59 protein-coding genes and 1 pseudogene are annotated in these 53,607 nt (G+C 69.6%); 31 read left to right on the top strand and 29 right to left on the bottom strand.

Features of this window, described 5'->3' with window-relative positions:
• The coding region (gene nuoN / locus ABD120_RS36670) for an NADH-quinone oxidoreductase subunit NuoN (protein WP_343954968.1) at positions 1-1,242 on the top strand (1,242 nt) is incomplete at its 5' end.
• Between the two features lie 9 nt (positions 1,243-1,251).
• Positions 1,252-2,241: a polyprenyl synthetase family protein gene (locus ABD120_RS36675; RefSeq protein ID WP_343954969.1), complete on the top strand. Its 990-nt coding sequence runs from the start codon at positions 1,252-1,254 to the stop codon at positions 2,239-2,241.
• 153 nt (positions 2,242-2,394) lie between these two features.
• Here ABD120_RS36675 and rarD read toward each other — a convergent pair whose 3' ends face one another.
• On the bottom strand, positions 2,395-3,321 hold the full coding sequence (gene rarD / locus ABD120_RS36680) for an EamA family transporter RarD (protein ID WP_343954970.1): 927 nt from the start codon (positions 3,319-3,321) through the stop codon (positions 2,395-2,397).
• 117 nt (positions 3,322-3,438) lie between these two features.
• Here rarD and msrA point away from each other — a divergent pair, with 117 nt between their 5' ends.
• Positions 3,439-4,101 carry a peptide-methionine (S)-S-oxide reductase MsrA gene (gene msrA / locus ABD120_RS36685; protein WP_343954971.1) on the top strand — a complete coding sequence of 221 codons (663 nt, stop codon included), beginning with the start codon at positions 3,439-3,441 and terminating at the stop codon, positions 4,099-4,101.
• A 70-nt stretch (positions 4,102-4,171) separates the two neighbouring features.
• On the opposite strand, the gene ABD120_RS36690 is transcribed toward msrA, so the two are convergent.
• The 7 genes from ABD120_RS36690 to ABD120_RS36720 all read right to left on the bottom strand — a co-directional run bounded on the left by ABD120_RS36690 (position 4,172) and on the right by ABD120_RS36720 (position 9,364).
• Complete coding sequence (locus ABD120_RS36690; protein WP_343954972.1) at positions 4,172-4,333, bottom strand: hypothetical protein; 162 nt, start codon at positions 4,331-4,333, stop codon at positions 4,172-4,174.
• Between the two features lie 158 nt (positions 4,334-4,491).
• Positions 4,492-5,574, bottom strand: coding sequence for a hypothetical protein (locus tag ABD120_RS36695; RefSeq protein ID WP_343954973.1), 1,083 nt, complete (start codon positions 5,572-5,574; stop codon positions 4,492-4,494).
• A 273-nt stretch (positions 5,575-5,847) separates the two neighbouring features.
• Positions 5,848-6,396 carry a PIN domain-containing protein gene (locus ABD120_RS36700; RefSeq protein WP_343954974.1) on the bottom strand — a complete coding sequence of 183 codons (549 nt, stop codon included), beginning with the start codon at positions 6,394-6,396 and terminating at the stop codon, positions 5,848-5,850.
• Positions 6,393-7,484, bottom strand: coding sequence for a helix-turn-helix domain-containing protein (locus tag ABD120_RS36705; RefSeq protein WP_343954975.1), 1,092 nt, complete (start codon positions 7,482-7,484; stop codon positions 6,393-6,395). Before ABD120_RS36705 ends, ABD120_RS36700 begins: the two co-directional genes overlap by 4 nt.
• Before the next feature lie 330 nt (positions 7,485-7,814).
• The gene (locus tag ABD120_RS36710; RefSeq protein WP_343954976.1) at positions 7,815-8,852 is read right to left on the bottom strand and encodes a hypothetical protein; all 1,038 of its coding nucleotides are present in this window, start codon (positions 8,850-8,852) and stop codon (positions 7,815-7,817) included.
• On the bottom strand, positions 8,852-9,175 hold the full coding sequence (locus ABD120_RS36715) for an RNA polymerase sigma factor (protein WP_343955026.1): 324 nt from the start codon (positions 9,173-9,175) through the stop codon (positions 8,852-8,854). The genes ABD120_RS36710 and ABD120_RS36715 overlap by 1 nt, the downstream gene beginning before the upstream one ends.
• Positions 9,176-9,181: 6 nt before the next feature.
• Positions 9,182-9,364: an RNA polymerase sigma factor gene (locus ABD120_RS36720; RefSeq protein WP_343954977.1), complete on the bottom strand. Its 183-nt coding sequence runs from the start codon at positions 9,362-9,364 to the stop codon at positions 9,182-9,184.
• Positions 9,365-9,839: 475 nt separating this feature from the next.
• Here ABD120_RS36720 and ABD120_RS36725 point away from each other — a divergent pair, with 475 nt between their 5' ends.
• On the top strand, positions 9,840-10,109 hold the full coding sequence (locus tag ABD120_RS36725; protein ID WP_343954978.1) for a type II toxin-antitoxin system RelE/ParE family toxin: 270 nt from the start codon (positions 9,840-9,842) through the stop codon (positions 10,107-10,109).
• Positions 10,109-10,408 carry a helix-turn-helix domain-containing protein gene (locus ABD120_RS36730; RefSeq protein ID WP_343954979.1) on the top strand — a complete coding sequence of 100 codons (300 nt, stop codon included), beginning with the start codon at positions 10,109-10,111 and terminating at the stop codon, positions 10,406-10,408. Before ABD120_RS36725 ends, ABD120_RS36730 begins: the two co-directional genes overlap by 1 nt.
• Before the next feature lie 290 nt (positions 10,409-10,698).
• Here the strand turns inward: ABD120_RS36730 and ABD120_RS36735 are convergent, their stop codons facing one another.
• Positions 10,699-11,370 carry a RapZ C-terminal domain-containing protein gene (locus ABD120_RS36735; protein WP_343954980.1) on the bottom strand — a complete coding sequence of 224 codons (672 nt, stop codon included), beginning with the start codon at positions 11,368-11,370 and terminating at the stop codon, positions 10,699-10,701.
• Positions 11,371-11,630: 260 nt separating this feature from the next.
• Here ABD120_RS36735 and ABD120_RS36740 point away from each other — a divergent pair, with 260 nt between their 5' ends.
• Both ABD120_RS36740 and ABD120_RS36745 read left to right on the top strand, forming a co-directional pair.
• On the top strand, positions 11,631-11,939 hold the full coding sequence (locus tag ABD120_RS36740; protein ID WP_343954981.1) for a hypothetical protein: 309 nt from the start codon (positions 11,631-11,633) through the stop codon (positions 11,937-11,939).
• Between the two features lie 37 nt (positions 11,940-11,976).
• A complete protein-coding gene (locus ABD120_RS36745; protein WP_343954982.1) occupies positions 11,977-12,393 on the top strand; it encodes a hypothetical protein in 417 nt (138 codons plus the stop codon).
• Positions 12,394-12,445: 52 nt separating this feature from the next.
• On the opposite strand, the pseudogene tnpA reads toward ABD120_RS36745, so the two are convergent.
• Positions 12,446-12,858 (bottom strand): annotated as a pseudogene (gene tnpA / locus ABD120_RS36750) (IS200/IS605 family transposase); the annotation flags it as partial.
• A 40-nt stretch (positions 12,859-12,898) separates the two neighbouring features.
• Here tnpA and ABD120_RS36755 point away from each other — a divergent pair.
• The 3 genes from ABD120_RS36755 to ABD120_RS36765 all read left to right on the top strand — a co-directional run bounded on the left by ABD120_RS36755 (position 12,899) and on the right by ABD120_RS36765 (position 15,145).
• On the top strand, positions 12,899-14,161 hold the full coding sequence (locus ABD120_RS36755; protein ID WP_343954983.1) for an RNA-guided endonuclease InsQ/TnpB family protein: 1,263 nt from the start codon (positions 12,899-12,901) through the stop codon (positions 14,159-14,161).
• A 130-nt stretch (positions 14,162-14,291) separates the two neighbouring features.
• Positions 14,292-14,651, top strand: a complete 360-nt coding sequence (locus ABD120_RS36760) for an MmcQ/YjbR family DNA-binding protein (protein WP_343954984.1) — start codon at positions 14,292-14,294, stop codon at positions 14,649-14,651.
• Positions 14,652-14,662: 11 nt separating this feature from the next.
• Positions 14,663-15,145 (top strand): GNAT family N-acetyltransferase, encoded by a 483-nt coding sequence (locus ABD120_RS36765; RefSeq protein ID WP_343954985.1) that lies wholly within the window; start codon positions 14,663-14,665, stop codon positions 15,143-15,145.
• Here ABD120_RS36765 and ABD120_RS36770 read toward each other — a convergent pair.
• A complete protein-coding gene (locus ABD120_RS36770) occupies positions 15,142-15,519 on the bottom strand; it encodes a hypothetical protein (RefSeq protein ID WP_343954986.1) in 378 nt (125 codons plus the stop codon). The two genes, ABD120_RS36765 and ABD120_RS36770, sit on opposite strands and share 4 nt — an antisense overlap.
• Before the next feature lie 65 nt (positions 15,520-15,584).
• Here ABD120_RS36770 and ABD120_RS36775 point away from each other — a divergent pair, with 65 nt between their 5' ends.
• Both ABD120_RS36775 and ABD120_RS36780 read left to right on the top strand, forming a co-directional pair.
• Positions 15,585-16,562 (top strand): DMT family transporter, encoded by a 978-nt coding sequence (locus ABD120_RS36775; RefSeq protein WP_343954987.1) that lies wholly within the window; start codon positions 15,585-15,587, stop codon positions 16,560-16,562.
• Between the two features lie 420 nt (positions 16,563-16,982).
• Positions 16,983-17,600, top strand: a complete 618-nt coding sequence (locus ABD120_RS36780) for a GntR family transcriptional regulator (protein WP_343954988.1) — start codon at positions 16,983-16,985, stop codon at positions 17,598-17,600.
• A 70-nt stretch (positions 17,601-17,670) separates the two neighbouring features.
• Here the strand turns inward: ABD120_RS36780 and ABD120_RS36785 are convergent, their stop codons facing one another.
• Positions 17,671-18,552 (bottom strand): hypothetical protein, encoded by an 882-nt coding sequence (locus tag ABD120_RS36785; protein WP_343954989.1) that lies wholly within the window; start codon positions 18,550-18,552, stop codon positions 17,671-17,673.
• A 329-nt stretch (positions 18,553-18,881) separates the two neighbouring features.
• On the opposite strand from ABD120_RS36785, the gene ABD120_RS36790 reads away from it, so the two are divergent.
• The 5 genes from ABD120_RS36790 to rfbD all read left to right on the top strand — a co-directional run bounded on the left by ABD120_RS36790 (position 18,882) and on the right by rfbD (position 23,794).
• Complete coding sequence (locus ABD120_RS36790; RefSeq protein WP_343954990.1) at positions 18,882-19,232, top strand: hypothetical protein; 351 nt, start codon at positions 18,882-18,884, stop codon at positions 19,230-19,232.
• A 365-nt stretch (positions 19,233-19,597) separates the two neighbouring features.
• Positions 19,598-20,959 (top strand): sugar transferase, encoded by a 1,362-nt coding sequence (locus ABD120_RS36795; protein WP_425564096.1) that lies wholly within the window; start codon positions 19,598-19,600, stop codon positions 20,957-20,959.
• Positions 20,960-20,961: 2 nt separating this feature from the next.
• On the top strand, positions 20,962-22,026 hold the full coding sequence (locus tag ABD120_RS36800) for a glucose-1-phosphate thymidylyltransferase (RefSeq protein ID WP_343954992.1): 1,065 nt from the start codon (positions 20,962-20,964) through the stop codon (positions 22,024-22,026).
• Positions 22,023-22,946: a dTDP-glucose 4,6-dehydratase gene (rfbB, locus tag ABD120_RS36805; protein WP_343954993.1), complete on the top strand. Its 924-nt coding sequence runs from the start codon at positions 22,023-22,025 to the stop codon at positions 22,944-22,946. The genes ABD120_RS36800 and rfbB overlap by 4 nt, the downstream gene beginning before the upstream one ends.
• Positions 22,943-23,794: a dTDP-4-dehydrorhamnose reductase gene (rfbD, locus tag ABD120_RS36810; RefSeq protein WP_343954994.1), complete on the top strand. Its 852-nt coding sequence runs from the start codon at positions 22,943-22,945 to the stop codon at positions 23,792-23,794. Before rfbB ends, rfbD begins: the two co-directional genes overlap by 4 nt.
• Here rfbD and ABD120_RS36815 read toward each other — a convergent pair.
• Complete coding sequence (locus tag ABD120_RS36815; protein ID WP_343954995.1) at positions 23,776-24,351, bottom strand: dTDP-4-dehydrorhamnose 3,5-epimerase family protein; 576 nt, start codon at positions 24,349-24,351, stop codon at positions 23,776-23,778. The genes rfbD and ABD120_RS36815 overlap by 19 nt on opposite strands.
• Before the next feature lie 41 nt (positions 24,352-24,392).
• On the opposite strand from ABD120_RS36815, the gene ABD120_RS36820 reads away from it, so the two are divergent.
• The 12 genes from ABD120_RS36820 to ABD120_RS36875 all read left to right on the top strand — a co-directional run bounded on the left by ABD120_RS36820 (position 24,393) and on the right by ABD120_RS36875 (position 36,500).
• Positions 24,393-25,283: a phytanoyl-CoA dioxygenase family protein gene (locus ABD120_RS36820; RefSeq protein ID WP_343954996.1), complete on the top strand. Its 891-nt coding sequence runs from the start codon at positions 24,393-24,395 to the stop codon at positions 25,281-25,283.
• Entirely contained in the window at positions 25,280-26,485 is a 1,206-nt protein-coding gene (locus tag ABD120_RS36825; RefSeq protein WP_343954997.1) for a methyltransferase domain-containing protein, read from the top strand. Before ABD120_RS36820 ends, ABD120_RS36825 begins: the two co-directional genes overlap by 4 nt.
• Positions 26,482-27,243 carry a sugar phosphate nucleotidyltransferase gene (locus tag ABD120_RS36830; RefSeq protein ID WP_343954998.1) on the top strand — a complete coding sequence of 254 codons (762 nt, stop codon included), beginning with the start codon at positions 26,482-26,484 and terminating at the stop codon, positions 27,241-27,243. Before ABD120_RS36825 ends, ABD120_RS36830 begins: the two co-directional genes overlap by 4 nt.
• Positions 27,240-27,878, top strand: coding sequence for a PIG-L deacetylase family protein (locus ABD120_RS36835; protein ID WP_343954999.1), 639 nt, complete (start codon positions 27,240-27,242; stop codon positions 27,876-27,878). Before ABD120_RS36830 ends, ABD120_RS36835 begins: the two co-directional genes overlap by 4 nt.
• A 3-nt stretch (positions 27,879-27,881) precedes the next feature.
• A complete protein-coding gene (locus ABD120_RS36840; protein ID WP_343955000.1) occupies positions 27,882-28,901 on the top strand; it encodes an NAD-dependent epimerase/dehydratase family protein in 1,020 nt (339 codons plus the stop codon).
• Positions 28,898-30,136, top strand: coding sequence for a DUF4910 domain-containing protein (locus ABD120_RS36845; RefSeq protein ID WP_343955001.1), 1,239 nt, complete (start codon positions 28,898-28,900; stop codon positions 30,134-30,136). The genes ABD120_RS36840 and ABD120_RS36845 overlap by 4 nt, the downstream gene beginning before the upstream one ends.
• Positions 30,136-31,098 (top strand): hypothetical protein, encoded by a 963-nt coding sequence (locus ABD120_RS36850; RefSeq protein ID WP_343955027.1) that lies wholly within the window; start codon positions 30,136-30,138, stop codon positions 31,096-31,098. The genes ABD120_RS36845 and ABD120_RS36850 overlap by 1 nt, the downstream gene beginning before the upstream one ends.
• Positions 31,095-32,522: an oligosaccharide flippase family protein gene (locus ABD120_RS36855; protein ID WP_343955002.1), complete on the top strand. Its 1,428-nt coding sequence runs from the start codon at positions 31,095-31,097 to the stop codon at positions 32,520-32,522. Before ABD120_RS36850 ends, ABD120_RS36855 begins: the two co-directional genes overlap by 4 nt.
• Complete coding sequence (locus ABD120_RS36860; RefSeq protein WP_343955003.1) at positions 32,491-33,351, top strand: glycosyltransferase family 2 protein; 861 nt, start codon at positions 32,491-32,493, stop codon at positions 33,349-33,351. Before ABD120_RS36855 ends, ABD120_RS36860 begins: the two co-directional genes overlap by 32 nt.
• A gap of 167 nt (positions 33,352-33,518) precedes the next feature.
• The gene (locus ABD120_RS36865) at positions 33,519-34,412 is read left to right on the top strand and encodes a hypothetical protein (RefSeq protein ID WP_343955004.1); all 894 of its coding nucleotides are present in this window, start codon (positions 33,519-33,521) and stop codon (positions 34,410-34,412) included.
• Position 34,413: 1 nt separating this feature from the next.
• A complete protein-coding gene (locus ABD120_RS36870; RefSeq protein WP_343955005.1) occupies positions 34,414-35,121 on the top strand; it encodes a hypothetical protein in 708 nt (235 codons plus the stop codon).
• Positions 35,121-36,500, top strand: coding sequence for an O-antigen ligase family protein (locus ABD120_RS36875; RefSeq protein ID WP_343955006.1), 1,380 nt, complete (start codon positions 35,121-35,123; stop codon positions 36,498-36,500). The genes ABD120_RS36870 and ABD120_RS36875 overlap by 1 nt, the downstream gene beginning before the upstream one ends.
• Here the strand turns inward: ABD120_RS36875 and ABD120_RS36880 are convergent.
• Both ABD120_RS36880 and ABD120_RS36885 read right to left on the bottom strand, forming a co-directional pair.
• Positions 36,455-37,450: a hypothetical protein gene (locus ABD120_RS36880; RefSeq protein ID WP_343955007.1), complete on the bottom strand. Its 996-nt coding sequence runs from the start codon at positions 37,448-37,450 to the stop codon at positions 36,455-36,457. The genes ABD120_RS36875 and ABD120_RS36880 overlap by 46 nt on opposite strands.
• Positions 37,451-37,463: 13 nt before the next feature.
• On the bottom strand, positions 37,464-38,009 hold the full coding sequence (locus ABD120_RS36885) for a dTDP-4-dehydrorhamnose 3,5-epimerase family protein (RefSeq protein WP_343955008.1): 546 nt from the start codon (positions 38,007-38,009) through the stop codon (positions 37,464-37,466).
• A 26-nt stretch (positions 38,010-38,035) separates the two neighbouring features.
• Here ABD120_RS36885 and ABD120_RS36890 point away from each other — a divergent pair, with 26 nt between their 5' ends.
• The gene (locus ABD120_RS36890; RefSeq protein ID WP_343955009.1) at positions 38,036-38,866 is read left to right on the top strand and encodes a glycosyltransferase; all 831 of its coding nucleotides are present in this window, start codon (positions 38,036-38,038) and stop codon (positions 38,864-38,866) included.
• A 2-nt stretch (positions 38,867-38,868) separates the two neighbouring features.
• Here the strand turns inward: ABD120_RS36890 and ABD120_RS36895 are convergent, their stop codons facing one another.
• The 11 genes from ABD120_RS36895 to ABD120_RS36940 form a co-directional block, all read right to left on the bottom strand.
• Positions 38,869-40,050, bottom strand: coding sequence for a glycosyltransferase family 4 protein (locus tag ABD120_RS36895; protein ID WP_343955010.1), 1,182 nt, complete (start codon positions 40,048-40,050; stop codon positions 38,869-38,871).
• The gene (locus ABD120_RS36900) at positions 40,040-41,353 is read right to left on the bottom strand and encodes a nucleotide sugar dehydrogenase (protein ID WP_343955011.1); all 1,314 of its coding nucleotides are present in this window, start codon (positions 41,351-41,353) and stop codon (positions 40,040-40,042) included. The genes ABD120_RS36895 and ABD120_RS36900 overlap by 11 nt, the downstream gene beginning before the upstream one ends.
• Positions 41,354-41,414: 61 nt before the next feature.
• Complete coding sequence (locus ABD120_RS36905; protein ID WP_343955012.1) at positions 41,415-42,407, bottom strand: GNAT family N-acetyltransferase; 993 nt, start codon at positions 42,405-42,407, stop codon at positions 41,415-41,417.
• Positions 42,404-43,303, bottom strand: a complete 900-nt coding sequence (locus ABD120_RS36910; RefSeq protein WP_343955013.1) for a glycosyltransferase family 2 protein — start codon at positions 43,301-43,303, stop codon at positions 42,404-42,406. The genes ABD120_RS36905 and ABD120_RS36910 overlap by 4 nt, the downstream gene beginning before the upstream one ends.
• Positions 43,303-43,956, bottom strand: coding sequence for a polysaccharide deacetylase family protein (locus ABD120_RS36915; protein WP_343955014.1), 654 nt, complete (start codon positions 43,954-43,956; stop codon positions 43,303-43,305). The genes ABD120_RS36910 and ABD120_RS36915 overlap by 1 nt, the downstream gene beginning before the upstream one ends.
• Before the next feature lie 80 nt (positions 43,957-44,036).
• Positions 44,037-44,687, bottom strand: coding sequence for a class I SAM-dependent methyltransferase (locus ABD120_RS36920; protein WP_343955015.1), 651 nt, complete (start codon positions 44,685-44,687; stop codon positions 44,037-44,039).
• A gap of 72 nt (positions 44,688-44,759) precedes the next feature.
• On the bottom strand, positions 44,760-45,665 hold the full coding sequence (locus tag ABD120_RS36925; RefSeq protein WP_343955016.1) for an NAD-dependent epimerase/dehydratase family protein: 906 nt from the start codon (positions 45,663-45,665) through the stop codon (positions 44,760-44,762).
• Between the two features lie 497 nt (positions 45,666-46,162).
• A complete protein-coding gene (locus tag ABD120_RS36930) occupies positions 46,163-47,209 on the bottom strand; it encodes a 2-oxoacid:ferredoxin oxidoreductase subunit beta (RefSeq protein ID WP_343955017.1) in 1,047 nt (348 codons plus the stop codon).
• Complete coding sequence (locus ABD120_RS36935; protein ID WP_343955018.1) at positions 47,202-49,049, bottom strand: 2-oxoacid:acceptor oxidoreductase subunit alpha; 1,848 nt, start codon at positions 49,047-49,049, stop codon at positions 47,202-47,204. Before ABD120_RS36935 ends, ABD120_RS36930 begins: the two co-directional genes overlap by 8 nt.
• Positions 49,050-49,232: 183 nt before the next feature.
• A complete protein-coding gene (locus ABD120_RS39935; protein ID WP_425564098.1) occupies positions 49,233-49,307 on the bottom strand; it encodes a putative leader peptide in 75 nt (24 codons plus the stop codon).
• Between the two features lie 56 nt (positions 49,308-49,363).
• On the bottom strand, positions 49,364-50,818 hold the full coding sequence (locus ABD120_RS36940; RefSeq protein ID WP_343955019.1) for a polysaccharide deacetylase family protein: 1,455 nt from the start codon (positions 50,816-50,818) through the stop codon (positions 49,364-49,366).
• Between the two features lie 108 nt (positions 50,819-50,926).
• Here ABD120_RS36940 and ABD120_RS36945 point away from each other — a divergent pair, with 108 nt between their 5' ends.
• Positions 50,927-52,270: a glutamate-1-semialdehyde 2,1-aminomutase gene (locus tag ABD120_RS36945; protein WP_343955020.1), complete on the top strand. Its 1,344-nt coding sequence runs from the start codon at positions 50,927-50,929 to the stop codon at positions 52,268-52,270.
• Positions 52,271-52,329: 59 nt separating this feature from the next.
• Here the strand turns inward: ABD120_RS36945 and ABD120_RS36950 are convergent, their stop codons facing one another.
• From ABD120_RS36950 to ABD120_RS36960, 3 genes are all read right to left on the bottom strand, one after another.
• On the bottom strand, positions 52,330-52,725 hold the full coding sequence (locus tag ABD120_RS36950; RefSeq protein ID WP_343955021.1) for a hypothetical protein: 396 nt from the start codon (positions 52,723-52,725) through the stop codon (positions 52,330-52,332).
• A gap of 79 nt (positions 52,726-52,804) precedes the next feature.
• Entirely contained in the window at positions 52,805-53,020 is a 216-nt protein-coding gene (locus ABD120_RS36955; RefSeq protein WP_343955022.1) for a DUF397 domain-containing protein, read from the bottom strand.
• 128 nt (positions 53,021-53,148) lie between these two features.
• Positions 53,149-53,607: Scr1 family TA system antitoxin-like transcriptional regulator (locus ABD120_RS36960; RefSeq protein ID WP_343955023.1), on the bottom strand; the 459-nt coding region annotated here is incomplete at its 5' end.

Genomic DNA, 53,607 nt, shown 5'->3' on the forward strand with positions numbered 1-53,607 from the left:
CCCGGCAGCGCCGAAGAAGAGGAAGCCGAGACCTCGGGCGGCGCGCAGACGGAGGTCTACCCTCTGGTCCTGTTCGCCATCGGCGGCATGCTGCTCTTCCCCGCCTCCAACGATCTGCTGATCATGTTCGTGGCCCTTGAGGTCATGTCGCTGCCGCTGTACCTGCTGTGCGGGCTGGCCCGCCGTCGCCGCCTGCTGTCGCAGGAGGCGTCGCTGAAGTACTTCCTGCTCGGCGCGTTCTCCTCGGCCTTCTTCCTGTACGGCATGGCTTTCGTGTACGGCTACGCCGGCACGGTGAGCCTGCCCGGCATCAGCCAGGCGCTGGCCACCGGCGGACAGCTCGACCCGATCCTGCTGCTCGGCCTGTCGCTGCTCGGCGTCGGCCTGCTGTTCAAGATCGGCGCGGCGCCGTTCCACGCGTGGAAGCCCGACGTCTACCAGGGCGCCCCGACCCCGGTCACCGCCCTGATGGCCTCCGGCACGCTGGTGGCGGCCATGGGCGCGGTCCTGCGGGTGTTCTGGGTGGCGCTGGGCAACCTCGACTGGGACTGGCGTCCGGTCATGTGGGTCGTCGCCGCCCTCACCATGATCGTGGGTGCGATCCTGGCGATCACGCAGACCGACATCAAGCGCATGCTCGCCTACTCGTCGATCGCGCACGCGGGCTTCCTGCTCATCGGCGTGATGGCGACCTTCGAGATCGCGGAGAAGAACGCCGGCTCGCTCGCCGCGATCCTGTTCTACCTGCTGGTGTACGGCTTCACCACGGTGGGCGCGTTCGCCGTCGTCACGATGGTGCGCGACCCCGGAGGCGAGGCCAACCACCTGTCGCGCTGGGCTGGCCTCGGCAAGCGGGCCCCGCTGCTGTCCGGTGTCTTCGCCTTCTTCCTGCTGGCCTTCGCCGGGATCCCGCTCACCAGCGGCTTCTTCGGCAAGTACGCCGTGTTCGCGGCGGCGCTGGACAGCGGTTCGCAGGTCGGGGACGCTCTCGGCTCGTGGATGACCGGACTGGTCGTCGTCGGTGTCATCGCCTCGGCGATCGCCGCGTTCTTCTACGTCCGCGTCATCGTGCTGATGTTCTTCAGCGAGCCCGCAGCCGACGGCCCCACGGTCGCCATGCCCAGCATCGGCACCGCGGTGGTGATCGGAGTCGCCCTTCTGGTTACGGTTGGAGTAGGGCTCTTCCCGCAGCCCGCACTCGACATCGCCAGCCAGGCTGCGTCTGGCCTGTTCATCAGATAGGGGTCCTATATGTCCGCGCCACCCGTGATTGACCTGCCCATTGAGGACGAGCGGCTGGAGCGGGACATATCCAGCGGACTTGCTGCCGTCGAGAAGCTCCTTCGCTCGGCGGTCGAGACCGAGGACGCCTTCGTCACGGAGGCGTCCAAACACCTCATCGAGGCGGGCGGCAAGCGTTTCCGGACGCTGATGGTGCTGCTCGCCGCCCAGTTCGGCGACCCTTCGGCGCCGGGCATCGTGCCCGGCGCCGTCGTGATCGAGCTGACTCACCTCGGCTCGCTCTACCACGACGACGTCATGGACGAGGCTCTGGTACGGCGCGGCTCCCCGTCGGCCAACGCCCGCTGGGACAACACCGTGGCCATCCTCACGGGCGACTACCTGTTCGCCCAGGCGTCCGACCTGCTGGCCGATCTCGGGCCGCAGCTCATCCGGATCCAGTCGCAGACGTTCTCCCGGCTGGTCCAGGGGCAGATCAGGGAGACTCTCGGGCCGCGTCCCGGCGAGGACCCCGTCACCCACTACCTCGACGTGCTGGCCGACAAGACCGGCTCCCTCATCGCCGCCTCCGGACGGTTCGGCGCGCTCCTGTCCGGGGCGCCCGCCGACGTCGACGAGCGGCTGAGCCGCGCCTGCGAGGCCATCGGCGTGGCCTGGCAGCTCGGTGACGACCTGCTGGACGTGGCCTCGTCCTCCTCGGAGTCCGGCAAGACGCCCGGTACCGACCTGCGCGAGGGGGTCCATACGCTGCCGATGCTGTACGTCCTGGCCGCCGAGGGCGACTCCCGCCTGAAGGAGCTGCTGTCGGGGCCGGTGGCCGAGGCGGACGTCGAGGAGACGCTGACGCTGCTGCGGGCGCATCCGGCGATGGAGCAGGCGCGGGCCGAGCTGGGGGCCTGGGTCGACCGGGCCCGCCTGGACCTGTCCGCCCTTCCCGACATCCCCGCCAAGCACGCCCTGCTGGCGCTGTGCGACTACGTCCTGGAGCGTACGGGCTAGAGCCCGGACTCGGCGTACGGCGCGGCCGGGGTTCGGGCTTGTGACAACGGGCGGGGTGTCATGCGCGGCCGGGTCACTCGTGTGACGACGAGGGGCGGGTGGCGCGCGGCCGACTACGTCGTCTGACTGGGGCGAGGCCGGCGTGTGGCGTGGCTAGCCGGCGGAGGTGGCGGGCTGGGCGGTCTTCGCGAGCTCCTGCTTGCGGGTGCGCCGGGCCGCGCTGATGCTGTCGTAGGTGAAGAACGCCAGGGCCAGCCACACGATCGAGAACCCGATCCAGCGGCTCGGCGGCATCGTCTCCTTCACGATCAGCACACCTACGCCGAACTGCAGGATCGGGGCGATGTACTGCAAGAGCCCGATCGTGCTGAGCGGCACCCGGATGGCCGAGGCGGTGAAGAACAGCAGCGGGATGGCGGTGATCACGCCCGCGCCCGCCAGGAGCAGCGCGTGGCCGGGGTCGGTGTGGCCGAACGTGGCCTGTCCGGTGATCTCCAGGTAGACGAGGTAGGCGACGGCCGGGACCAGCAGGATGAGGGTCTCGACCGTGAGACTCTCGGCGGCGCCCACGTTGGCGGCCTTCTTGATCAGGCCGTAGATGCCGAAGCTGAAGGCGAGCGTGAGCGCGATCCACGGCAGGCGCCCGTAGTCGAGGGTGAGGAACAACACCGCGAGCGCACCGAAGCCCACGGCCACCCACTGCATCGGGCGCAGCCGCTCCCGGAGGATCGCCACGCCGAACACCACGCTGACCAGAGGGTTGATGAAGTAGCCCAGAGCGCTCTCCACCACGTTGCCGGCGTTGACGGCGTAGATGTAGGTGCCCCAGTTGACCGTGACGAAGAAGGCGGCCAAGGCCAGGAGGATGAGCTTCTTGGGCTGCTTGAGCAGGTCGCGGAACCATGACCAGTGCCTGCGGACGGCGAGGATCGCGACGACGGCCACCAGCGACCAGGCGATCCGGTGCGAGAGGATCTCAAGGGCACCGGAGGGCTTGAGGAGGGGCCAGTAGAGAGGGAACAGCCCCCACATCGCATAGGCGGCCACGCCGAACAACACACCGCGCTTCAGGTCAGGCATGTAGTCCATTTTCACCCATTACATGATTTATTACAAATTCGTATTGCTATGTGGGATTATTTAGTGATCCTTAATGGTTTGCGGGTCTGTAAGGTGGAACTCAGGAGGTGACCAGTCATGGGTTGGCTGTTCGGTGGCAACAAGACGTCCATGGTCCGTCCCGAGGACGCCCTGCCGGGCCGTACGTCCGCGATGGCCGTCCCCGCCCGTCATGCCGTGCTCGACGCTCCGCTCGCCGGGCCGTACCCGGAGGGGCTGGAGGTGGCCGACTTCGGGCTCGGATGTTTCTGGGGGGCCGAGCGGAAGTTCTGGCAGACGCCCGGGGTGTACACGACGGCGGTCGGGTACCAGGGCGGGTACACGCCTCATCCGACGTACGAGGAGGTCTGCAGCGCGCAGACCGGCCACACGGAGGTCGTCAGAGTCGTCTTCGACCCGGCGCGGATCTCCTACGACGACCTGCTGAAGGTCTTCTGGGAGGCCCACGACCCCACACAGGGTATGCGCCAGGGCAACGACGTCGGCACACAGTACCGATCGGCGATCTACTACCACTCACCGGCGCAGGAGAAGTCGGCCCTGGCCTCCCGCGACTCTTACGAGAGCGTCCTGAAGACCGCCGGCTACGGCCCCATCACCACCGAGATCGCCCCCGCCCCGCCCTTCTACTTCGCGGAGGACTACCACCAGCAGTACCTCTTCAAGAACCCCGGAGGCTACTGCGGCATCGGCGGCACGGGCGTCTCCTGTCCAGTGGGCATCGTGTCCACAGGCGAGTAGAGCGGCCCCTCGGGGGAATCTGACCAGAGGGCCAGGCCTCGAAACCGAGGTTGGGCCCTCTGTGTAACTGTCAGACGCCTTCCAAAGCCTGAACGAGGTCTGCAGCCAGCAGCGACGTTGCCAGAGCAACCGTCTCGGGCTCGCCGATTCCCTCTTCGGCGCGTCCGGCCATCATTGAGCCGAGCGCGTCTGGTCCTGCTGCGAACAGCGCGGTAAACCCCGCGCGGCCCATGGATTGCGCTGTCCTTCGTCGTTTCGGCGAGTGCGACAGGACTTCCTGCAGTGCGCAGGTAGACGGCCTGTGCTCCGATCACGATGACAGCGTCGCGGTGGGCATCCAGTGCGGCCAAGGCATCGAGAAGCGCGGACCGAGATCGGACGAGGATGTCGCTACTGCTTACGCCAGGAGGATTCATGCCACGTCATCCATTCGATGAGTTCTTCGGCTTCAGAGGGGTTGCGTCCAGGGCCTGTCATCAGATCAGCGGCGACTTGGGGTGGCGCTGCGATCGTGAGGCCGGAAGCGTCGGTAAGAGTGCGGGTGAAGACGACGTCGCTTTCCGGCTCGGCCAACATCACATTCGCTCCGGCGTCAGCGGGGCGTAGATCCCAGAGTCGGGCGCTGTGCTCGGCGTCCGTTGTGTAGATCATGGCTGAGCGGGCTGGAGCATAGGGAGCCCAGTGGGCTGCGGCCAAGGTCCCGGTTACGGCGTACTGGGTGGGATTATCAGCCGCCCGCCGCATGAGCTTGGGTAGGCCTCTCGGCGCTATCCACCGTGTGACGCGGCTGTTTCGTACGAACCCGTAGTCCTCGCTCCAACGCCTCAGCAGTGCGATCCAATCGGGAACTACGACCGCACCCGAGCTGGTCCGCGTTGCGAGGCTCTCGTGCTCGAGAAACTCGATCACGCGGTAGGTCGACCCGGTGGATACATCGGCGACGTTGATCAGCTCACGTATCGTCCACGATCTTTCGTAGTCCAACAGCGCACGCACGATCTTGGCTGCGGGAGCGCCCTTCAGCGTTCCGCGTGGTCTTCCAGGACCGCGCCACGGATCATGATCGGCTCCTCGGTCTGCAATGTACAGACCGGGCTGGGAGACGTTCAGGGTGATGTTCCCTGTCGCGTCGATGTAGGAGAGGCCGGCGTCCGAGAGCCGCTTACGCACCGGTGGCGACAGGTATCGAGAGACGACGACCCCGCGGCTGCCTGGATGATCGTCCGCCGCGGCATTCAACTGATGTAGCAGCGTAGCGGTGTCACGTCTCTCCACCACGCGCTTGGCTTCAACGACCAGCACGACCGAGGTTCCGTCCGGTGCTGTCACCTTCCAGAGAGCGTCGAAGCGAGCATCGAGCAGTCTGTGGCTGAGCGCTTGGACGTCCCACCCGGCTGGCAGGCGGTCACCCAGCACAGTCATTCCGGCTCGTAGAACCTCAGCCTCGTTCTGAGGCTGTGACCTGGCCTCCATCGGTGCTCCTCAGTCCGTCGGCGTTCGGGAAAAAGCCTATCTCCGTTGCAGGCGGAGAGTGGGGATTTCCTGAACAGTCAGCCTGAGTCGCTTGTTGGCGTGCGTGTCCGAAGACCGGTGGCCTGCGGGCGCGAGTCGCTGCCTGGAGAGGAGTGCTACCCACCAGCAGTACCTCTTCAAGAACCCCGGAGGCTCCTGTGGAATCGGCGGAACGGGCGTCGCTTGTCCGGTTGGTCTGACGCGAGGTGAAGTCTGATCGTGCCGGACATGGTCTCAGAGGAGCCCGCGTTCGCGTGCCCATCGGTGAAGATCGCGACCGGTGCAAGGGAGACGCATGCCAGTGTGTCGCAAGGTGTCCACGTGGCCGGAGATTTCTACAAGGGTCATTTTGCCGAGCCGGTGAAGTCGCGTCAGGAGCCACACCGTGCCGTGTATCTCAAGTCCTCGCGTTCGCCCGACTTTGGTGGCGTCGCGGTCGTCTGTGATGGCTACTAGCCCATGAACCTCGGCAGCCGCGAAGACGCTGGCTTCCCCTAGATTGTGCTCGCCTGCGCCGAGCAGGTCGACCCACATCGCGAAGGCGAGCAGGTCTTCGTCGGTGTCCTGTGACAGGACGCGCAGCCATTCGAGATCTGTGATGGACCGAAGAGACGGATAGGCTTCGGCGTACTTATCGACTTCTGTGGCAACGAGGTGCGTGGTCGACAGGGTCGAGACGCAGGCTCCGAGCACGTCGAGGCGGTCGGCTTTGGCGAAGTGGTGCAGCATCATGGCGTCGACCACCAACGGAGGGAGCGGCTCAGCCGGTGTCGAGCCCGTCATGGAGCCTCGTCTTCAGGCCTTGGTGGCAGGTCCGCGGCGCTTTCGAGCTGTCCGTGCATCAGTTCCAGGGCGCGGGTGCTGGTGATGTGGCCGAGTCGGTAGGCCGTCATCACGGCGTGCGCGAAGCTTGGGGGCACGCGGATGGAGTTGAGATCCGGCTGGGGCGTCCAACCCACAGAGTCTCTGAATTCCGCGAAGGTCGGTGGGCATGCTCGCAGCCTTTTCTCCTCGTGCGGTGTCAAAACCTCGGCAGTCCTGGCCTGCCGCAGAGTGAGGCTCCAGGAGGTGCGATATTCGGCTGCCAGCCGTACGAGCATCGATCGATTTGACGTCTCGCTGTTCTTGGCACGTCGGACCGCCTCCACCGGCAGCAGAAGTTCCGCTGCGAAGGCGTCCACCATGTCTTCGCGTTCCGCGCGGGAAGCGCTGACTCCTACGTCTGTCGAATACTCGTCGCCAAGTATGAGATGGCCGAGCTCGTGGGCGGCGGTGCTGCGTCGCCGACCGGGATCACCGTTGAGACTTACCACCGCTGCCGCAATATCGTCATCCACTGCTGACGCCCCGTCCCCGGGCAGGTCGATCACCAAGATGTATTGGCCGCATCTCTCGCAAAGCTCGGCCATCGACTCAATGGCGCCGCTGCCCAGGCCGAGTTCGGTTCGCAGCCACCTGGCGGCTGTTGCGGCGGTCAGCGGGCCATCGACCTTGCCCGGATACTGCCTTATGGGGCGGGGCTGAAGCATGTTCAGTGATATCAGCAATCGGATCTCACGCACCCACATGGCCAATGTGCTGTCAATGCGGTAAGAAGCTTGCGTGACTTCCGTCGTGGTGTCCTCGGCCAGGGGTGTTCGGTGCGACATCACTGTTGGCGGTGCACTGAGGAAATGACCGAGCGGCAGGTCCAGGGCGCGGGCCAGTCGAGAGAGCTCCAGTGCGTCGAGTCGCCTCGAACCGGCTTCGATCTTGCTGATCATCGTTCTGTCGAGATCGGTCTTCTGGGCCAGCTGTTCTTGTGACAACCGCATGGCCAGTCGAGCTTCGCGGACCCGCTCGCCGATCTCGCTCCAGTCGAGCGTGCTCATAGTGCGATAATCGCACACACGTGGATGGCTCGTACATGGGTGCGAGCAGCTTGGGGATAACTTTGCGTTCCCGTCCGCGCTTCGGGGTGGGTTGTCAGCGAACTGCCGACTCCTCGCAGATTGACGTGATTTCTGGAGACTGCTCTCGGCCTGGAGGGTTCCGGTAAGTTCCTCCACGGTCGCCCCGCAGCGGACATCGGACGCTGCCCGAGTTGGAAGGCTGCGAGGTGCGTCTGTGCTCCACCGGCGGTGACGTCCTGGTCAATCCACACGTATACGAAGAACCGGCCTCGGACGCTGCGAGGTAAGCGGACGAGGACCTCCAGGACTTCAGTATGTGCCCGTGCAGCCTGCGCCGCAGCCGGGAGGTACCACGGGGCGGACGTCGGTCCAGTACCGTTTCCCGATGACGGTGGCCTGCCACACTGTCTTCTCGGAAATACCAGGGACGGGCGCCACCTGCTGTACCGCAAGCGGTTCGCCGCTGTGTCCGTCGATGACGAGTTGGGTCCAGACCACGCCCTTGGGGGGCGGGAACTGCACGACCACGCCCGGACGGCCGGTCACATCGCGCCCCCCGGCCACGCTGATGCCTGGCAGCCCGGCCAGCATCCGGTAGCCGGCGGCTCGTGTTCCGGGGGTGGCGGGAGTCTGAGTGACAAGCCGGATGCCCACTCTTGTCAGCCACCCTTCCCTGCTGAGTTCAAGGTCGGCGGGGTAGCTCTTCAGCAGCCGGGCTCGCAGCGCGGCGGGCTCCTGGGGGAGTTCGAGGAGTTCGTTCAGCGTCAGGTTGAGACCGTCGGCGAGGTTGAGCACCTGATCGAGCTGACGGCGGGCGTTGAAGCGTCGGTTGGTGTCGCAGCCACGGGCCGGGCAGAGCTTGGGGGATCCGGCCTGGCGCCACGCGCGTTTGGCGGCGGCGCCGTAAGGCTTGGTCGACACGGCCTCGTACCAGGTGTAGCGGCGGCCGTCGCGCCCGATGATCAATACTTCGTCGGCGCGTTCCTCGACGGGGTAGTCGCCCGTGGCCGCCTTGGTCCGCATGATCTCCTGGGTTTCCAGCCGCCAGTAGCGGCCTTCGGGCGGCGGCTGGGCCGCGAGCCGGTCGGCTGCCGCGTGGAGTGCCTTCGCGACAGGGGTGGCGACCGGCTCCTCGCTCGGCCTGGACACCGCGACCAGCGCGACCGTGATCACGAGGACGACGGCCGCGGCTGCCAGCAACGCCGTCATCAGGCCCCTGGCCGGGCGGGCGCGTGCCACCGTGGGACCTGCCCGGTCGAGGACGCGGGCTCGTACGGCGGCGACCTGCGCGGGCGAGGCGGGCGGAACGTCCGGCATCACCTCGTCGATGAACTGGAACTCCTTCATCACACCTCCACCCCCAGCGCGTCGCGCAGCTTGGTCCTGGCCCTGCTCAGCCGGGACGCGACCGTCCCCTCGGCGACGCCCAGCGCCGCCGCCACCTCGGGATAGCTCAGTCCTCCGTACGCCACGAGCAGGACGGCGTCGCGCTCGCCCGGCGACAGGTTCGCCAGCGCTTGCGCGAGCCGGCCCACCGCCGTTCCGGCCGCGAGCCGATCCACGACCCGCTCGTCGTGGCCCACCTCGTCGGGCGGAGGCCCGGATCTGGCCAGGGCGCGGTACCGGCGCAGCTCCGCCCGCCGGTGTCGGCCGATGAGGTTGGTGGCGATGCCGTACTACCAGGGCCGCACGCCTCCCTGCGAGGCGTCGAACACCGCGCGGCGCTTGAAGGCGATGAGGAAGGTCTCCGCCGCGAGGTCCTCCGCCATGTCCAGGGCGATCCGGCGCGCGATGTAGCGGCGGATCTCCTCGTAATGGGCGTCGAAGACCGCTTCGAACGTGTCAGGGGCAAGTATCACGCAACGGCTCCCGAATCTGGCTGACATCCCTTCTTGCCCGCTGCCGCCCCATCCTTCCCGACAATCTCGTGAACTGTGCGGGATGAGGGGCCGTCCGGGACCGGAGGAATCACGGGCGCGTACGGCGCGGCCCGGCCGGTAGCCCGTGCCGGGTTGCGCGATGCGACCGCCGCACCCTGTCTGGCGTATCAGGGAACATCCGATCTCGGATGGACAGTTCCCTGCTGGTGCTTCGGGCGCTGACCGCCCAGGGCCTTGGGGAACTGGTCGACCTATGGAACTCGGTGCTGGATGACCCGGCCCCGGTGCTCACGCTAGGTGCTTGATATCCGACATTCGGTAGTGAATTTGCCATTGCCGGGACGGCGGGCAGGGGCTGTCCATAGCATCGTTGCTATGAGCTGGGGTAGCGTGGGACTGGAACCGGAAGTTCAGGGAGTGGCTTCAGAAGCTTCCGGCCGAGTCGTTCGCGCGAGTGGCCTTCTATATCGATCTTCTGGCAGCGGAGGGTGCGTTGTTGGGGGAGCCGTACACGCGACAACTCGACGGCAAGCTTCGCGAGCTCCGGTTCTACCTGGACGATCTGACGATGAGGATCTCCTACTGGATCGCTGGTGATCGTCGAATCATCCTTCTCACCGTGTTTCGCAAGACACGGATGAGAGAGGATCGAGAAGTGGACCGGGCGCGTCGGGCGCTGCATCGCTGTATGTCTGAGGCGCACACGGTGGAGGAGGAACAGTGATGGCCGAGCGGGCTGACTGGACGGAACTCAGGGAGCGACGGCTATCGGAGCCCGGGGCGGCGGAGGCGTATGAGGCGGCTCGTCTGGCCTTCGAACTCGGTCGTGCCGTACGGGAGATTCGGGAAACCCGTGGTTGGAGTCAGCGTGAACTGGCTGAAAGAGCTGACATGACCCAGTCGGCGGTGGCCCGCTTCGAGGCTGGCGGCACGGTACCGACATTGCCCGTTCTGGAGCGTCTGGCCAGGGCTATGGACGCCGATCTGGAAGTGCGCATCAGTCCACGGGCCTCTGCCGCTTGAGGCGGCCGAAGCCCTGCCGGTAGTGGTCGGATTCTCCGCTCGGGACGTTCATCGAGAACGGCGCGAAGCGTCGGACAGGCATGGGCATCGGGAACGCGAGCCGGGAAGAGGCGCGTATCCGGCGGGTCCGTTGGCGGCTACGGCGACCGGTCTAGAGGATTTCGGACAAGCGACCTGGTCGGCGCGGTTTCGAAGCGATCGCCGTTCGGGTCGATCCCGGGCCCGTGCGGGTTCCGTACGACCGAAAGTCCGAGGGCGGCCTATGAGGTGTCGCCGTCCCGCCTGTGTGGTCAGGTGAAATCGTCATCCTCGGGTATGGATTTGTACTCCCGGCCCTTCGTGATCTCGCGGTGTTCGACCGCGACGCCGTAGCCCGCCGAGTGCAGCCAGGCCGCGATCTCCTGTGCGACGGCGACCGAGCGGTGGCGTCCGTGTCTGCCGCTGACGTGGGCGCGTACGAGGTGGCCGGCCGCGTTGCCCCAGCCGTCCACGAGGGCGCGGAGTTGGTCGGCCATGCGACCGACGATCTCCAGCGCGCCGGGGGTGCCGAGGACGTAGGCGCGAACGTGCGCGTCCCTGCCGTCGAGGCTGCGCATCCTGTCGCGGACCTCGGGATCGTCGAGGGGGTCGCGTAACGCCGAGGCGAGGTTGACCGACAGGGCGACGGTGCCGTGGGGCGGGTCCCGGTGCAGTACGCCGTAGGTGGTGAGTTCGACCTGCCGCCTGCTGGGCCGGACGGTCGTGCCCGGGGCGGAGCGGTCTGAGTAGTCGAGGCCCTCTTCGGCGAGGTCGCTGTAGACGGTGTCGCGGGAGACGTCCGCGGTGCGTGCGAGCGCGGCGATGTTGTGCTCGCCCGCCCGCCATGCCGCTGAGATCAGGCGGGACCTGCTGCGGCGGTGATGGCGGGCCCAATGCGCGAGGGCATGGAGGGCGCCCCGCCGGGAGCTCGGGAAGTCGGCCACGACGGCGATGATATATGTCGAATCACTCGACACATTGTTTCATGGTCGTTTGTCTGACTCCTATGGCTAATGGAGAAAGGTGTATACGACCGGGTAGTAGGCAGGTAACAGGACGGTCAGGGGTTGCCGAGGGCTGGAGGCTTGTCACAGTCGGCCGCCGCAGGGGATCCCCTACTCTGGGCGGGCGGGCCTCCTACCTTTCAAGGCTGACCGGCACTGTCCGGTAGGAGGCCCGGCCACCCCTGTTACGGGGTGGCGTCGTGATCGGTGCTGAGCATCCAGAGCAGCCACAGCACGAACTTGATCAGGTCAAGGACGTTCGGTGCCGCCTGGTACCGGTCACGCTGGCGGGGGTGTGGTTTATCCACTTTTCTCCTCATTCCGTCTGCCGGGCGATCCGGCAATTCACGCCGGATGCCCTGGAGGCGGACGGAGGTGAGTTCATCCCCGCGACGACCATAGAGGATCAACCAGAGCTCACTGAAGCGTTCGCGGAAGCCCGTATTCCCTTCAGTTGGAGCTTTCTCCCTCCAGGGTGTTCTTTTATCAATTCATTTCCTATCTTCTAATGAAGATGTCCGATATGCGGGTAACTGGGAGGGCGTGGTGGACGAGCGGGGCCTGCGGCAGATCCAGGAGAACGCCGACTTCGCCGTCGCCCGGCTGGGGCCGCTGAGCGATGTGGAGTTCGGCCTCAACGCGGCGTCCGTCGAGTGGGTCATGGGGTTCATCGAACGTCGGCGTACGCGGCCGGATGCCCAGGACCTCGACGTCCTGGTCGCGGTGCTGGGCTCGTTCCTCGGCGCCTGCATCGTCGCGGCCACGGGTGGGAACTGGCACCGGGTGGACGGGCACGGGTGGGGGGTGCGCCTGCCGTGCGGCAGCACGGCGTTCCCGTTCGCGAAGGTGCACAAGCAACTTCTTTTCGGGACGGTCGGCGGCGACTCGATCGCCGGTTTCTACCTGGTTCGTCGGCAGCGGTCCGGCCTTCAGGCCGGGGATGAAGCCGACCGTCCCGCTTAGCCGGGGCGGGAACAGCCGATTCGCCGCTGGGCGAACCGGCTGTCCGCCTTGCTCAGACAGGTCGTCGCCGCTGCTCGATGTGCCGGCGCACGACCGTCAGTGGTGCTCCGCCCACCGACCCGGCGAAGTAGGAGCCGGACCGGAAACGCCCGCCCCACGGATGCTCGCGGACATGACAGGCGTATTCCTTGCGAGCAGTCGCGCCGAGACACCCTTGAGACTGTCGACCGGTTTCGACAGGGCGGCTTTGGGCGGGTGGTGGACGAGCAGGTGGACATGGTCGTGTCCGCCGTCGAACTCGCGCAGTCCGGTCTCGAAGTCCGCGCACACCTCGCGCACGATCTCCTCGCAGCGGGTCGGCATCCGGTCGGTGAACGCCCCACGCCGGTACTTCGTGACGAACACCGAATGAGCGTGAAGATCGTGGACGACATGACGCCCCGAGCGGACATCGGGATCCGGGGTTCCACCCCGGGTGACATGAACCGAACGATACGATCAGCCGGTGACGCAGGAGGCGCAGGCCCGCGCGCACGTGGCGCGGCTCGACCCGACAGCGGCGCAAAGCGCGCTACTGGACGGCCAGGCGCACACCGCTCACGCGCTGTGGAACCTGCTACACCAGTTCACGACGTTCCGCCAGGGCCGGCTCGCACCGTTGAAGGCATGCGACGAAGCGATCCGCCGAGCCCGCCACGAGATCGACTGGATGGCCCGGCTTCCCGCCCAAGCCGCACAGGCGGTATTGAAGACCTACCGGCAGGCGTGGGCGAACTTCTTCGACCCCGGCCATCCCGCCGGACGCCCGACGTTCAAAAACCGGCGTTCCCGGATGGCGGTGGACGTCCCCCAAGCCCGTGACCTGCACATCGCCCGGATCAACCGCCGGTGGGGAGCGGTCAACCTGCCCAAAGTCGGCCGAGTCCGGTTCCGGTGGACCAAGAACCTGCCGGGTGTCACCCGAGGCGGCCCGGCCGGGCGGATCACCGGGGCCAGACTGGTCAAGGACGCCCACGGCTGGCAGATCGTCTTCCGCACCGAAACCCCCACCCCGGCCCCGGCGCCGCATCCGGGCGGCCGGGTCGGCATCGATCGGGGCGTCACCCTCGCCCTGGCCCTGTCGGACGGCACCACCCGCGAACACGGACCGTGGCTGAGCCAAGGCGAGAGACAACGGCTGCGCCGGTTGGAGAAGAAAGCCGCCCGGCAACGGGCCACACATCACAAGGGTGAGCCGATCTCGCACCGGCGTGCCCACACCCACCGCCAGATCGGCAGGCTCCGCGCGACAGCCAAGCGCCGGGCCCTGGACTGGCAGCACCGGACCAGCACCGAACTCGCCGACGTCTTCGGCGAGATCGTGGTCGAAGACCTGAAGATCGTCAACATGCTCCGCTCGGCACGCGGCACCGTCGAGCGGCCCGGCCGCAACGTCGCGCAGAAAACCGGGCTGAATCGGGCGATCAGCGGCGAGGCGTGGGGGCGTACCGTGACCATGCTGGAGTACAAGAGCGCCGATCGCGGCGGCCGGGTGGTGAAGGTCCCGGCGGCGGGCACGTCGCAGACCTGCCACCGATGCGGTCGTCGTGACCCAGCCGCCCGCGACTGGATCAGGTTCTCCTGCACCGACCTGGCGTGCGGGTGGAGCGGTCACGCCGACATCAACGCCGCGATCAACATCGAAACCGCCGCGGGAACCGTGGTGGCAGGACGTGGAGACTCAGGGGTTGCCCGGTCTGCGAAGCGTCAACCCCCGCGCGCTGCTTGACCGCGACGTGACGGGAGAACCTCCGGCCTTCAGGCCGGGGAGGAGTTCAAGAGTATGTGGTCGATTACCTCGGGGCGGGGGACTGATGCCGGGTCCCGGAATGTCTGTGGGCTCTGCTAGACCTGTAGGCATGGGAGTGACGGTCGACGAGTTCCTGGAGCTGCTGCGGCGGTTGCCGGCGCACAAGCTCAACGACGGCGGCGAGTGGACCGGTGTCAAGGTGCAGGGCAAGGGCTTCGCCTACCTGTGGGAGCGCACCCGCACCGTCGGGCTGAAGGCCACGATCGAGGAGCAGCTCGCGTTGGTGGCCGAGCGGCCTGAGGTGTTCGAGGTGCAGTTCACCGCAGGCCGGTTCGGGTGGGTGGTGGTCCATCTCGACCGCATCGAGCCAGATGAGTTGTGGGAACTGGTGGCGGAAGCGTGGCTGCTGACCGCGCCGCAGGCGATGGTGACGGAGTTCGAGGCGACATTGGGACTAACGAGCACATAACCTGATATGTGGTGAATATCGAGCTTCGGAAGTGGACTTACGGCGACGCCGCGGAGGTCCTGCGTGCCTTCCAGGCCGACGACATGCGGACCCAGACGTCGTGGCCGATCGTCACACTGAAGGACGCCGAAGGCTGGATCGCCGCCTGGGAGGGGGTCGGGCACGCGTTCGCGGTCATGCTCGACGGCCGGGCGGTCGGCAACGTCGCCATCACCAACATCGACGCGCACCTCAACGGCTGGGTGTCCTACTGGACCGCCGCCGACCGCAGGGGCCTCGGCGTCGCCACGGCCGCGACGGGGCTGATCGCCGAATGGGCATTCACCGAACGCGGACTGTTCCGGCTCGTGCTCAACCACTGGGTCGGCAACACGGCTTCGTGCCGGGTGGCGGTCAAGGCCGGGTTCCTGGCCGAGGGGGTCGAACGGGGCAGGCTCCTGTACGACGGCGTGCGGCACGACGTCGAACGGCATGCCCGTCTGGCCACCGACTAGCGCAGGTCCTCCAGTAAGCGGTCGATGATGCGGGCGGCGGGGGCGGTGACCTCGACGGTGCAGTGGTCGAGGGCGGCCAGCGCGGCGCCGAGGTCGGGTGTGCTGGTGGGCGGCAGGCCGACCAGCACCTCGTCCTCCGCGATGACCTCGCCTTCGATGTGGAAGGCGTCGTCGGCGTAGCCGAACCAGACGGCGAAACGCACCTCGCGGCCGTCGGGCAGCGTGATCACCGTGCCCATGACCGAGCCTGCGGGCGGGGTGGGGTGGCTGAAGGGGGTGCTGCGGGCGAAGGAGTGTTCGATGGCGGCGAGGGTCGCGGCGGACCGGTTCAACGCCGTGAGGAGGGAGGCCGCGGCCAGGCTGGCGCTGTCCACAGGCCCGATGGTAGATCATCGCCTCCCGCTGGACAATTATTGTCTGGTTGTCAGACAATCCCGGTATGCGTATCGCTGTCATCGGGGCCGCCGTCCTGTGGGGGACCGCCGGCACCGCCGGGCTGCTCGTGTCCGCCGACTCCGTCGCGCTGGCCGCCGCCCGGCTGGTCGTCGGCGGGGCGGCCCTCGCGGCGCTCGCCGGGCCTCGCCTGCGCGGCGGGCTGACGCCGTCGCTGCTGCTCGGGGCGGTGGCGGTGGCCGCGTACCAGCTGTGTTTCTTCGCGGCCGTCAGCCGGACGGGGGTCGCGATCGGCACGGTCGTGGCGATCGGCAGCGGGCCGGTGTTCACGGGGATCCTGGCGTGGGCGCTGCACGGGGAGCGGCCGAGCGGCCGGTGGGTGATCGCCACGGTGGCGGCCGTGGCGGGGTGCGCGGCGTTGATCGTCGGGGGAGGGGCGCAGGCGGGCGGGCAGGTGGTGTCGGGGGTGCTGCTCGCGTTGCTGGGCGGGCTGCTGTACGCGTTCTACGCGGTGGTGGCGGCGCGGGCGATCGGGCGGGGAGTGCCGTCGGACGTGGCCATGGGCGCGATGTTCGGGGGTGCGGCCATCGTCATGGTTCCGGTGCTGGTGTGGCGGGGAGCGGAGTGGATGGTGACGCCGGGGGCGTTGGTGGCCGTCCTTTATCTGGGGTTGGGGACGACCGCTCTGGCGTACTTCCTGTATGGGCGGGGACTGCGCAGCACGCCGGTGACGACGGCGGCGACGCTGGCGCTCGCCGAGCCGGGGGTGGCGGCGCTGCTGGGGGTGGTGGTGCTGGGGGAGCGGCTGACGGGACTGTCGGTGGCAGGGCTGCTGCTCCTGCTCGCCGCCCTGTCCGCCCTGGCACTCCCGGCGCGGCCGCGGGGGCTTCTGAGATCTCTGCGATCTCGGGTGTCTCGCGGGTTTCTGCGGTCTCGGGGGTCTCGGGGGTCGCTTGAACCGGCTGTTACGGCAAAGCCCCCTTCCCCGCCACCCGCCGCCGCCCGCTCACGGCCTCCAGGATGACGCTCCTCCCCGCGCGGCCACCCCGCCGCTACGCCGCCCTGATTACCCCCGGCCCGGCCCGCGCCGGCCGCCGTACGAGGCGCCGATGTTCACCGCACCCCCTCTCGCCGTCGCGGCGCCTGGAACACCCCGGCGGTCAGGCCGAGAGGTGAGCACGGCTCGGCCCGTCGCCGATAGGCACACGAAGTGACACCGGCCGTCGGAGTGTGGGGCTGTCGGAGGGGCGTTCCGGACCTGTAACCAGGTGGCGCTCCGAGCGGGTTTGGGGAGGTGGGGTGGGTGGAGCTGCGGACCGCCGGAGTGTGGGGGTGTCGGAGGGCGCTCCGGGTCTGTTGTCGGGTGGTGCTTTGAGCAGGGCCGGAGGGGGTGGGGTGGGCGGAGCCACGGAAAGCGTCGGAGGGCGCGACTATGGTAGTCCGCGTGCGGATCAATCCGGTGTCGGCGGTGGAGGCGCTCGTGGGGGCGCTGCGCCGCCGTGTGCTGTCCGGAGAGATCCAGCCCGGCACCTCGCTCCCGGAGCAGGAGATCGCCGCCTCGTACGGCGTGGCCCGCCCGACCGTGCGTGAGGCGCTGGCCGTCCTGGTCCACGAGGGTCTGCTGCGGCGCGAGCGCAACCGCAGCGCCTACGTCCCGCTGGTGTCGTTGGAGGATCTCGACGATCTCATGTACGTCCGGCGGCCGCTGGAGGAACTGATGGCCAGCGCGCTGGTCGGCCGCCGGGTCGAAGCGGCGGACGCGGCGCTGGCCCGGATGGCCGCCCTGCCCGCCGATGCTCCTTGGGCGGAATCGGTGGCCGCCCACATGGCATTGCACCAGGCGCTGGTCGAAGCGGTCGGCAGCCCTCGCCTCGAACGCCTCTACGCGGCGCTGGCGGCCGAGATGCGGTTGGGCCTGGTCCGGTTGCGTGACGTGTACACCGACCGGGAACTGCTGGTCAGGGAGCATCGCGAACTGCTCGACGCGATCGAACGCGGCCCGGAGGAATCCGCCCGCGCCGCCATGGCCGCCCACCTGTCCCACTCCTGGGGAGCCGACTGACAGCGATGGCGGGGATGAGCGCGGTTGCGTCCATGGGCGTGGTGGGGGAACGGGTGGCTAGGGGGAGTGGTCAGGAGGCGAGGAGGTTCCAGCCGGGCTCGCTCCAGAATTGGCGTTCTTCCGTTCCCGGTACCAGGGGGACGCCGCTGCGGGCGTCCAGGACGACCCGGGTGCCGAGCGGTCTGTCGAGGGTTGTTCGCACCGGGTCGGTGTGCAGCATCTCGTCGCAGTGTTCCACGTCCGTTTCGCGCACCTCGACGTCGACGACCACCACGGCCGAGGTCTCGTAGACCCTGGCCCCGTGCGTCGTGGTGCACGGGTTGTGCCCGTACTGCAGTTCCAGCTCATTGTCCGCGACCACCCGGTACGAGTACACCCGCTGCCAGCTTCGCGCCTTCGGCGGGCGGCTCATGGCGGCCGGGTCCACGGCGATCCGCCGGAACGGCTCGTCCACGCCCTCCACGGTGAACTCCCACGTCGGCACCGTGATCGGTCCTCGGCTCGTGGCCATGGTCGTCTTGCCCTGGACGGCGCCGACGACGCGCAGCACCCGGCAGCCTCCGGCCGGGCAACTCGCGTCCTCGTCGTACCCGGGCCTGCGCAGCCGGGCGAAGGCGACCGAGGCCGAGACGAGCGGCACCAGTGCGGCGGACCCGTCCGACCACCGCACCCGAACGGGAGCGGGTGGCCGGGACGGCAGGTCCGCCCCCAGCTTCCAGGCGCCGTTGTGCGCGCTGACCAGCGCCCAGTACGGCACCGCCCGGCCGGGCTCCAGGGCGAGGCTCTGCAACGGCACGAACCCCTCCCGCCACGCCCGCTCCTGCGGCGAGCCCTGCCAGCGTTCGGCCGTTGCCTTCGCGCGGGCGGCGTCGACGGTGTTCACGGCGGCCGGCCCGCAGAGCGCCAGCGCGATCAGCGCGGCGACGGTGCGCACGGTTCGAAGGATCCGCATGCCAGGATGACGATCCGGCGGGCCTCCAGGTTCGCCTGACGGAGCAGCTTGAGAGCGCGGATTGTCGCCTTCCGGTGTCCCGGGCACGTGGCGGGCGGCCCGAGAAAGCGGGTGTGTGGTCCCGCCGGAGGCGGTGTCGCCGTACGGTGTCCGGGGTGGTGTGGTTCGGGCGGGTGGTTTCGCCGCACATGAGAGTGCGTGGGGCGGTTGGTGGAGTGGTTCGGGTGGGTGGTGTCGCCGCATGGTGTCCGGGTGCGTGGTTGGCCTGGCGGAGTAGCCTGGAAAAGCAGCCCTTGCGTGAGCAGGCTGCACTCGCAAGAATCGCGGCCATGCACGGCAACCCGATGCCGGACTCCTACGTGTACGTCACGGAAGAAGGCGTGACCCGCCACTACGCAGACGGGAGCGTCGAAGCTCTCGCGTGGGAGGACGTGGTCGAGGTCCGTGTCATGCCGGAATCCGGGGATGATGTCCTGTTCATCCTGTTGGACCGCGCGGGTGAAGGCTGTGTCGTGCCGCGTTCGGCCACCGATGCGACGTTCCTGGCGCGCCTCCGTTATCTGCCGGATTTCGACCTCGATCGCCTGAATCTCGCCGCGAATTCGGTCAATGACGGGGTTGTGGTCGTGTGGAGAAGTCCCGATCCGCCGTCCGCATTGCCGGATCTGGAGTATGACTAGCCGTCCCTAATTGCCGAGTAGTCGGCTGATTTCCGGCTGTATAACAGACGTTTCTCCTGGTAGCCCGCTGCATCTTTGGATCGCTCCGTCAAGCCCTGATAGCAGCTCCGTGCGTCCGATTGTGGACATAACCCGTTATTCCCCCTGATGAGAGGGATCTTTACTCTTTATGGGGGGCCGCCGCCCTTGAGATCACATGGGATCCAGGTAAACCCATGCGCTTCAAGGAACGTCACGTTATCGCGGTGCACTTGAGCGGCAGGTGGGGTGTTATGAGGGTGGAATTTGGGGAGTCCGATGTCGCACTCCTCAAAGCCGTACCACGCCACGCTTCCAGTATCTGGACGCGGGCGTACTTACGGCTCTTGCTCCTGGGAGACGTGTTCTGCGCACTGGTCTGTTGTGCCTGCGTGTTCGGGGTACGGCTGGCCTTCGGCGCCTACATCCCGGTCGAGGAGATAACGCTGGCCGTCGGGCTGATCGTGGCCTGGCCGCTGTCGATGTCGCTGGCGGGCGCCTACCGCCAGCGGGCGCACGGTGAGGGCACGGACGAGTTCCGCGCGGTGTTCAACGGCGGCGTCGGCCTGATGGCCACGGTCGCCATCGGCGCCTACGCCACACAGACGGCCGTGGCGCGCAGCTTCGTCATGGCGACGCTGCCGCTCGCGGTGGCGGCCACGCTGTACTTCCGGTTCCGGATGCGCAAACGCCTGCACAGCAGGCGCGCGGTCGGCGACTACATGCGGCACGTGATCGCCGTCGGCCATCGCGAGGCGGTGCTCGATCTGGTGGTGCAGTTCCGCCGTCAGCCGCACCACGGCATGCGGGTCATTGGAGCGTGCCTGCCTCCGGGAACGCTCGACGCCGACCTCGACGGGCTGCCCGTGCTGGGCTCGTTCGGCGAGGTGTCGGAGGTCGTGGCGGCCGTGGGGGCGGACGCGGTCGCCGTCCTGGCCTGCCCCGAACTCGACGGGACCACGCTGCGGCGGCTGGCGTGGAGCCTGGAGACGGCGAAGACGGACCTGTTCGTGGCGCCCACGCTCATGGACGTGGCCGGTCCGCGCATCAGCATCCGGCCGGTGGCCGGGATGCCGTTGCTGCACGTGGAGCATCCTGAGTTCCAGGGCGCCAAACGCCTGGTCAAGAGCGTCTTCGACAAGGTCGTGGCGGCCCTCGCCGTGGTGGCGCTGTCGGTGCCGTTCCTGGTGATCTTCCTGATGATCAGGATGACCAGCCCGGGGCCCGTGCTGTTCCGTCAGGTCAGAGTGGGCAGAAACGGCTCACACTTCAAAGTCATGAAATTTCGTACGATGGTGGTGGATGCCGAGAAGCTTAAAGACGCCCTCCTCGAAGCCAACGAGTTCGACGGCGTGCTCTTCAAGATTAGGAACGATCCAAGGGTCACCCGCGTGGGAGCGTTCCTCCGCCGCTACTCGCTCGACGAGCTGCCTCAGCTCTTCAACGTCATCGCCGGCGACATGTCGCTCGTCGGCCCGCGCCCGCCGCTGCCCGAGGAGGTCGCCAGGTACGTCAGCGACGTCCACCGGCGGCTGGCGGTGAAACCGGGCATGACCGGACTCTGGCAGGTCAGCGGACGTTCCAACCTAACCTGGGACGAATCCGTACGGCTGGACCTGCGCTATGTGGAGAACTGGTCGCTCATCCTCGACCTGCAGATCCTGTGGAAGACGTGGTCCGTCGTCACACGGGGAGAAGGAGCCTACTAGCGGTGAAAGCCCTCGTCCTCGCCGGAGGATCGGGAACCCGGCTGCGGCCGATCACCCACACCTCGGCGAAGCAACTGGTCCCCGTGGCCAACAAACCCGTGCTCTTCTACGGCCTGGAGGCGATAGCCGAGGCCGGGATCCAGGAGCTCGGCATCGTGGTCGGGGACACCCACGCCGAGATCGAGGCCGCCGTTGGCGACGGCTCGGCGTTCGGGCTGCAGGTCACCTACCTGCGGCAGGACCGGCCCCTCGGCCTGGCGCACGCCGTACTGATCGCGCGTGACTACCTGGGCGACGACGACTTCGTCATGTACCTCGGCGACAACTTCATCGTCGGCGGCATCACCGAGATCGTCGGCGAATTCGCCGGCAGCCGGCCGGACGCGCAGATCATGCTGACCCGGGTGGGCGACCCCAGCCAGTTCGGCGTGGCCGAACTCGGCCCGGACGGCGCCGTCGTCCGGCTGGAGGAGAAACCGAAACGGCCGAAGAGCGACCTCGCGCTGGTCGGCGTCTACCTGTTCACCCCGGCCGTGCACGAGGCCGTGGCCGAGCTGAAACCGTCGTGGCGCGGCGAGCTGGAGATCACCGACGCCGTCCAGTGGCTGGTCGACCACGGCCGGAAGGTCGAGTCCACGGTCATCACCGGCTACTGGAAGGACACCGGCAACGTCACCGACATGCTGGAGGTCAACCGCCTGGTCCTGGAGTCGATGACACCCGGCGTCGCGGGCGAGTGCTCCGGCAGCGAACTGATCGGCCGGGTCGTCGTCGAACCCGGCGCCAGGATCGAACGCTCCCGCGTCGTCGGGCCCGCGATCATCGGCGCGGGCGCCCACGTGAGCGACAGCTACGTCGGCCCGTTCACCTCGATCGGCGCCGACTGCCGCCTGTCCGACAGTGAGATCGAGTACTCCATCGTGCTCCCCAGAGCCTCCATCAGCGGCGTCGGCCGGATCGAGGCCTCCCTCATCGGCCACGACGTCGAAGTGACCCCCGCCCCCAACACCCCCAGAGCCCACCGCCTCGTGCTGGGCGATCACAGCAAGGTGCAGATCAGTTCATGACGAAGCTCCTGGTCACCGGAGGAGCGGGCTTCATCGGCTCGCACTTCGCGCGGACCTTCCCCGGCGCCGAGATCACCGTGCTCGACCGGCTCACCTACGCGGGCGACCGAGCCAATCTCGACGGAGTCGAGCACACCTTCGTGCACGGTGACATCTGCGACGCCGACTTGCTGAGACAGCTCGTCCCCGGGCACGACCTGGTGGTCAACTTCGCGGCCGAGTCGCACGTGGACCGCTCGATCGACGGGGCGTCCGCGTTCGTGCGCACCAACGTGCTCGGCACCCAGACCCTGCTCGACGCCTGCCTGGAGGCGGGGGTGCGCAAGGTCGTGCAGGTCTCGACCGACGAGGTCTACGGGTCGATCGACAGCGGGTCGTGGTCGGAGGACGCCCCGCTGCTGCCGCGCTCGCCGTACTCGGCCTCGAAGGCGGGCGGAGACCTGGTCGCGCGCGCCTACGCGATCACGCACGGGCTCGACGTCTCGATCACGCGCTGCTCGAACAACTACGGTCCGCGCCAGTTCCCGGAGAAACTGATCCCGCTGTTCGTGACCAACCTGTTGAAGGGCAGGAAACTCCCCCTGTACGGCGACGGCGGCAACGTGCGCGAGTGGGTGCACGTCGCCGACCACTGCGCGGGCATCCGCCTGGTGGCCGAGGTCGGCGAACCGGGCGAGGTCTACCACATCGGCGGCGACGTCGAACTGACCAACACCGAGCTGACCGGCCTGATCCTCGCGGCCTGCGGGGCGGGCTGGGACCGGGTCGAGCACGTCGCCGACCGTAAGGGCCACGACCGCCGCTACTCCCTGGACGACAGCCGGTTGCGCGCGCTCGGCTACCGGCCGCAGGTCGCCTTCGAGGACGGGCTGAAGGAGACGATCCACTGGTACACCGAGCGCAGGGACCGGTGGACGTGAGATGGCTCATCACCGGTGGCGGCGGCATGCTCGCCACCGACCTGCTGGAGCGGGTGGCGCTGCGCGGCGAGCCGGTGCTCGCGCTCGGCCGTACCGACCTCGACCTGCGCGACCGGCGGGCGGTGCGCGACTTCGTGGGCGCCTACCGGCCGAGAGTGGTGGTCAACTGCGCCGCCTGGACGGCCGTGGACGCCGCGGAGGACCAGGAGGAGGCCGCGCTCGCGGTCAACGGGCACGCGGTCGAGCACCTGGCGGAGGCGTGTGAGCGGGCCGGTTCGCGGCTGCTGCAGATCTCCACGGACTACGTCTTCGACGGGCGCTGCCGCATGCCGTACACGGAGGAGGACACGCCCGCGCCGATGAACGCCTACGGGCGTACCAAGCTGGCGGGCGAACTCGCGGCGGCGGGCCACTACGTGGTGCGGACGGCCTGGCTGTACGGCGCGGGCGGCCGCAACTTCGTGAAGACGATGATCCGCCTGGCGGCCCAGCGCGAGACCGTCGAGGTGGTCGACGACCAGCGCGGCCAGCCGACCTGGACGGTGGATCTGGCCGACCACCTCGTACGGCTGGCCGAGTCCGACCTGCCGCCCGGCGTCTACCACGGGTCGAGCTCCGGCGAGACCACCTGGTACGGCTTCGCCCGCGAGATCTTCAGGCTGCTCGGCGCCGATCCGGAGCGGGTCCGGCCGATCAAGACGGCGGGCTACCCCCTGCCCGCCGCCCGGCCGGCCAACAGTGTGCTGGCGTGCACGAAGACCGAGCCGATCAGGCACTGGCAGGAGGCGCTGACGGCGGCCTGGCCGCTGCTGTCCGAAAGAGCGGGCCGTCAGTGCAGTCCTGCGTAGAACGCCTGGCACGTGTCGTAGGAGGGCAGCAGGCCGCTGTCGAGCGCCTGCTTCAGGGTGGGCGAGGCGGCGTCCTTGTCCGAAAGCTGTGGTTCGTTCCACGGCCAGTCGATCCCGAGGTCGGGGTCGAGCGGGTGCACGCCGTGCTCGCCGCCGGGGTTGTAACCCTCGGAGCAGGCGTAGACGACGGTCGCCTGCTCGCTGAGCGCGAGGAAGGCGTGCCCGAGCCCTTCGGAGACGAACACGGCCCGGCGTTCCTCGGAGTCCAGCCGAAGGGCCTCCCAGCGGCCGAAGCCGGGGGAGCCGACCCGCAGGTCGACGACGACGTCGAGGATGGCGCCGGACACGCACATCACGTACTTCGCCTGGCCGGGCGGTACGTCGGCGAAGTGCACGCCGCGCAGGACCCCGGCCGCCGAGACCGAACAGTTGATCTGCGCGAGCCGGAACGGGCGCGGCAGGTCGGCGGCTCGGAAGGCTTCCAGAAAGGCACCACGAGGGTCGGCGTGGATCCGTGGGACGAACTGCCACGCGCCGTCGATGCTGAGGCGATCCATGGGGCGCAGCATCACACAAACCACTGTGAAAGGACAGGGTCATGATGACCACGGTCTTCTCCGACAGCAGCGTGCCCGACGAACAGCGGCGCGATCTGCTGTACCGGGGAGAGGTCTTCGTCTACTCGGCCGCTCCGGCGGCCACGGCGCTCGTGACGTTCGCCAGGGAACTGATCGCCGACGCGTTCGGCGCGCTCGATCCGGAGACGGCGCAGTTCGAGATGGACGTCGAGGACTTCGCCAAGCTGCTGGCGGAGCTGAAGCCGCGTTTCATCCACCATCCGAGGTGCAAGGAACTGCTGCCCTCGGTGATGGAGGAGCGGGGCTGCGACCCGTCGGCGACGTACTTCGACGTGCCGAGGCTGCGCACCTCGACCTCGCACGACTACCTGGTCTCCGGCATCTCCTACGCCTTCCACCCGCATCGCGACTGCTGGTACTCGGCGCCGTTCTGCCAGGTCAACTGGTGGATCCCGGTGTACGGCGTGGTGCCTGAGAACGTGATGGCCTTCCATCCGCGCTATTTCGACGAGCCGGTGGCCAACGGCAGTGCCCGCTACGACTACGCCGAGTGGAACCGGGTCAACCGGCTGTCGGCCGCTCAGCATGTTCGCTCGGACCCGAGGGAGCAGCCCAGGCCGGAGCAGTCGATCGAACTGGAACCCCAGGTCAGGGTGGTGCCGGAGCCGGGCGGGGTGCTGATGTTCTCGGGCGCGCAGCTCCACTCGACCGTGCCGAACACCTCGGGGCGTACCCGGTTCAGCATCGACTTCAGGACCGTGCACCTCGACGACGTGCGCGGTCACCGGGGGGCGCCCAATGTGGACGCCGCCTGCACCGGCACCACACTCCGAGATTTCGTACGTTGTAACGATTTATCGGGTATGCCCGACGAACTCGCCGTGGACTACGAGAAGCGAGCACTGGTATGAGGACCTGCAGACTGTGCGGCTCCACCGCATTGGCGAGCGTGGTGGACCTGGGCGCGACCCCGCCGTGCGAGCTGTTCCTCACCGCCGATCAGCTCGACCTGCCCGAGCAGACCTACCCGCTGCACCTGCGTGTGTGCACCGACTGCCTGCTGGCCCAGCTCCCCCCGCTGATCACGCCGGAGGAGACGTTCACCGAGTACGCCTACTTCTCGTCGTACTCGACCTCGTGGGTGGAGCACGCGCGGACCTTCGTCGCCGGGCTGGACCTGCGGCCGGAGGCGTTCGTGGTCGAGGTCGCCAGCAACGACGGCTACCTGCTCCAGCACGTCGTCGAGCGCGGGGTGCGCTGCCTCGGCATCGAGCCGTCCGCGAACGTGGGCGCCGCCGCAGGCGACAAGGGCGTGCCGACGCTCACCGCGTTCCTGACGCCGGAGACCGGCCGGGCCGTGCGCGAGGAGCACGGGCCCGCCGACGTGGTCGTGGCCAACAACGTCTACGCGCACATCCCCGACATCACCGGCTTCACGGAGGGGTTACGCGCGCTCGTGGCCGACGACGGCGTCGTCGCGATCGAGGTTCAGCACCTGCTCACGCTCATGGAGCTGAACCAGTACGACACGATCTACCACGAGCACTTCCAGTACTACACCGTCGCCTCCGCGCAGCGGGCCCTGGCCAGTGGCGGGCTCACGCTCGTGGACGTCGAACTGCTGCCGACCCACGGCGGCTCCATCCGGCTCTGGGCCCGGCCGCAGGGCGAGCCGTCCGCGCGGGTGGCCGACGTGCTCGCCAGGGAGAAGGCGGCGGGACTGCACGAACTGTCCGGCTACGCCGACTTCGCGGCCCGGGTCGCGAAGGTCCGCCGCGACCTGCTGCGCTTCCTCGTGGACGCTGCCGACGCGGGCAAGACCGTCGTCGGGTACGGCGCCCCGGGCAAGGGCAACACTCTGCTCAACCACTGCGGCATCCGCCCCGACCTGCTCGCCTACACCGTGGACCGCAACCCGTACAAGCACGGCAGGTTCACCCCCGGCACCCGGATCCCGATCCTGGCGCCGGAGGCCATCGGGAGAGACCGGCCGGACTACGTGCTCGTGCTGCCGTGGAACCTGCGCGCCGAGCTCACCGAGCAGCTCTCCTACGTCCGCGAGTGGGGCGGCCGCCTGGTCTTCCCCATCCCCGAGTTGGAGGTGGACGAGTGAAGGTCGTGCTGTTCTGCGGCGGGCGCGGCACCCGGATGCGCAGCGAGGGACCGGGCGGCGACCTCCCCAAGCCCATGCAGACGGTCGGGCCGAGGCCGCTGCTGTGGCATGTGATGCGCTACTACGCTCACTTCGGGCACAAGGAGTTCATCCTGTGCCTCGGTTACGGCGCCCAGCACATCAAGGACTTCTTCCTCACCTACCAGTTCGCCCTGCGCGACGGCCGCGTCGAGATGATGGAGACCGACATCTCCGACTGGGAGATATCGCTCGTCGACACCGGCCTCGACTCGCCCATCGGCGAACGGCTGCGCCGGGTGCGCGACCGGCTCGACGGCGAGGAGGTCTTCCTGGCCAACTACGCCGACGTGCTCACCGACGCGCCGCTGCCCGACATCGTGGACCGTTTCACGGCCTCGGACGCGGGCGCCTCGATGATGGTGGTGCCGCCCACCGTGAACACCTTCCACGTCATCGAGACCGACGAGAACGGGCGCGTCGGCGGCATCACCCCGGTCAGCGATATGCCGCTCTGGATCAACGGCGGCTTCTTCGTGCTCAGGCAGGAGATCTTCGACCATCTCCCGGAGGGCGGCGACCTGGTCGCGGACGGCTGCGCCCGGCTGGCCAAGGACGGCCGCCTGCTCGCCTACCGCCACCGCGGCTACTGGCGGCCCAGCGACACCGTCAACCAGCGGCTCGAACTCGACCGCTCCTGGAACGCCGGCGACCGGCCGTGGGCGCTGTGGGAAAGATGATCACACTGCGGCCGCAGCGGGTGCGGCGGATCGTGGCGCTCGGCGCGCACTGCGACGACCTGGCGATCGGCGCCGGAGCCACCCTGCTCACACTCGGCGCCGTCCGCGTTGACGTCCTCGTCCTGTCCGGCGGCGGCACCGCCAGGGAGGACGAGGAGCGGGCCGCGCTCAAGGCGTTCTGCCCGGAGGCCGACCTGCGCGTGAGCGTCCTCGACCTGCCCGACGGGCGGCTGCCCGCCCACTGGGAACGGGCCAAGGACGCTCTCACGGACCTGCGTGCCGACACCGACCCCGACCTGATCATCACGCCGTGGACGGGCGATGCCCACCAGGACCACCGGGGCCTGGCCACCCTGGTGCCGACGGTGTTCAGAGACCACCTGACACTCGGCTACGAGATCGTCAAATGGGACGGCGACCTCGGCCGCCCCTCCGTCTACCAGCGGGTTCCCGACGCGATCGCCGAGCGGAAGGTCGAACTGCTCCACCTGCACTACCCCTCGCAGCGGCACCGGCCCTGGTACGACCGCGAGGCGTTCCTCGGCCTGATGCGGATCAGGGGCATCGAATGCGGCGCGCGCTACGCCGAGGGCTTCCACGTGAACAAGCTGACCATCGACCTGGCCGGAGGCTGACGAATGCGGGTACTTCTGACGGGGCACCAAGGGTATCTGGGCACCGTGATGGCCCCGGCGTTACGCGCGGCCGGGCACCGCGTGAGCGGGCTGGACTCCGGATTGTTCGCCGACTGCGTGCTCGGTCCCGCGCCGCAGGACCCGCCCGGCCACCTCGTGGACCTCAGGGACGTACCGGCTGAGGTGCTCACCGGCGTGGACGCGGTGATCCACCTGGCGGCCCTGTCGAACGACCCGCTCGGGTCGCTCGCGCCCGACCTGACCTACGACATCAACCACCACGCGGCCGTACGGCTGGCCCGCCTGGCCAAGGACGCCGGCGTCGGCAGGTTCCTGTACGCCTCCACCTGCTCGGTCTACGGCGCCTCCGGCGGCGACGGCCTGGTGGACGAGGACGCGCCGCTCAAGCCCGTCACCCCGTACGCCGAGTCGAAGGTGCGCGTCGAGGACGACCTGAGCGCGCTCGCCGACTCCGGGTTCTCGCCCGTCTACCTGCGCAACGCCACCGCCTTCGGCTTCTCGCCGAGACTGCGGGCCGACATCGTGCTGAACAACCTGGTCGGCCACGCCGTCCTCACCGGCGAGGTCCGGGTCCTGTCGGACGGGACGCCGTGGCGGCCGCTGGTGCACGCGCTGGACATCGCCCAGGCGTTCACGCTGGCGCTGGCCGCGCCGCGCGAGGCCGTCCACGACCGCGCCTTCAACGTCGGCACCGAGCGCAACAACGTCACCGTCGCCGAGATCGCGCAGGCGGTGGCCGCCGCCGTGCCCGGCTCCCGGCTGGTGATCACCGGCGAGGCGGGCAACGACCCGCGCTCCTACCGGGTGGACTTCTCCCGGATCAGGCAGGCGCTGCCCGGCTACGAGGCCACCTGGACGGTCGCGGCGGGCGCGGCCGAACTCGTGGCCGCCTACGAGCGGCACGGGCTGGACAAGCACGCCTTCGAGCGCCGTTTCACCCGCCTGGCGCGGCTGGCCGACCGGCAGGGCGCGGGCACGGTCGACGCCACCCTGCGGCCGTGAAGGACCTGGTCGAGCGGCTGTATCCGATCTGCCGCAGCATCACGGGCGACGGCGTCAGGCAGACGCTGGCGATCATCGGCGAGCACCTGCCGCTCCGCGTGCACGAGGTGCCCACCGGGACACAGGTCCTCGACTGGACCGTGCCCAGGGAGTGGAACATCCGCGACGCCTGGATCAAGGACGCGGCCGGGCGCAAGGTCGTCGACTTCCAGGAGCTCAACCTGCACGTGGTCGGCTACAGCGTGCCGGTCAGCGGCACGTTCACGCTGGAGGAACTGCGGCCGAGGCTGCACGCGCTGCCGGGGGCGGTGCCGTACCGGACCAGCTACTACGCCGAGACGTGGGGGTTCTGCCTGACCCAGGAGACGCTCGACGGGCTGGCCGAGGGGCCGTACGAGGTGCTGGTCGACTCGACCCTCGAAGCCGGGCACCTGACCTACGGCGAGCACGTCGTACCGGGGCGCGGTGAGGAGGAGGTGCTGATCTCCTGCCACGTCTGTCACCCGTCGCTGGCCAACGACAACCTGGCGGGGATCGCGGTGGCGGTCGAGCTGGCCCGGTGGCTGGCCGGGCGCGGCGAACTGCGCCACACCTACCGGTTCGTGTTCGCGCCGGGGACGATCGGCGCGATCACCTGGCTGGCCCGCAACCGCGACCGCGTCGCGGCTGTCAGGCACGGGCTGACGCTGGCCTGCGCGGGCGACCCCGGCCCGCTCACCTACAAGCGCAGCAGGCGCGGCGACGCCGAGATCGACCGGGCGGCCGCGCACGTCGTCGGCGACCGGGTGCTGGACTTCACGCCCTACGGCTACGACGAGCGGCAGTACTGCTCGCCCGGCTTCGACCTGCCCGTCGGCAGCCTCACCAGGACGCCGTACGCGGGCTACCCGGAGTACCACACCTCCGGCGACAACCCGGGCTTCGTCACCGAGGCCGCGATGGCCGACACCCTGCACGCCCTCCAGCGCGTCGTCGAGATCCTGGAGGGCAACCGTACCTACCTCAACCTCAGCCCCTACGGCGAGCCGCACCTGGGCCGACGCGGCCTGTACGGCTCGCTCGGCGGAAGGAGTGACACACAGGAGACCCAGCTCGCGATGTTGTGGGTGCTGAACCTCTCCGACGGCGAGCACAGCCTGCTCGACATCGCAGAGCGCGCCCAACTGCCGTTCACCACGGTGGCCGAGGCCGCCGCCGCCCTGCACGAAGCGGGACTTGTGAAGGAGAGAGCGTGATGGAGCTCCGGGTCGGGGACCTGGTGGAAGTTCGGAGCGAAGAGGAGATCCTGGCCACTCTGGACGAGCGAGGTGAGCTCGACAGCCTGCCGTTCATGCCGGAGATGCTCAGGTTCTGCGGGCAGCGCATGACCGTGCACAAGGTGGCGCACAAGCTGTGCGACACGATCAGCAAGGGCCGGATGCGCCGCATGGACAGCGCCGTCCACCTGACCGGCGCCCGCTGCGACGGCGGCGCCCACGGCGGCTGCGGCACGGCCTGCTCCCTGTACTGGAAGCACGCCTGGCTGAAGAAGGTCACGCCGGGCGAGCCCGCCGGGCTGGTCAGACCGGCGCAGAAGCTGCTGCCGCTGCTGGAGTCCAACACGCTGAAGTCGCCGCAGCGCTACTCCTGCCAGGCCACCGAACTGCTGCGGGCCGCGCCCACCTGCGTGCGCTTCAGCGACGTCGGCCAGTACGTCACCGACGTCCGCTCCGGCAACGCGGGCGTGCTGAAGACCGGCCGCTCGATCGTCGTCGGCCTGTTCAACCACTGGCAGCGCGTGTCGCGGCGGCTGCCCGGCTGGCTGCGCATCAGGAACGGCATCAACTGGGGCTTCGTCCCCGGCGGGCCGCACAAGCGCACCCCGACCGGCTCGCTCGGCCTCCAGCCCGGCGACCTGGTACGCGTCAGGCCCAAGGCGGAGATCATCGCCACCCTCGACGGAGAGCGCCACAACCGGGGGCTCGGTTTCGAGGAGGAGATGGCCAGGCACTGCGGCCGGGTCACCCGGGTCCGCTCACGCGTGGACGTCTGCGTGGACGAGGTCACCGGCGAACTGCTCACCATGAAGACCCCGTGCATCACCTTGGAGGACGTGGTGTGCGCGGGTGCTTACAGCGCCAACTGTCCCAGGGAGTTCGTCCCGTTCTGGCGGGAGATCTGGCTGGAACGTGTACCAGAGAGCGAGAACCATCCGTGACTGACATCGGTCAGCAGGCAGGACGCGGGCTGCGCTGGGGCCTGATCGGCAACCTGATCACCAGGGCCGGCTCGTTCACCATGGGGCTGATCCTGGCCCGCCTGCTGACACCCGAGGACTTCGGCCTGTTCGCGGTGGCGATGGCCGCCACCGCGTTCACCATGACGGTCAAGGACCTCGGCATCATGGCCGCCGTCGTGCAGTGGCGCGGCAAGCTGGAGGAGGTCACGCCGACGGCGACGCTGCTGTCGTTCGTGTCGGCGATCCTGCTCTACGGCGTCTTCTGGGTCGCCGCCCCCTACTACGCCGCGGCCTCCGGCGCCCCCGAGGCGACCGGTGTCGTGCGGCTGCTGACCTCGGTCATCCTCGTCGAGGCGTTCACCGCGGTCCGCAGCGCGGCCATGCTGCGCCGCTTCGAGCAGGACAAGCTGACCACGGCCATCGCCATCGGCTTCGTCGCCAACGCCGCCGTCGCGATCAGCCTGGCCCGCGCCGGAGCGGGAGCCTACAGCTTCGCCTGGGGGCAGGTCGTCGCCGCCGTCGTCACCGGCGTGATCGTCTTCTTCTGGGCCCGGATACCCGGCCGGATCGCCTTCGACCGGCCGGTAGCGGCCCGGCTCATCAGGTTCGGCCTGCCGTCGGCCGCCGGGGTCGGCCTGGAGAGCGTGCTGCTCAACGCCGGGTACATCGTCGTCGGCGCGGTCATGGGACCCGACTGGCTCGGCTTCTTCCTGCTCGCCTTCAACGTGTCGAGCTGGGTGCCCGGCCTGATCGGCAACGCCATCAGGAACGTGGCCATCCCCGGCTTCTCGCGCCTGGCCGAGCAGGGCGGCGCGAGCCTGTCGGACGGCGTGCGCCGCGCCGCGCCGCTGCTGCTCGCCGCGATCCTGCCGTTCGCCGTCGTCATGGCCATCCTCGCGCACCCGCTGGTGGACTTCCTGTACGGCGACAAATGGAGCCAGTCGGCCGGGGTGCTGCGCTGGCTGGCCGTCGTCATGGTGGTCAGGATGCTCGTCGCGCTCGCCTACGACATCCTCACCGCGCAGGGTGCCACCAAGGCGACCGTCTGGATGAACCTCGGCCACGCCGTCGTCCTGCTGCCCGCGCTGGTCGCCGGGGCGCACCTCGACGGCATCAGGGGCGCCGCGATCGGCCAGGCCACGGCCTCCGTGCTGGCCGCGCTCCCGCTCGCCGTGTTCTTCCTGCGCCGGGCCGGGGTCGATCTGTCCGGCATCGCGCCGTCGCTGCTGCGTCCGCTCGTCGGCGCCGTGCTCGCCGTCGCCACCGCCTTCGCGATCGAACGCCTGGTGACCGCCGCCCCCCTGGTCGAGCTGCTGGCCGCGGGCGGCCCGGCCATGCTCGTCTACGCCCTCGTCGTTGGAAGGAGTCTGTATGACCGTCACCATCGGTCTGCCGGTCTATAACGGTGGCGCCCACGTCGGCGACACCATCCGCTCGATCCTCGCCCAGGACCACACGGATCTGCGGCTCGTCGTGTGCGACAACGCCTCCACCGACGACACGCAGGAGATCTGCCGCGCCTTCGCCGAGGCCGACGACCGGGTCCTCTACCACCGGCAGCCGCGCAACCTCGGCACCATCCCCAACTTCATGACCGCGCTCGAACTGGCGGAGGGGAAGTACTTCCGGTGGATCGGCGACGACGACCGACTGGAGCCCCACTACGTCTCCAGGGTGCTGCAGGAGTTCGACAAGGACCCCCGGCTCATCCTCGTCACCAACCAGACCGCCTACACGACCGACGGCGTCACCACCACCGACCGCTACGAACGCACCGACCTCGGATCCGACGACCCGCTCATCCGCTTCCGCGAGATGCTGCGCCTGCTGACGGAGAGCTACACGCTGATCGACCCGCTCTACGGCCTGATGCGCCGCGACGTGGCCGTCACCATCCCGCGCCCCGTCCTGGTGCGCGAGGACGAGCTGGCCGCCGCCCGCTACGCGCTCGCCGGGCCGTGGTCGCACGTCAACGAGGTGCTGTCGGCGCGGTTCTGGGTTCCGGCGAGCATGGTGAAGATGTCCAGACGGCACGAGCTGGCGGCCTGGCGGGGCTACTTCGCCAACGCCATCCTCACCCGCGAACTGCTGCGCGCCGCCGACGAGGCCGGGCTCGACCCCGAGCGCCGCAGGCTCGCCAGGGTGGCCGTCTACCGGCACTACGCGACGCGGCAGCGGATGCTGGTGCGGCGCCGTACGCGCCGGATCGTGAAGCTGATCCCCGGGCTGTAACACCGCGCGGTGATCCGGCGATACAGGCAATCAGCAGGGCGCCCCGAAGCGGCGACCCGGTGCGAGGGACCGGCTGCGATCGGTTACCTCTGTAACGACTTGTCCTTTTGGAACGATGAAACCCCGGTGAGGGCCAGCGTCCCGGGCACTGAGGGGGAGACCGGCACGTGAATTTCTGGAAGGCACTTCTGCGTCTCCTCCGCAGGAAGAAGGTCGGTATCCCGGCCGGCCTGTTAGCCGTCGGCGTGGCCGCCGCGGCCTTCGCCGTCATCCCGGTCCGCCACACGGCCAGCACCATCATGATGGTCTCGCCGCCGGTCAACGGCGGCGTCGTCAACCGGAACGCCGGCAACCCGGGCGGCGGCGGCAACCCGCTGCTCATCCAGACCGAGGGGCTCAGCACCGCCGTCGCCACGCTCGTGCTCGCGCTGAGCGTCGAGGAGACCAGGGCCGAACTCGGCGCCCCCAAGGACGGGCCCACCGAACTCGTCGTCAACGACGGAGCCTCCAGCCCGCAGCTCATCGGCATGGACGGGCCCTTCGTGTACGTCGAGGCCACCAGCACCTCCGCCAAGAGCGCCGCCGACGTGGTCGCCCGCGCCCGCGACCGGCTCATTCTCGAACTCGACGACCGCCAGCGCGAACTCGGCGCCCCGACCGCGACGTACGTGGTGCTCATGGACGTCGTCCCGCCCACCGCGCCGGAGGCGGACCACAGCGACAGGCTCATGGGCGCCGCCACCGGACTGGTGCTCGCGATGTTCCTCGGGCTCAGCGTCGTCTACGGCCTCGAACGGCGGCGCGCCGCGAGGCGTCCGGCGGAACCGAGGCCCGCACCCGAGCTGAAACCGCTGGAGCCGCCGACGCCCTCGGCGTCCTCGGTGCTCCCGGCGTCTTCGACGCCTTCGACGTCTTCCGGGGCTTCGACGGCTTCGACGGCTTCGGTGTCTTCGGCGTCCGAGGCGAAGCAGCCGGAGCCGGCCGAGGACGACATGCCGACCGACTCCTTCCCGGCCGTGGCGGCGGACGACGAGAGCGCCGCCCGGGAACACAGCGGCTGACATGGACTTCTGGAGCACGGTCGGGGTCCTGTTCCGCCGCTGGTACGTGGTGCTTCCGGCGTTCCTGCTGGCGGCGGGCGCGTCTCTGATGGTCTACCGTACGGTCCCCGTCCAATACACCTCGCACGCCGTCATCGCCCTCACACTGCCCAAGAACGGCGGCGTGCTGCCGTACAACCCGAAGGTCGCCAACCCCGAGCTCAACCCGCTGATCGTCACCGAGCGCGGGCTGACGGCGGCGGCCTCGATCCTCATCGCCGCGCTCAACTCGCCCGAGGTCGCCACGTCGCTGGGCGCCCCTCCGGGCGGTGAGGTCGAGCTCAGCGTCAACAACGGCAGCAGCAACCTGGAGGCGATGGCCAACGGCCCGCTCGTGTACGTGGACGCCAAGACGCCCTCGCCCGAGCTGTCGCTGGAGCTGGTCACCAAGGTCGTCGCGCGGGCCCGGGTGGAGCTGCGTGAACGGGAGCGGCAGGTGGCCGCGCCGCCCGAGACGTACATCGTGGTCACCGACGTGGTGGCGCCGACGGCGCCGGAGCCGCTGCTGGCCCGCCGCTCGCGCGCGCTCGTCGTGACGCTGGCGCTCGGCGGGATGGCGGCGCTGACGGCGGGCTACGCGGTGGAGAGCTTCGCCGTGGCCCGCCGCACCAGGCGGACGGCCGGGCCGAAGACGGCAGGGGCCGCGCCGGTGCGAGAACGGGTGTCGTGATGGCGGTCGAGTTCCGGCCCGTCCTCAACGGGCACCGCTACCCGCGCGTGGTCGGCATCGACGGCGCACCGGCGGGCGCCCGCGCCGACGGCGCCACCATCGCCGTGCTGTACATCCTGATCCTGCTGTGCACCCCGGCGGCGCTGATCGTGCGCGGGCTGCCGCTGTCGGTGACGCCCGCCGCCGTCCTGGGCTTCTTCGGCCTGGTCATGTGGATGCTGACGCACTTCACGGGCAACCTCGGCGTGGCCAAGGGCCGCAACATGGCCCGCACCGGCCTGTTCCTGTTCCTGACCGTGAATCTGACCGCCTACGGCTACGGCACCTACCACTGGCTGCCGTCGGACGAGCTGAACATGGCCGATCAGCTGCTGTTCCTGACGCTCGCCAACCTGGGCATCGGCCTGCTGGTGTGCGACGGGGTGCGCGGCATCGACCGGCTCAACACGGTGCTGAAGGCGGCCGTGGTCGGCGGCGCGATCATCGGGGTGGTCGGCGCGATCCAGTTCGTCACCGGCTTCGACGTCACCCGCTACATGGTGCTGCCGGGCCTGCGGCTGAGCTGGGAGGACCTGTACGTCTTCGAGCGCGGCACGGTCCGCCGGGTGTCGGCGACGACCGCGCACCCGATCGAGTTCGGCGTGGTGTGCGCGATGCTGCTGCCGCTGGCCGCCCATTACGCGATGCGCGCGAAGACGCTGGGCGAGCCGTTCCTGCGCTGGTGGGCGTGCACGGCGCTGATCGGCGCCGGGCTGATGTTCTCGGTGTCGCGCTCGGCGGTGCTCAGCCTGATCGTGATCGGCGCCGTGCTGGTGTCCGGCTGGACGTGGCGGCGGCGGCTGCGCGCGCTGGGGCTGCTGCTGGCCTTCCTGGTGGTGATGCGGGTGGCGGTGCCCGGCCTGCTCGGCACCTTCGTCGGCCTGTTCACCAACTTCTTCACCGACTCCAGCGTGCAGTACCGCACCCACGACTACGACCTCGCCTTCGCCGAGATCGGCGAGCACCTGTGGCTGGGTCGCGCCTCGGGCACCTGGTACGCGCCCAAGTACCAGGTCTTCGACAACCAGTTCATCCAGTCGGCGATCGACACCGGGCTGATCGGCGCGGCGGTCTACGTGCTGATGCTGGCGCTGGCGGCGGCGGCCGGGCTACGGGCGCGCAGACTGAGCACCGATCCGCACGTGCGCGACCTCGGCCTGACGCTGGGCGGGGTGATGCTGGCCCCGATCGTCGCCTCCGCCACCTTCGACCTGCTGTCGTTCGCGACGGTGACCGGCCTGGCGTTCCTGCTGATCGGGGCGGCGGGGGCGCTGCTGCGTACGGCCCGCGAGGCTCAGCCCATGCAGGGCAGCGGTCCTGCCTCCCCGGTGACGACGTAATTGGAGTCGATGGTGACGAGCCTGTTGTCCCGCCAGTCGATCCTGGCGCACTCGGCCTCGACGGGCCGGTAGTCCCAGGTGCCGTCGACCAGGAGGTTGTTGCGGAAGACAGCGTGTCCCGCGATCTCCCAGAGCTGGATGCTGAAGGTGCCGCCCATGACCAGGTTGTTGGTCATGGTGACGTTGGCGGCGCGCGGGCTCTGCCCGCGCGGGAAGAAGATCGGCGCGTTGTGGTCGGGCACGTCGCGCTGGTCGATCGTGTTGTGGTCGAAGACCAGGTTGCGGCCGGCGGTGTAGCCCTGGATGCCGTCGGAGTGGTCCTTGGGGTTGGAGCAGAGGTCGATGAAGCTGTCCATCACCACGATGTCGTCGCCGGCGTCGCGGATGCCGTCGCCGTGGTTGCGGACGTGCACGCGGACGGCGGTGTACTCGCCGTCGCCGATCGCGGGCAGGCTGTCGCAGCCCTGCTCGGGCCCGACGGTGCTGTCGGCGATGGTGAAGCGCTTGTGCTTCCTGTCCTTCTCGTTGAGGATGCGGCCCTCGATCACGCTGTTGGTGATGACCACGTCGTCGGCCAGCACCACCAGGTCGCCCTTGATGCGCAGGCCGTCGAGGCGGCGGCCGGGCAGGTCCACCCGGTACGAGTTGCCGTCGTTGAGCACGGTCTCCTTGAGCCGGACGCCGGGCGGCGCCCCCGTGCAGGCGGGCGTGGGGTGGTCGGGGCAGGTACGGCCGTCGGGCGCGACGACGGGGCGTTTGCCCACGGGGACGGCGGTGGTCGTGGGCCGGGGCGTCGGGTACGGCTTGCCCGGCGCGGGCGGGCTCGGGAGGCCGGGCCCCGCCGTGACGGTGACCGTGGCGGTGACGGTCGGGGCCGGGGTGCCGGACACGCAGGCCGTGACCACGAGTGAGGCGCCCACCGCCGCAAGGCCCCTGAGAAAGGCTCGCATCGTCGTCGCTCCTTCAGGTGAGGCGGCCGAGCAGGCCCGCCCACGAGCCCGCGCCCAGGTCGCGGGCGCTGACGGAGGTCGGGGGCAGCGGCCAGGCCAGGCCGAGGTCCGCGTCGTCGTAGCGCACCGACAGATCCTCCTCGGGATCGTGCTCCCTGTCGATGCGGTAGCAGACGTCGGTCTGCCCGGTCAGCGCCTGGAAGCCGTGCAGGAACCCCGGTGGCACGTACAGGGTCGCGAAGCTCGTGTCGTCGAGCGTGAACGCCTGGCTGCGGCCGAAGGTGGGGGAGCCGGGCCGGATGTCGACCAGCACGTCGTGGACCGCTCCGCGGGCGCACCGTACCAGTTTGGCCTCTCCCCGCCCGGAGCGTCCGTGCATGCCGCGGATGGTGCCGAGGCGCGAGCGCGACTGGCTGTCCTGCACGAAGGCGGCTGCGTCGAGACCGTGCTCGGCCGCGAGGGCGGCGTCGAAGGTGCGGGTGAACAGCCCGCGATCGTCATGGTGGGGCGTGGGGACGAACAGCAGGACCCCGTCCAGCCGTGTCTGCTCGACTTTCATGCTCGGCCTTTCGAAGGGAGCGACAGATGGATGCGGTCGCCGGCGTCGTCATCCCCGCGCACAACGAGGAGAGCGTCATCGCGGCGGGCCTGGCCCGGCTGCTCGCAGGGGCGGCGGCGGGCGAGTTCGAGGTGATCGTGGTGGCCAACGCCTGCACGGACGCGACCGCCGCCGTAGCGGCGCGGGCCGGGGTGCGGGTGCTGGAGACGCCCGTGCCGGGCAAGGCGCACGCGCTGCGGCTCGGCGACGCGGCCTGCGGCGTCTTCCCGCGCGTGTACGCCGACGCCGACGTGGGCCTCGACGCGGGCTCGGTGCGCGCGCTGGCGGCCGAGCTGGCCCGGCCGGGCGTGCTCGCGGCCGCGCCCCGGCCGGTGTGGGACCTGTCGGGCGCCACCTGGGTGGCCAGGCGCGTGCACCGGGTGCACGACGCGCTCGTGGGCCCGCACCGGGCGCTGGCCGGGGTCGGCGTGTACGCGCTGGGCGCGGAGGGGCACGCGCGGGTCTTCCCGTTGCCCGACGTGCTGTCCGACGACGGCTACGTGCACGCGAGCTTCGCGTCGGGCGAGCGCGCGGTCGTGGACGGTGCGACCTCGGTGGTGCGCCCCGCCCGCACGGTCCGCGCCCATCTGCGCCGCCGGGTGCGGGTACGGCTCGGCAACCGCCAGCTCGCCGAGCTGGGCAGGCCGGTCAACGCGGTGCCGCTGCGGCTCGGCGACCTCGCCGCGCTGCTGCGCGCCCGCCGCGTGAGCGGGCCGGCGGCCGCCTGCTACCTGTCCGTCCTGCTCGCCGACCGGATCCTCACCGGGGTACGGCGCGGCCGACCGGCGAACTGGGGTACGGACACGAGTAGCCGCTGAGCTCATGGGCGGGCGACGGCGGCCTCGTAGGCGGCGAGGAGCGCGGTCCTTGAGTTGGTCCACGACAGCGGCCCGGACACCCGGGCCTGCCCGATCTCGCCCATCCTGCGGCGTTCCTCGGGGTCGTCCAGCAGCAGCCCGACGAGCTTGGCGAACTCCGACTCGTCGTTGGGCGGCGCGTACCAGGCCGCCTCGCCCGCCGACACCCTGGCCTCGCGCAGGTCGAAGGAGACGATCGGCCGGGCCATCGCCATGTACTCCATGATCTTGTTCATCGTGGAGACGTCGTTGAGCGGGTTGAGCGGGTCGGGCGCGAGACACACGTCGGCCGTGGACAGGTAGCGCAGCAGGTCGGCGTCGGGGATGCGGCCGGTGAACTCCACCACGTCGTCCAGGCGCAGCGAGCGGGAGAGGGCGCGCATCGACTCGAAGGTGTCGCCGCCGCCGACGAAGACCGCGTGCCAGTCGGTGCGGCCCTGCTCGTCGCGGAGCTTGGCGAGCGCCCGCAGCGCGTAGTCGACGCCGTCCTGCGGCCCCATCACGCCGAGATAGCACAGCATGTACGGTTTCCCGCGCTTGAGTTCGGGTTCCGGCGGCACCTGGTGGAACCGTTCGACGACGGGGGCGCTGCGGACCACGAAGACGTCCTCGGGCCGTTTGCGGCCCCGGCTGAGCGCGACCCGCCGGTAGGACTCGTTGGTGGCGATGACCACGTCGGCCTGCCGGTAGGTGGCCCGTTCGAGCCGGCAGACGAGCCGGTAGAGGAAGTCCTTCCCCCTCCCGAACCGGGACAGGTAGAGCTCGGGGATCAGATCATGCTGATCAAAGATGTACCGCGCTTTAGGCCGAAATTTCGCCACTAAGTGGAAAAAGTCGGGTGGGTTGCAGCCGTGGATCACGTCCACCGGCCCCACCCGCCGGGCCAGCCGGAACGTGTGCCAGAGCGCGGTGCCGTACTCACGCAGGTAGCCGAGCGGCCCGCCCGTCGCCGCCCGCAGCGGATAGCGGTGGATGGCGATGCCGTCCACCAGCGCGAACGGCTCGGTGTCCTGCTTGGTGCCCTGCGGGCAGATCACGTGCACCTCCCACCCCGCCTCGCGCAGGGTGGTGCTCTCCTGCCAGACCCGCCTGTCCATCGGCACGGACAGGTTCTCGACGAGGATCAGCGCTCTCCTACCAGCCAAGGCCCACGTATCCCGGTCGGGCCCGGCGCTGCTCGGCGTCGGGCAGGCGGACGAGGTCGATCACCGTACGGTCCCCCGCACGCCCCAGCGCGGCCAGCACCTCCGCGTCCGCGCAGCCGACCACGCACACCTCGGCGTGGTCGAGCACGTCGGCGGCCGAGGCGCTGAGCAGGTCGGCCAGGTGCGGCAGCCGCTGTTCCATGTAGGCCCGGTTGGCGCCCATCAGCCGCGACAGGCTCACGTTGGCGTCGTAGATGCGCAGGTCGTAGCCCTTGCCGAGGAGCCGTTCCGCCAGTTCGACCAGCGGGCTCTCGCGTAGGTCGTCGGTGCCGGGCTTGAACGACAGCCCGAACAGCCCGATCCGGCGCCGGTCGGCGGCCATGACCAGGTCGAGCGCCCGTTGGAGGTGCGCCTCGTTGGCCGGGAGCACGTGCGACAGCAGCGGCACGGAGACGTCGGCGCGGCGGGCGGCGTAGACGAGGCCGCGCAGGTCCTTGGGCAGGCAGGAGCCGCCGAAGGCGAAGCCGGGGCGCAGGTAGGCGGGGGAGACGTTGAGTTTGCGGTCGGCCAGGAAGACGTCCATGACCTCGTGGGAGTCGATGCCGAGAGCCCGGGACACGGCCCCGATCTCGTTGGCGAAGCCGATCTTCACCGCGTGGAACGCGTTGTCGGCGTATTTCGTCATCTCGGCGACGGGGATCGGCACCCGGAACACCTCGCCGGGCAGTCCCTCGTACAGGGCGGCCACCACGTCGCCGCTGGCCCGGTCGATCTCGCCGATCACGGTCTTGGGCGGGTCGAAGAAGTCGCGCACGCTGGTGCCCTCGCGCAGGAACTCCGGGTTGACCGCCACGCCGAAGTCCGCGCCCGCGCGTAAGCCCGACGTCCGCTCCAGGATGGGGATCAGCAGGTCGGCGCAGGTACCCGGGAGCATGGTGCTGCGCAGGACCACCGTGTGCCTGCGTTCGGCGGTGAGGGCCCGCCCGATCTGCTCGGCCACCCGCTCCAGGTAGAGCGTCGAGAGGCTGCCGTTGGCGGCGGACGGCGTGCCCACGCACACCAGCGAGACCTCGCTCGCGGCGACCGCCTCGGCGGCGTCGGTGGTGGCGCGCAGGCGGCCCTCGGCGACCACGCGCAGGGTGAGGTCGCCGATGCGCTCCTCGACGACGGGGGCGCGGCCCTTCGAGACGAGTTCGACCTTGTCCTGGTTGACGTCCACGCCGACGACCTCGTGGCCGAGCGAGGCCAGGCAGGCGGCGGACACGCAGCCGACGTATCCGAGGCCGAACACACTGACCCTCATCTGCCCTCCCCCCGCCCGCCCATGTGACGGATATCGACTAATACGGTTGGAACGTTACGAGTCACGCAAACCTCCGCTTCAGCGCCCGCAGGGCGGGCCTGGCACGCTCCAGCGTCCTGCGCGCCGCCAGCCTGAACGGGTCGCGGGTCACCAGGCCCTGGGCGACCAGCACCTCGCCGGTCTTGGCCCGCCTCTTGTACTCGTCGTCGCCCCGGCCGAAGTCGATCCGCCGGATGCCGAGCGCGGGCGCGGCCTGCACCAGCTCCCGCAGCAGGATCCAGCCGGGCGCGAGCTTGCCGTGCGCCGGGTCGTAGACGGGGAACCACCAGTGCAGCACCCCGCCGGACCGGATGCCGAAATGGGCGGCCAGCAGGTGCTCGCCCGCGTGCAGCGTGGACAGCACCCCCGAGAAGTCCGCCTCCCGCGTACGCAGCAGCCGCCGGAGCAGCCCGGCCCTGCCCGGTGCGGCGAAGTAGTCGGCGGCGCCCGTCGCGGCGTACTGCGCGCGCTTGAGCTCGATCACCCGCGCGAGCACGCCCTCGTCGTCGCTGTCGGCGGCGAACCGCACCGGCCCCAGCTCGCGGCCGGCCTTGGCCGCGCGGCGCCGGGCCTGCCCCATGTTGTCCTTGCCCGCCCGCGAGGCCCGGCCGAGATAGCCGTCCAGGCCGCCGCTCACGTCCACGTACGGCGACACCCGCCGCGAGAGCGTCCACTGCTCGAAGCCGGGCACCCCGTCCACGAGATGGTCGAAGGCGAAGGCGGTGATGCCCCCGCCGAGCAGTTCCAGCGGCTCGAAGGCGGCCCCGGGGGCGAGCAGCGGCCCCTGGAAGTCGGCACCCGGCCAGCCGGCGGGCCGCAGGCACGATCCGTCCCGGTGCACGGCCATCAGCGCCTGCGGCGACACGGCCACGTGCACCGGGCGCCCGCTGGCGTGCACGGCGGCGGCGAAGCCGGGATGGAAGTAGGGGCTGTCGAGCGCCGGGTTGCCCGCGCGGAGCCGGTGCCAGGTGTCCAGGTGCGCGGAGGTCAGCTCGTCGTACGGCAGCAGCCTCATCCCGGCAGGCTCTTCCACCGCAGCGAGGGCCGCAGCAGCCAGGCCACGCACCGCCGTGAGGTGCGCCGTCCGGCCAGCGCCCGCGCGGCCTCGCCCGCCAGCACGATCAGGAAGTAGAGCGTGCCCGCCAGCGGCCCGCGTCGTCTGCGGAACAGCCCGACCTTGTTGACGATCAGCAGCGCGGCCAGCGCCGGGTTGACGGCGGACTCGCCGCCGATGTGCTCGATCACCGAGCAGGGTTCGTACCAGGTGATCCACCCGTGGTCGGCGGCCCGCAGGCAGTACTCGGTCTCCTCGCTGTACAGCAGGAAGGACTCGTCCCACGGACCGAGCTGGGCCAGCATGCGCGCCGACATGCACATGGCGGCGCCGGTCGCCCAGGCCACCCGCCGCGCCACCACGTAGTCGCGCGGGTGGGTGACCAGTTCGCCCAGCGCGCCGATGCGCCCGGCGCGGATCCCGCCGATCACCGCCTCGACCGCCGCCCGCCCGAGTGACGGCATCCGCCGCAGCGAGGGCTGCAGCGAGCCGTCCGGATTGATCATGTATGGCACCGCGATCCCGCGATGCGCCTGCTCGGCCAGCGGCCGGATCGAGCCGGGCCGTAACCGGCAGTCGGGGTTGAGCACGTAGACCGCGTCGAGGCGGTCCAGGTCGAGCGCGGCGATCCCGGCGTTGATCGCGGCGGCGTAGCCCGCGTTGCTCCCGACGTCCACGACCCGCATCGGCAGGCCGTCGGCCTGCTTGGCGAGGACGGGGCTGCCGTCGTGGGAGGCGTTGTCGGCCACGACCACGTCGGTGAGTTCGACCCCCTCGGCGCCCGCCGGGATCGAGGCGAGGCAGCCGGGGAGCACGTCGGCGCTGTTGTAGGTGACGATCACCAGGGCGACCCGCATCAGCGCATCCTCTTGTAGGCGCGGGCGCACAGGTCGCGCACCGGGGTCCTGGTGTGCAGCACGCGCTGGATCCAGGCGTCGTCGAGGTCGTGCTTGAGGCTGGTGCGGGCCTGCAGCCAGGAGCCCGCCCTGGCCCGGCCGCCGTCGCTGGTGTAGGCGCGGGTGACCCCGGCCCGCCTGAGCCGCGCGAGCACTCTGCGGTCGTAGGAACCGAAGGGGATGGCCACCCGTGAGACCCGCTGCCCGGTCATCGCGCCGAGCACCCGGTGGGCCTCGACCAGTTCCTCGCCTGCCTGGGCGGCGTCGAGGGTGCGCCAGTCGCGGTGGGCCCAGCCGTGCGAGCTCACCCGCATCCCGGCGGCCAGCAGTTCGCGCACCCCGTCGGCGTCGAGGCGGCCGGTCTGGCCGAGCAGCCCGGCGAGGACGAAGAACTCGGCGCGCAGTCCGCGCTCCTTCAGCCGGGGCAGGGCGATCTCCACGTCGGAGGCGTTGCCGTCGTCGAAGGTGATCCGTACGTCGGGGCGGCCCGCCACCGCGTCCATGACCCGCTCGAACCGTTCGACGCCGACCCAGGTGAGGTCCTCGCCCGGGTCGAGGCGTCTGCCGGTGTCGCCGATGCCATGGACGGTCAGGTTGACCACTGATTCCGCCACAAGTCCTCCCAGATCGGCCTTAGGTAATCGCCCGGTCCACTCGCCCGTTACATGTGCGTCGTAACGTTCCAAACTGGTCGTCACGCTTTGATCGCAATGAGCGACTTGGTGAGGCCCGCCACCTTTTCCGCGCGCATCGTGGCGGTCGGGAAAAGGAGCCGCATTTCGGCGCGGCCGATCAGCTCGATATCGAGCGCGTCGTGCAGTGCGGCCGTCCAGTCGGGGGAGTTGGTGTGCACCAGCGGCCAGACTCGGTTGATCCGCGCCCTGACGTTCAGGGGGAGGAATTGGTAGAAAGGAAATAGCACATGTGGTTCGACCGGAAAGTAGCGGTAGGGCGTCTGGACCCAGTACCTCCCGGCCAGCGTGTGCACCGCGTCCGCGAAAGCCCGCCGCCGGGCGAAGCCGCCCACGTGCTCGATCACCGCGTTGGAGAAGACCAGGTCGTAGTCGCTGCCCAGGATGCGTTTGGGCAGTTCACAGGCGTCGCCCACCTCGGTTCTGAGCCAGTCGGGCAGGTCCTCGTCGTCATGGGCGAGGTTCACGACGTGCACACTCGCCGGTCGGATCGGTGCCCTCAGCCAGGCCGAGGCCGTGCCGCCGAGGTCGATGACGTGCATCCGGGTCAGGTCCGGAAAAGTCTGTGCGACCCAGTGCCACCGCCGGGCACGGGCCTTTGCCGCGACGGAATTCGGTCCGTCGACGAATAATTGCCGCAAGGGGGAACCCACCGCGTCATCTTCGCCTATGGCGTTCCCCGTTGGAAAGTGGCAGGCCGGTGGTACCGGCCTGCCACTGAGCCTTTATCCCTCTATGTGGTGTTCTGTGTACCACGCCAGGGTGTTCTTGAGCCCTTCCTCCAGCGGCGTCGTAGGCTCCCAGCCGAGCGTCGCCCGGGTGAGCGTCAGGTCGGCGATGTGCGCGTGATCGAGCTGCCGGTCGGGCCGCGCGCCGTACTCGGGTGTGATCGCGGTCCCGGACAACCGGCACAGCAGGTCGATGGTGTCCCTGATCGAGACCCCGGACCCGCAGCCGACGTCGAACAGCCCTCCGGCCGCCCGCTCGCTCTCGGCCGCCGCGACGAACGCGTCGACCACGTCGGTGACGTACACCCAGTCGATCAGCCGGGTGCCGCTGCTCAGCCGGGGCGTCCGGCCGGACAGCAGCTCGGTCACCGCGTACGGCACCAGCTTCGAGGTGTCGCGCTGGCCGGGGCCGTACACCATGGCGATCCTGAGCACCCGCACGTCCACCCCCCACAGGCGGTGGAACAACCGCGCGTACGCGCTGGCCGCGGCCTTGGCCACGGAGTACGGCGAATGCGGCGCCGTGGTGTCGGAACGCGGCTCCTCGACGGAGCCCGCGAGGACGAGCCTGGTCCCGGTGTCCGTCGCGGCGGTCATCAGGTTGACCGCCGCCACCAGGTTGCCGTCGAGCATGGCCCTGACCATGCCCACGTCCCTGATGCCGGTGACCTCGCTGGCCAGGTGGCAGATCAGGTCCGGCCGGACCGCGCCGACCAGGTCGGCGGTGGCCTGCGCGTCACGCAGGTCGCAGCGGTGCCAGATCTCGGCCCCCGACCGCGCCCTGTCCTCGCGGCTCACCGCGTGCACCTCGGCGCCGAGCTGCTCCAGCCGCCGGGTCAGGTGCGCGCCGATGAAACCGGTGGCGCCCGTCACCAGGACCCGGGCGGACTGCCAATGCAGCATGGTGGTATCCCTCCTTCGTGGACAATGCCGGAACTGGGTGGAAGGAGGGAAAGCGGAGGCGCCCTGGGACAGGGCGGCGGATGGCCGGGCCCGTCAGGGTCGGGATCCGGCCCGATCCGGGCCGGTCTGAGCCGCGACGAGCGGCGTGGACGCCGTCTGGAGAGCGCGCGTGCGGCCCGTGGCCGGCGCTCTCGGTGCCGCCGTGCGGTCACGGCCTGCGGCGGGTGCGGGCAGCGCTTGGCCGGGCAGTGCGTAGGAGTCAGGTGCCGGGGAGTGCGCGTGGCCCGGCACGGGTGCCCGGCGCACTCGGACTCGACCGGCGACTCCTCGGACTGCAGATGCACCGGGGCCGCCGCCGAGGCGGCTGCCGGCGGCAGGGCCGCCGAGGGTATGCCGAGGAGCATCGCCGCCAGAAGCAGCACGGCGAACAGCGCGCTTCTGGCAGCCATGGCTGACTCCGCGTCGAGGGGTCGCTACGGAGACATTGTCGGCCCGGCTCAGCCGATGCGCCAGGTGTCTCCGCCGAGCAGGAGTTCGGACAGGTCTCCCGGGCCCTGCCGGTCGACCGCTTCGTCGAGCTGCTCGGCCATGAGCACGTCGTAGGCCGGGCGCTCGACCTGGCGGAACACACCGATCGGCACATGCTCGAAGGCGGGCTCGTCGAGCCTGCTCAGCGCGAAGGCCAGCGAGGGGTCGGGGTTGTGCGCGTCGTGCACCAGGATCTGCTCGTCGCTCACCCCGTCGCGGGCCACCACCTCGATGCCGCCGTTGGCGGCGCGTACGACGGCCTTGCTCGCGCTGGCGATCGGCTGCCCGTGCTCCAGCTTCAGCGTGATGTCGTCGCGGAGGCCGGGGTCCTTGAGCGGCTCGAAGGCGTTGTCGTTGAAGATGTTGCAGTTCTGGTAGATCTCCACCAGCGAGGTGCCCCGGTGCGCGGTCGCCTCGCGCAGCACCGACTGCAGGTGCTTGCGGTCGGAGTCGAGCGTGCGGGCCACGAAGCTCGCCTCGGCGCCGATCGCCAGGGAGATCGGGTTGAACGGCTTGTCCAGCGAGCCCATCGGGGTCGACTTGGTGATCTTGCCGACCTCGGAGGTGGGGGAGTACTGGCCCTTGGTCAGACCGTAGATCCTGTTGTTGAACAGCAGGATGTTGAGGTTGACGTTGCGGCGCAGCGCGTGGATGAGGTGGTTGCCGCCGATCGACAGCGCGTCGCCGTCACCGGTGATCACCCACACCGACAGGTCGGGCCGGCTGGCCGCGAGGCCCGTGGCGATCGCGGGCGCACGGCCGTGGATCGAGTGGAAACCGTAGGTGTTCAGGTAGTACGGGAAGCGCGAGGAGCAGCCGATGCCCGAGACGAACACGATGTTCTCGCGCCGCAGCCCGAGTTCGGGCAGGAAGCTCTGGACGGCCGCCAGGATGGCGTAGTCGCCGCACCCGGGGCACCAGCGCACCTCCTGGTCGGACTTGAAGTCCTTCAGCGACTGCTTGGCGTCGGCCTTGGGGATGAGGCTCAGACCCTTGCCGTTGACCAGCTCAGACACCCTGTTCACCACCGTCGATAACGTCCTGGATGACTCCGGCCAGCTCCTCGGCCTTGAACGGGAGCCCGCGCACACGGTTGTAGCTGATGATGTCGACCAGGAACCGGGCCCGCAGCAGCAGCGCGAGCTGGCCCAGGTTGATCTCCGGCAGCAGCACCTTGTCGTACTTCTTCAGGACCTCGCCGGTGTTGGCGGGCAGCGGGTTCAGGTGCCGCAGGTGCGCCTGCGCGACCTTGCCGCCGCTCTTCCTGATGCGGCGCACGGCCGCCGCGATCGGCCCGTACGTCGAGCCCCACCCGAGCACCAGCACGCCGGCGTCGCCGGTCGGGTCGTCGACCTCCAGGGCGGGCACGTCGATGCCGTCGATCTTGGCCTGGCGCAGCCTGACCATGTGGTCGTGGTTGCCCGGGTCGTAGGAGATGTTGCCGCTGCCGTCAGCCTTCTCGATGCCGCCGATGCGGTGTTCGAGCCCGGCGGTGCCGGGGACCGCCCACGGCCGGGCCAGGGTCTCGGTGTCCCGCTGGTACGGCTGGAACTCCTCGCCGGTCGGGACCGCGAACTCGGTGGAGATGTCGGGCAACTCGTCGATCTCGGGCAGCCGCCACGGCTCGGAGCCGTTGGCGAGGTAACCGTCGGACAGCAGGTAGACCGGGGTGCGGTACTTCACCGCGATGCGGGCGGCCTCGATGGCCGCGTCGAAGCAGTCGCTCGGCGTGCTCGGCGCCACGATCGGCACCGGCGACTCGCCGTTGCGGCCGAACATCGCCATCAGCAGGTCGGTCTGCTCGGTCTTGGTCGGCATGCCCGTGGACGGGCCCGCCCGCTGCACGTCGACCAGGATCAGCGGCAGTTCGGTCATCACCGCGAGGCCGACGGTCTCGCCCTTCAGCACCACGCCGGGGCCGCTGGTCGTGGTCACGCCCAGCGAGCCGCCGAAGGCCGCGCCGAGCGCGGCGCCGACGCCCGCGATCTCGTCCTCGGCCTGGAAGGTGCGCACGCCGAACCGCTTGTGCTTGGACAGCTCGTGGAGGATGTCGGAGGCGGGCGTGATCGGGTACGAGCCCAGGAACAGCGGCAGCTTCGACTGCACGCTCGCCGCGATCAGGCCGTAGGCGAGCGCCTGGTTGCCCGAGATGTTGCGGTAGACGCCGGGGGCCAGCTTGGCGGGCTTGATCTCGTAGGAGACCGAGAACGACTCGGTCGTCTCGCCGTAGTTCCAGCCCGCCTGGAAGGCCGCGATGTTGGCCTTGGCGATCTCGGGCTTCTTGGCGAACTTCTGTTCGAGGAAGGAGATCGTGTGCTCGGTCGGCCGGTGGTAGAGCCACGACAGCAGGCCGAGGGCGAACATGTTCTTGGAGCGCTCGGCGTCCTTCTTCGACAGGTCGAAGCCTTCGAGGGACCTGACCGTCAGCGAGGTCAGCGGCACCGCGTGCACCCGCCACTCCGCCAGAGTGTCGTCCTCCAAGGGGTTGCCGTCGTAGCCGACCTTCTGCAGGTTGCGCTTGGTGAACTCGTCGGTGTTGGCGATGATGTCGGCGCCGCGCGGCAGGTCGCCGAGGTTGGCCTTCAGCGCCGCCGGGTTCATCGCGACCAGCACGTTGGGGGCGTCGCCCGGGGTGAGGATGTCGTGGTCGGCGAAGTGGAGCTGGAAGCTCGACACACCTGGAAGGGTGCCCGCGGGGGCGCGGATCTCGGCGGGGAAGTTGGGCAACGTCGAAAGGTCGTTGCCGAACTCCGCCGTGCCCGCGGTGAAACGGTCGCCGGTGAGCTGCATGCCGTCGCCGGAGTCCCCGGCGAACCGGATGATCACCCGGTCGAGCTGCTGGACCTGCTTAGTCACAGCTCCTCCTTCGCAGCTCTCGTTGTGCCCTCGCTGCGCTCGCTCACGAGTCCTCCTCGACACGCCGGGGCGTCGGGATGGACGCGGTCTCTGGTTCCATGCTAGATCCTCAGGAGGTTCAAGACGTTTCCGTGCCACGACGCCGGTGGGCGCGGTGGCCTTCAGGGGGAAGCGGAAGAACGACTAGAAGTGACACAGCCCGGACGCGAGCCTGCCGAGATCGACGTGCAAGCGGGCGAAGAGGGTGGTTCGGGTCACGAGCGCCAACTATACGTCCCCCCAGCATGCGAGTTACGTCAGGGGTTGCGTGCCGATCACTTCGCCCCCGACCGGTAGGTGCTTCCGGCCTGCATACTTCTGCTGTACAACTCTGGAACGGTGACGAAGGTGTATCCCTTCCCGCGAAGGCCGTCGAGAATCGCGGGAACCGCGTCGACGGTGGCGCGGTTCACGTCGTGCAGAAGGATGATCGCCCCCGGCTGCGCCTGCCGCATCGCCGTGCTTGCCACGCTCGCCGGATCGCGCTCGTGCCGGTCCTGCGCTTCGGCGTCCCAGGTGACGAGCGCGAGTCCCAGTTTCCGCGCGGCGGCCGCCACGTCGGCGCTGACCGCCCCGTACGGCGGGCGGGCGAGCGTCGGCCGCTGCCCCATCGCGGCCGTCAGCGTGTCCTGGGCGCGGGCCAGCGAGTCGGTGATCCGCGCGCTGGACAACTTCGACAGGTCGCGGTGGGCCCAGCTGTGGTTGCCGACCAGGTGGCCCTCCTTGGCCATCCGGCGTACCAGGTCGGGGCGGGCGGCGGCGTTCGCTCCGACGGCGAAGAACGTCGCGCGCGCCCCCGCGTCGCGCAACGTGTCCAGCAGCCGCCCGGTGTCGGGTCCCGGACCGTCGTCGAAGGTCAGCGCCACGCACTTGGCCGTTTCGCAGTCGACCGTGCCCGCCCGGTTGCTGGTCGCGGCCGGGCTGTGGGTCGGGCCGATGCGCGGCGCGGTGGTCTCCGGCGCGCTCTCCTGGGCGATCCGCCGCACGCGGCGGCCGGTCTCCGACAGCAGCGGCTCGATCTCCGCGCCCGGTACGGCCTCGGCCACCCGGCCCAGTGAGCAGGCGCCGACCTGGCACTCGTCGAACTCCACGACCAGGTCGCCGTACCTGTTGAAGGCCATCGAGTCGAACAGGTCCGGGTCCGGGTCCACGTCGCCTGCGGCGATGCCGGAGTCGCGCGCGGCCAGCAGTCGCCTGACCTCGGCGGCCAGGGTGTCGAGCGCCTTCTGCCCGGACAGCAGCCCGTCCGAGGCGTACGCCCGGCGGGTGGTGCCGTCGTACCAGTAGGTACGGGTGGAGTCGCCCCAGTTCGCGCCGAGGAATTCGCCGGTGCGCAGCCGCACGCCCACGGCCTCGTCGGTGGCGACGGGCAGTTGCCAGTCGACGTTGAGTTCGGGCCTGGGGGCGGGGCCGTACGGGGAGGTGTCCTTCTCGAAGGCGCGCCGCTGGCGGTGGACCTCGGCCCGCACCATCGCGTTGAGCGGGTCGGCGCCGGTGATCTCGGGGTAGCTGATGTGCACGTACCTGGCGCCGTTCCCGCCTTCGTGCAGGGTCTGGCTGGCCAGTCCGTTGACCCGGGCGGGGTCCACGAAGTCGATCTTCGTGGGCTCGGCGCGGACGCTCGTTCCCGGGTCGCTCGGGCCGTGGGAGGCCGTCGCCAGGCCGCAGCCGGTGAGGGCGGCGAGCGCGCTGACGATCGCGAGCCCCCCGATGATCCGGCTTTTGTGCATGCGTGTCAGGTTATGGGGGTCTCTTTGTGGTTTACCCCCTTTTGGGGCTATGGGAGGTGAGGCTTTAGGTATGTACGCGCGGTAGTCCGCCCGCCTACGATCTGGTGGATGGCGGAACTAGGCCCGTTAGCGGGTTTTGCTCGATCGCAGCAGCTCCAGCGCGACCTCCACCACCTGGTCCCCGGCGGCGCCCACACCTACGCGCGCGGCTCCGACCAGTACCCGGAGGACATGGCGCCCGTCCTCGTGCGCGGCAAGGGCGCCCACGTGTGGGACGCGGACGGCAACGAGTTCGTCGAGTACGGCATGGGCCTGCGCGCCGTCACCCTCGGCCACGCCTACCGGCCGGTGCTCGACGCCGTCAGGGCCGTCCTCGACGACGGCATCAGCTTCACCCGGCCCACGACCGCGGAACTCGGCGCGGCGGAGGACTTCCTCGCCCCGCTGACCGCCGCCGACATGGTGAAGTTCGCCAAGAACGGCTCGGACGTCACCTCGGCCGCCGTCCGGCTGGCCCGCGCGTACACCGGACGCGACCTGATCGCCGTGTGCGACCAGCCCTTCTTCTCCACCGACGACTGGTTCGTCGCCGCCCTGCCCATGAACGCCGGGGTGCCGCAGACCGCCCGCGAGCAGACGCTGCGCTTCGCCTACAACTCCCTCGACTCCCTGCGCGCCCTGTTCGACCGCCACCCCGGCGCCGTCGCCTGCGTCGTCATGGAGGCCGCGACCGCGCTCGCCGAGCCCGCGCCCGGCTTCCTCCAGGGGGTGCGCGAACTGTGCGACGCGCGCGGCGCCGTACTCGTCTTCGACGAGATGATCACCGGGTTCCGCTGGGCCTACCCCGGCGCCCAGGAACTGTACGGCGTCCGGCCCGACCTGGCCTGCTGGGGCAAGGCGATCGGCAACGGCTTCCCCGTCGCCGCGCTGACCGGCCGCCGCGAACTGATGGAACTCGGCGGCCTGCGCACCGACGCGCCGCGCGTGTTCCTGCTGTCGAGCACCAACGGCCCGGAGACGGTGTCGCTGGCGGCCCTGCGCGCGGTGATCGCCGCCTACCGCGACGGCGACCCCGTCGCCACGATGGAGGCCAGGGGCACGGCGCTGGCCGACGGCGCCAACGCGGCCGCCCGCGACCTCGGGGTGGCCGACCACTTCGCGGTGATCGGCCGCCCGTCCTGCCTGGTCTTCACGACGAAGGACGCCGCCGGGGCCCCCTCGCAGGAGATGCGCACCCTGTTCCTGCAAGAACTGCTGCGGCGCGGCATCCTCTGCCAGAGCTTCGTCGTCTCGGCCGCCCACACCCCCGGCGACATCGCGCGGACGGTGGAGGCGGTGGCGGACGCGCTGCGCGTCTACCGCAAAGCCCTGGAGGACGGCCCGAACGCCTTCCTGTCCGGCCCCCCGGTCGCCCCCGCCCTGCGCGCCTTCGCCGCACCCCGCCGCCTGTGACATCCCGCCCTGTCTATACGGCTGTAGCGCGTGTGCCGACAAGTACGGGTGGCGGCGTCTCATACCGAGACGCCGGGTCGCGGGCAGGGGTGACCGACATGCCGGTTCGGGCAGCAGATCACGCCAACCGTTAGGAAGCGGTCTCCGCCCAGCCATTCTCCCCATTGCACATCGACACCGCGAGGGAGAAGGTCGTGTGCGTCCGTCGTGCGGGTTTCCAGCGGAATCACGTCGGTCGGTGGCCGCAACGGTGCGTACTGATCGGCCATCCACGCGACGGCCTCGCGCGTATCGTCGAAGGTCGCGGCGATGCGCCAGCCGGGCTTCAGCAACCAGTCGCCGGTGCGCATCGGCGGTAGGGGCGAGATGGGGAAGTCGGGTGAGGCGGGGCGGCGTTCGGACTCGCGGGCGAGCTCGGTGCCGTCGCCGAACCAACTGTAGGCATGCCAGTGCAACGGGCCTTCAGTTCATGTCAGGGTGAAGTGGCACGGCCCTGTCCGACGCGACCGGGCAGGGCCGTTGGCAAGCGGCTTCCTAGATGGTCGTCATCCCGGCAGCGGCCAGCTCGTCACCGCTGAACCGGAGCGTCCCGGCCTCCGGGTTCTTGCCGTCACGCAAGGCGAAGGCGTTCGGAACGCCCGGTATCGGGGCGATCTCTACGCAGGATTCGCCTTCGCCGTCCTCGTTGTTGTTGCCGCCGCAGAGGCGGCGGAACACCAGGTCCCCGAGGCTCTGTCGGTACAGATCCATCTACCTGCCCTCCTCACGCTCGGGCCGGATAGCCCGAGGCGGGTGCACGGCTGGACGGCCAGCCGTGCGTCTGCGCGCCAGCGGATGCTGGGCACACACCGACGGTAGAAGTTCGGTTCAAGCCGAGACTAGAAGTTTTCACCTGTTTGCAGGTTGACCTTCGCGCCATCGAGCAGCGCAGCGGCGGATTCGCCGTACACCGCAAGGTCTCGCAGCATGGCGAAAGCCCGCAGGAACGTGGTGACCTGTTCTCTCTGGTTGGTCCTGAACCCCCCTGACCAGAGCTCGCTGCGAACGAGCTTCCCGTCGAAGATGTAGAAGCCTTCGCCGGGGTAGAGGGATCGCACGCGGTCACGCGGAATTATCCCGACAGAAACATGGGGAAGTGTCAGTGCGGCCGATAGGAAATCGTACTGTTCGCGCATCACGTCGGCACTTCCGATGATCATATCAAGTACGGTGGCCTCAATCACGAAGTGGTAGTGATTGCGACCGTTCCCGGCGGTGATCAGTGAGCTCTTTTCATCTGTGGGTGAGCTCGTAGTTCTGCAGGACGGCGATCGCCTTGCAGAGCTGGCCGGCCTTGT

The sequence above is a fragment of the Nonomuraea longicatena genome (genome assembly GCF_039525605.1).
In the GTDB taxonomy this organism is placed as follows: domain Bacteria; phylum Actinomycetota; class Actinomycetes; order Streptosporangiales; family Streptosporangiaceae; genus Nonomuraea; species Nonomuraea longicatena.

Bases quoted from the DNA above. Each gene is read 5' to 3' on its own strand.
- rfbB (WP_343954993.1), top strand. From the start codon at position 22,023: ATGACGAAGCTCCTGGTCACCGGAGGAGCGGGCTTCATCGGCTCGCAC.
- ABD120_RS36880 (WP_343955007.1), bottom strand. From the start codon at position 37,450: ATGCGAGCCTTTCTCAGGGGCCTTGCGGCGGTGGGCGCCTCACTCGTG.
- ABD120_RS36700 (WP_343954974.1), bottom strand. From the start codon at position 6,396: ATGACGGGCTCGACACCGGCTGAGCCGCTCCCTCCGTTGGTGGTCGAC.
- ABD120_RS36710 (WP_343954976.1), bottom strand. From the start codon at position 8,852: ATGAAGGAGTTCCAGTTCATCGACGAGGTGATGCCGGACGTTCCGCCC.
- ABD120_RS36840 (WP_343955000.1), top strand. From the start codon at position 27,882: ATGCGGGTACTTCTGACGGGGCACCAAGGGTATCTGGGCACCGTGATG.
- ABD120_RS36945 (WP_343955020.1), top strand. From the start codon at position 50,927: ATGGCGGAACTAGGCCCGTTAGCGGGTTTTGCTCGATCGCAGCAGCTC.
- ABD120_RS36925 (WP_343955016.1), bottom strand. From the start codon at position 45,665: ATGCTGCATTGGCAGTCCGCCCGGGTCCTGGTGACGGGCGCCACCGGT.
- ABD120_RS36885 (WP_343955008.1), bottom strand. From the start codon at position 38,009: ATGAAAGTCGAGCAGACACGGCTGGACGGGGTCCTGCTGTTCGTCCCC.
- ABD120_RS36785 (WP_343954989.1), bottom strand. From the start codon at position 18,552: ATGCGGATCCTTCGAACCGTGCGCACCGTCGCCGCGCTGATCGCGCTG.
- ABD120_RS36695 (WP_343954973.1), bottom strand. From the start codon at position 5,574: ATGGAGGCCAGGTCACAGCCTCAGAACGAGGCTGAGGTTCTACGAGCC.
- ABD120_RS36955 (WP_343955022.1), bottom strand. From the start codon at position 53,020: ATGGATCTGTACCGACAGAGCCTCGGGGACCTGGTGTTCCGCCGCCTC.
- ABD120_RS36675 (WP_343954969.1), top strand. From the start codon at position 1,252: ATGTCCGCGCCACCCGTGATTGACCTGCCCATTGAGGACGAGCGGCTG.
- ABD120_RS36875 (WP_343955006.1), top strand. From the start codon at position 35,121: ATGGCGGTCGAGTTCCGGCCCGTCCTCAACGGGCACCGCTACCCGCGC.
- ABD120_RS36820 (WP_343954996.1), top strand. From the start codon at position 24,393: ATGATGACCACGGTCTTCTCCGACAGCAGCGTGCCCGACGAACAGCGG.
- ABD120_RS36760 (WP_343954984.1), top strand. From the start codon at position 14,292: ATGGGAGTGACGGTCGACGAGTTCCTGGAGCTGCTGCGGCGGTTGCCG.
- rarD (WP_343954970.1), bottom strand. From the start codon at position 3,321: ATGCCTGACCTGAAGCGCGGTGTGTTGTTCGGCGTGGCCGCCTATGCG.
- ABD120_RS36815 (WP_343954995.1), bottom strand. From the start codon at position 24,351: ATGGATCGCCTCAGCATCGACGGCGCGTGGCAGTTCGTCCCACGGATC.
- ABD120_RS36775 (WP_343954987.1), top strand. From the start codon at position 15,585: ATGCGTATCGCTGTCATCGGGGCCGCCGTCCTGTGGGGGACCGCCGGC.
- ABD120_RS36790 (WP_343954990.1), top strand. From the start codon at position 18,882: ATGCACGGCAACCCGATGCCGGACTCCTACGTGTACGTCACGGAAGAA.
- ABD120_RS36730 (WP_343954979.1), top strand. From the start codon at position 10,109: ATGGCCGAGCGGGCTGACTGGACGGAACTCAGGGAGCGACGGCTATCG.
- ABD120_RS36910 (WP_343955013.1), bottom strand. From the start codon at position 43,303: ATGCGGGTCGCCCTGGTGATCGTCACCTACAACAGCGCCGACGTGCTC.
- ABD120_RS36905 (WP_343955012.1), bottom strand. From the start codon at position 42,407: ATGAGGCTGCTGCCGTACGACGAGCTGACCTCCGCGCACCTGGACACC.
- ABD120_RS36940 (WP_343955019.1), bottom strand. From the start codon at position 50,818: ATGCACAAAAGCCGGATCATCGGGGGGCTCGCGATCGTCAGCGCGCTC.
- ABD120_RS36860 (WP_343955003.1), top strand. From the start codon at position 32,491: ATGACCGTCACCATCGGTCTGCCGGTCTATAACGGTGGCGCCCACGTC.
- ABD120_RS36825 (WP_343954997.1), top strand. From the start codon at position 25,280: ATGAGGACCTGCAGACTGTGCGGCTCCACCGCATTGGCGAGCGTGGTG.
- msrA (WP_343954971.1), top strand. From the start codon at position 3,439: ATGGGTTGGCTGTTCGGTGGCAACAAGACGTCCATGGTCCGTCCCGAG.
- ABD120_RS36690 (WP_343954972.1), bottom strand. From the start codon at position 4,333: ATGGGCCGCGCGGGGTTTACCGCGCTGTTCGCAGCAGGACCAGACGCG.
- ABD120_RS36890 (WP_343955009.1), top strand. From the start codon at position 38,036: ATGGATGCGGTCGCCGGCGTCGTCATCCCCGCGCACAACGAGGAGAGC.
- ABD120_RS36900 (WP_343955011.1), bottom strand. From the start codon at position 41,353: ATGAGGGTCAGTGTGTTCGGCCTCGGATACGTCGGCTGCGTGTCCGCC.
- ABD120_RS36870 (WP_343955005.1), top strand. From the start codon at position 34,414: ATGGACTTCTGGAGCACGGTCGGGGTCCTGTTCCGCCGCTGGTACGTG.
- ABD120_RS36705 (WP_343954975.1), bottom strand. From the start codon at position 7,484: ATGAGCACGCTCGACTGGAGCGAGATCGGCGAGCGGGTCCGCGAAGCT.
- ABD120_RS36850 (WP_343955027.1), top strand. From the start codon at position 30,136: ATGGAGCTCCGGGTCGGGGACCTGGTGGAAGTTCGGAGCGAAGAGGAG.
- ABD120_RS36835 (WP_343954999.1), top strand. From the start codon at position 27,240: ATGATCACACTGCGGCCGCAGCGGGTGCGGCGGATCGTGGCGCTCGGC.